Below are 55,368 nucleotides of genomic sequence, written 5' to 3' on the forward strand. Positions count from 1 at the left end.
TCTCTTCGGCGTGCTGACCCGCATCGAGGAACCCGACTCGAAGTCCATCGACCTCGTCCAGAAGGCCAAGGCCTACAACGGCGAGATAGACGAGGCAGACGACATCGACGTCAAGAAGCTGCGCGAGGAGGCCGACCAGCGAGCGGACATCGGCGAGGGGATGGACGGCGTCTCCCCCCGGTTCATCGGCGACGAGATCGCCGAGGCCATCATGGACTCGATGCACCGCGACCGACAGTTCCTCTCGCCGCTGACGACGTTCAACCACCTCGAGGGCAACTTAGAGAACCACGGCTCCATCGACGCCGAGTCGTTCGACGAGTACTACCGCTACCTCGAACTGGTCCGCGAGGAGTACAAGGAGCGGGCCATCGAGGACGTCCGTCACGCGCTGGCCTACGACATGGACGAGATCCAGCGCCAGGGCGAGAAGTACATGGACCACGTGATGGCCTACATCGACGACGCGACCGTCGAGGACGAGCTCACCGGCCGCGAGCAGGAACCCGACGAGCAGTTCCTCCGGTCGGTCGAGGAGAAGCTCAACCTCCCCGAGGACCGCAAGGACGACTTCCGCCAGGAGGTCTCGAACTGGGTCTCCCGGCGGGCCCGCGAGGGCGACACGTTCAACCCGCAGGACAACGACCGCCTGCGCCGCGCCCTCGAACGCAAGCTCTGGGAGGACAAGAAGCACAACATCAACTTCTCGGCGCTGGTGTCGAGTTCGGAGATGGACGACGACGAGCGAAACAGGTGGATCGACGCGCTGATCGAACAGGGCTACGGCGAAGAGGGCGCAAAGGAGGTGTTGGAGTTCGCCGGTGCCGAGGTCGCAAAGAGTGAGATGGAAGAGTAATGTCGGGTGAGGAGTTCATCGACCGCGCGGACGAATCGCTGGACCGGACCTACGAGGCGCCGATGAGCCTCGGCGAGTACGTCGACGCCGTCCTCGAGACGCCCGAGATTGCGTCCCACGCCTCGAAGTACCTGCTCGCGGCCATCGAGGACGCCGGCACCCGGACCGTCATCGAGGAGGGCGAAGAGAAACAGCGCTACCGGTTCTTCGACGACCCCGACAACGACGGCGAGCACGCGATTCTGGGCAACACGGAGGTCCTCAACGGGTTCGTCGACGACCTGCGCTCCATCGCCGCGGGCCGCGGGAAAGACGAGAAGATAATCTGGCTCGAGGGCCCGACGGCGACGGGCAAGTCCGAGCTCAAGCGGTGTCTCATCAACGGCCTGCGGGAGTTCTCGAAGACGCCCGCCGGGCGGCGCTACACCGTCGAGTGGAACGTCGCCGGCACGGGCGAGGACGACCCGGGGCTGACCTACGGCGACCAGACCGTCGAGGACGAGGACGACTGGTACGAGAGCCCCGTCCAGGTCCACCCGCTGACGGTGTTCCCCGACGACGTCCGCGGGGAGATCGTCGACCGCCTCAACGAGCGCCTCGACGACCACATCGAGATCCGCGTCGACGGCCAGCTGGACCCCTTCTCCCGGGAGGCGTACGACTACCTCGAGGAGCAGTACCGCCGCCAGGGAGTCACCGACCTGTTCTCGGCGGTGACCGACCCGAAACACCTCCGGGTGAAGAACTTCGTCGCCGACGTCGGCCAGGGCATCGGCATCCTCCACTCGGAGGACGAGGGGACCCCCAAGGAGCGCCTGGTCGGGTCGTGGATGCACGGCATGCTCCGCGAGCTGGACTCTCGGGGCCGGAAGAACCCCCAGGCGTTCAGTTACGACGGCGTCCTCTCCCAAGGCAACGGCCTGCTGACGATCGTCGAGGACGCCGCCCAGCACGCCGACCTGCTCCAGAAGCTGCTGAACGTCCCCGACGAGAGCCGGGTGAAACTGGACAAGGGCATCGGGATGGACATCGACACGCAGCTGGTCATCATCTCCAATCCGGACCTGGAGGCCCAGCTCAACCAGCACGCCGACCGCGAGGGCCAGGACCCGCTGAAGGCGCTGAAGCGGCGCCTGGACAAACACGAGTTCACCTACCTGACGAACGTCTCGCTCGAGGCCCAGTTGCTCCGGCGCGAACTGACAAACGAGACCGCCGTCTGGGACCCTGCCTCCTGGGAGGACCTCGAGGCGCGGATCCAGGAGCCGGTCCGGATATCGGTCCGGAGCGACATGGATCGGGTCGCCGAGAAGGAGCTCGCGCCCCACGCCGTCGAGGCCGCGGCCCTGTACGCCGTCGTCTCACGCCTGGACACGGCCCAGATACCCGGCGGCCTCGATCTGGTCGACAAGGCGCTGCTGTTCGACCGGGGCTACCTGATGGAGGGCGACGAGCGGGTGGACATCGAGGACTACGACCTCGAACCGACCGACGACGACGGCGAGCACGGCATCCCGGTGACCTACGTCCGTGACGTCATCGCGGACCTGCTCCACGAGACACAGGACCGTCACCACCCCGACCTCCCGGTCGAACACGTCGTCATGCCCCGCGACGTGCTCGACGCGATCGCCGACGGTCTGGACGACGCGCCGGTCTTCTCGGCCGGCGAGGCCGGCGAGTACGAGGAGCGCGTCGTCCAGGTGAAAAACGAGATATTCAGCGAGCAGGAGCGGGACGTGCTGGAGGCGCTGATGCGGGACAAGCGCGTCGACGAAGCCACCGTCGAGGAGTACATCGAGCACGTCTACGCCTGGGAGTCTGACGACCAGATCACCAACGAGCGAGGCGAGCTCGTCGACCCGGACCCGCTGAAGATGAAGGTCTTCGAGATAGAGCACCTTGGTCGGTTCGACGAATCGAACTACGAGGGCAACGACCCCGACGAGGCCGTCCGCTCGTTCCGGACGGACAAGATAATCACCGCGCTGAACCGCCACGCGTGGCAGCGCCGCGACGAGGAGTTCCGCGTCGGCGACGTCAACCCCAAGGAGATCCCGGTCATCAAGACGGTGCTCGGGAGCCACGACTGGGACGACGTCCGGCGCACCTACGAGGACTTCGACCCCCGGCAGTGGGACAACCCGCCGTCGGGCACCCAGACGGCCCGTCTCAAGGAGACGGCAACGGAGAACATGGTAGAGATGCACGGCTACAGCCACGCGTCGGCCGAGCTGACCAGCCGACACGTCATGAAACAGGTGAGTTACCGATGGGACTGAAAGACGACCTCGAGCGGTACCGTGAAATCGGCGAAGAGCGCCGACAGGACCTCGCGGAGTTCATCCAGTACGGCGACCTGGGCCAGTCCCGGGGCGACGAGGTTCGCATCCCCATCAAGATAATCGACCTCCCGTCCTTCGAGTACGACCAGCGCGACAAGGGCGGCGTCGGCCAGGGCGAAGGGGCCCAGCCGGGCGACCCGGTCGGCCAGCCACAGCCCCAGCCGGGCGACGGCGACGAGGACGGCGAACCGGGCGAGGAGGGCGGCGAGCACGAGTACTACGAGATGGACCCCGAGGAGTTCGCCCAGGAGCTGGACGAGCAGCTCGGCCTGGACCTCGAACCGAAGGGCAAGAAGGTCATCGAGGAGATGGAGGGCGACTACACCGACATCACCCGGACCGGCCCCTCCAGCACGCTCGACTTCGAGCGGCTGTTCAAACAGGGGTTGAAGCGCAAGCTCGCGATGGACTTCGACGAGGAGTACGTCCGCGAGGCGCTGAAAGTCGACGGGTGGGGCCCGGCGACGGTCTTCGAGTGGGCCCGCGAGAACCACATGCCCGTCTCGAAGGCCTGGATCGACGACGCCTACGACGAACTCGACAGCGACGAGAAGGCCACCTGGGACTCCATCGAGGAGATGGAGGCGAACGTCGAGATGGTCGATACGCCGACCCGTATCCGTCGGGACGGCATCGAGCAGATACCGTTCCGCAGGGAGGACGAGCGCTACCGCTACCCCGAGATAATCGAGGAGCGCGAGAAGAACGTCGTCGTCGTGAACATCCGCGACGTCTCCGGGTCGATGCGCCAGAAGAAGCGCGAGCTGGTCGAGCGGACGTTCACGCCGCTGGACTGGTACCTGACCGGGAAGTACGACAACGCCGAGTTCGTCTACATCGCCCACGACGCCGACGCCTGGGAGGTCGACCGCGAGGAGTTCTTCGGCATCCGCTCGGGCGGCGGGACGCGCATCTCCAGTGCCTACGAACTCGCCGCCCAGACGCTCGAGGAGGAGTACCCCTGGAGCGAGTGGAACCGCTACGTCTTCGCGGCCGGCGACAGCGAGAACTCCTCGAACGACACCGAGGAGCGGGTGATTCCGCTGATGGAACAGATCCCCGCGAACCTCCACGCCTACGTGGAGACCCAGCCCAGCGGCAACGCCATCAACGCCACCCACGCCGAGGAGGTCGAGCGCAACTTCCGCGACACGGAGAACGTCGCCGTGGCATACGTCACCTCGCCCGAGGACGTCATCGACGCCATCTACGAGATTCTCAGCACGGAGGACCAATGAGCACCGACGACAGATTCGCCAAACAACGCATCGCCGACGAGCTCGAGGAACCGGTCACCGAGGCGGGCAACCTCGCCCGGACGCTCGGCCTCTCGCCCTACGCAGTGAACTACTGGATCGTCGACTACGACGAGATGAACGAGCTCATCGCCTACGGCGGGTTCCAGAACCGCTACCCACACTGGCGCTGGGGGATGCAGTACGACCGCCAGCAGAAACAGGGCCAGTTCCTCGGCGGGAAGGCCTTCGAGATCGTCAACAACGACGACCCGGCCCACGCCTTCCTCCAGGAGTCCAACACCCTGGCCGACCAGAAGGCGGTCATCACCCACGTCGAGGCCCACGCCGACTTCTTTGCGAACAACGAGTGGTTCGGGCTGTTCGCCGAGAACCCCGACGCCGCTGGCATGCTCGCGCGCCACGGCGAGACCATCCGGGAGTACATGCAGGACCCGGACATCGCCCGCGAGGACGTCGAGCAGTTCATCGACCACGTCCTCTGTCTGGAGGACAACATCGACCAGCACCGGCCGTACAGTCCGGTCCAGACGGTCGAAGAGCGCCTCGAGGATATCGAGGGCGTCGACCCCGCCGAACAACTGGAGAACCTCGACCTCTCCGAGGAGGTCAAGCGCCAGGTCTTCGACGAGGAGTGGCTCGAGGCCCAGGCACCCGACGGCGACAACGTCACCTTCCCCGCCGAACCGGAGAAGGACGTGCTCGGGTTCCTCCGGAAGCACGGCAAGCGGTACGACGAGGCGGCCCAACGCGCCGTCGAGATGACCGACTGGCAGAAAGACCTGCTCGAGCTGTTGCGCCGCGAGGCCTACTACTTCGCCCCCCAGAAGATGACGAAGGTCATGAACGAGGGCTGGGCGGCCTACTGGGAGTCGCTGATGATGACCGGCGAGCGGTTCGCGGGTGACGACGAGTTCGTCCTCTACGCGGACCACATGGCCCAGGTGCTCGGGTCGCCGGGGCTGAATCCCTACAAGCTCGGCCTCGAGCTCTGGGAGTACGTCGAGAACACCGAGAACCGGCGGGAGGTCGTCGAGCGCCTCCTCAGGGTCGACGGGATCTCCTGGCGCAACTTCACCGACGTCGTCGACTTCCGCGAGGTCCAGGACCTGCTCGAACCGCCGGCGTGGCTGACCGACGTCGTCGGCCACCTCGACGACCTGGACCCCGAGGACCCGCGCGTCGACGCCGAGGCCTTGGCGGCGGCCCGTGCAGGCGATATCGACGTCGAGGCCTACCCCTGGAAGGTCCTGACCTACGAGGGCATGGCCCAGCGCCACTACTCGCTGCTGAAGCCGCAGTTCCGGGGGTTCCTCTCGCGCATCGGCAAGTCCGAACTCGAACGCGTCTCGCGGTACATGTTCGACGACGCCCGATACGACTCCATCGAGGCCGCCCTCGCGGACGTCGACTACACGCGCGGGTGGGAACGGATGCGCGAGATCCGCGAGAGCCACAACGACGTGACCTTCTTGGACGAGTTCCTCACCCAGGAGTTCGTCGACGACAACGACTACTTCACCTACGAGTACACCCACGCCTCGGGCGACTACCGGGTCACCTCGACGGACCACGAGGACGTCAAGAAGAAGCTGATGCTCCAGTTCACCAACTTCGGCAAGCCCACCATCGTCGTCGAGGACGGGAACTACCGGAACCGCAACGAGCTGTTGCTCGCCCACCAGTACAACGGCGTCATGCTCAACATGAGCAAGGCCACGGACGTCCTCAAGCGCGTCTTCGAACTCTGGGGGCGGCCGGTGAACCTGCTGACCATCGTCAAGGAGTTCGACGACCACGACGTCGAAGTGGCCAGGCGGCGGGACCGCGAACCCGAACCGAGGGAGGTCGGCAAGCGCATCGAGTACGACGGGTCCGAGGTGGTCATCACGGACGTCGACTGGTCCGAGGTCGAGCACCTCGCCGCGACGGACATCGACTACAGCACCAAGCCCGACGAGTGGCTCGCCTGACCGGCGGGCCGCCGTGACGTTTTCGGGGGTGCCAACCGTACGGTGAGTATGGGAACGTCACGCATCCTCGTCTCGACGGAGGAACGACTCTCGGTGGTCGACGTCACCGACCGCGTACAGGACACCGTCCCGTCTGACTTCCAGGGATCCTGCACCGTCTTCGCCCGGCACACGACCACCGGCGTCACGGTCAACGAAGCGGAGTCGAGACTGCTGAGCGACTTCGAGTCGGCGCTGTCCGCCCTCGTCCCCGACGAGGGCTGGGATCACGATGCCCTCGACGGCAACGCCGACGCACACGTCCGGGCGATGCTGGTCGGGCCGAGCGAGACGGTGCCGGTCGTCGACGGCGACCTGGACCTGGGGACATGGCAGTCGGTGTTGCTGGTCGACTGCGACGGGCCGAGAGAACGGGCGCTCGACGTCGTCTGGTGACGGCACGACGCGCCCGGCTCACCGCTCCTTGTAGTCCTCGCCGTAGATCTCCCGGAGTTTCGCCTCGAACTCGGTCCGGATGTTGCGGCGCTTTTTCTTCATCGAGGGGGTCAGCAGGTCGTTCTCGGCCGTCCACTCCTCGGGGACGAGTTCGAACTGCTTGATGCGCTCGACCGTCTCTAGGTCCTCGTTGACGTCGTCGACGGCCGCCTCGACCCACGCCCGGACGCGGTCGTCGGAACACCGGGCGTACTCGTCCGCCGGCAGGTCCACGCCCTCGCGGTCGGCCCATCGCTCGAGTTGCTCGAAGTTCGGGACGACGAGCGCGCCGACGAACTTCTGGTCGTCGCCGACGACCATTATCTGTTCGATCCGGTCGCTGGTCGCGAACTGCTCCTCGATGGGCTGTGGGGCGACGTTCTTGCCCGTCGAGAGGACCAGCATCTCCTTGATCCGGTCGTGGTAGACGAGAAAGTCGTCGTCGGTCTGCTCGACGATATCGCCGGTGCGAAACCAGTTCGTTCCGTCGATCTCGGTGAAGGCACGCTCCGTCGGTCCCGGCTGGTTCCAGTAGCCGCGGGTGACGTTCGGCCCGGCGACGAGGAGCTCGCCGAGGCGGCCCTCGACGTCGTCGAACTGGCTCGCGTCGGTGACTGACTCGTCGATTCTGACGTCGACGTCGACCACCGATACGCCGAGGGTCCCCGGGCGGACGTCCTCCGGCGGGTTGATGGTGACGACCGGCGACGTCTCGGTGAGCCCGTAGCCCTCGACGATGGTGAGGCCCATGCCGAGGAAGGTGGCACAGAGGCGTTTCGAGAGCGTCCCGCCCCCGCTGACCATGAACTCGAGTTCGCCCCCCAGGTTTTCCGCGACGGTGCTGTAGACGAGGCGGTCGGCGACGGCGTGTTTCAGTTCCAGGACGGGCCCGGGGTCGTCGGTCCGCGTATAGGCCCGGGCGACGTCCATCGCCCACCCGAAGATGCGCTCTTTGACCGGCGACTCGGCGGCCTGGGTCCGCATCGAGTCGAAGATGCGCTCGTAGACCCGGGGGACGCTCGCCCCCATGTTCGGGCGGATCTGCTGGATGTCGTCTGCCAGCGTGTCCGGGCTTTCGACGTAGCCGACCGTCCCACCCGAGGCGTACACGAAGAAGTGCCCGGCCAGCCGTTCGAAGACGTGTGCCAGCGGGAGGAAGGATATCGAGCGGATGCCGGGTCGGACGCTCGGCAGGTCCGGGTGCTTGTCCGGGCGTGGGCCGAGTCGCTTGCGGGCCTGGTTGACGTTCGACCGGAAGTTCCGGTGGGTGAGTTCGACGCCCTTCGGGCGGCCCGTCGTCCCCGAGGTGTAGATGAGACTCGCGAGGTCCGTCGGCGACCGCTCGTCCAGCCACGACTGGTAGGCCGCCTCCTCGAAGACGTCCGCCCCGCGGTCGTGGACGGATTGCAGCGTGTAGACGTCCTCGCGGTCGACGTCGGTGTCGTCTATCACCACGTAGAAGGACAGCGAGAGGTCGTCTTCGACCTCGAGGACGCGACACAGGTGCTCCTCGTTCTCGACGACGACGGCGTCGGCGCCCGGGTCCTCGAGGAGGTACTGGACCTGTCGCGGCGAGGACTCGCTGTAGACCGTCGTGACGACCCCGCCGGCAGAGAGGACCCCGAAGTCACAGAGCGCCCACTCCATGCGCGTACTCGCGAAGAGTCCCACCCGGTCGTCCGCGCCGATGCCGAGGTCACGGAACCCGGCGGCCAGGTGCCTGACGATGTCGTGCATTCGCTCGTAGGAAATAGACGCGTACTCGTCATTCGGGGCCGTCGCGATGACCGACTCCGTCAGCGTCCGGTCGTAGACGCCGCCCTTGTACATCTGGGCCGGCCGGTCGGCGTTCCGTCGTGCAGTCGCCGCGAACATCTCGCCGATGGTGTCGTCTCCGATGACCTCGTCGGTGTAGCGCTCCTCGGCGTCGCGCCACGCGGGACGCGAGTCGTCACCTGCCATACCCCCAGTTTCGATCTACCGGGTCAAATATATAAGGGAAGTTAACAGGTTCCACGTTTCGAACAGTTTCTCGAGCGTGACCGGTCGTCTGTCCCCGTCATCCACTTTCGTGCCGCCGTGCCACTGGACAGGCCCGGACGTGGCTATCGAGCATCGGATCTACTCGATGTCGATGCTCGTTCCCTCGTCGGCATCGTCCTCGAGGAGGAACTCGACTTCGAGCACGCCGTTGCGGTAGCTCGCGCTCACGTGCTCGGGGTCGGGCCGGGCGGGCAGCGAGATGTGCTCGTGGACGGTCCGGCTTCGGGAGCCGTAGTCGTCGTCGACCTCGTGTTCGCCACGGACGACGAGGACGTCGTCGTGGAGTCGCAGAGAGAGCTCCTCGCGCTCGAAGCCGGGGATGTCAGCCAGCACGACGAAGCCGTCGTCGGTGTTCTCGACGCTGATGCCGGCGTCCCAGGTATCGACCTGTCCGAGGGCGGGTCGGTCCCAGTCACTCGTCATCTCGTCCCAGCCGCCGAACATCTCGCGGCGCATCTGGTCGAAGAGCTGTTCCATGCTGTCGAAGGGATATCGTCGGATTGCCATTTCACACTACTGGAGGTCGTTTGAAGATATAAACTAGTATTCATCTGTGCTAGCAGCTGGCCAGTCCACCAGTGTACACCGGCGTACAAGCGTGGACAGCGCGCGCCACGTTCGCTCCTGGGGCGCCACCCAACCGGGCCCTTTTTCGCGGGCCCCCGGCAAGGGATGCATATGACAGACGGGTGGTTCGCTGGCGTCGACGCCGACGACGTGGCGGCTGCTGCAGCACGGGTCCGGGACGGACGCGCCGACGGGCCCGACGACTGGCCGACGCGGGCGGTCGAGGCCGGGTTCGTCGCGGACGAGCCATCGTACTACGACCGGCTGAAGGCAGCGACGACGGCCGCCGCGGAGACCGCCGTCCGGGAACGCGAGGGCGCCGACGACAAGCAACTCGTCCACGCCGTCCGGGCGATGGCCGACTGCGAGCGGACCGCGAACGAGCTCGCCGAGCGGGTCGCCGAGTGGGCGGGGAGCCGGTACGGTGAGTCCGGCACCGGCATCGAGTGCGCCCGCGCGGTAGCGGCCCGCGACGACGAGGCCGACGCCGACAGGGCCCTGCGCTCGCTCGCCGATCGAACCGTCGCGCTGGCCGACGAGGCCGACTCGCTGCGGGCCTACATCGAGCGGACGGCCCCGGCCGTCGCGCCGAACCTCTCGATGCTCGCCGGGCCGGTACTGGCCGCCCGCCTCGTCGCGCTGGCCGGCGGCCTGGAGGCGCTCGCGAAGAAGCCAAGCGGGACTGTCCAGCTGCTGGGGGCCGAAGACGCGCTGTTCGCCCACCTCCAGGGCGGTGCCCCGTCGCCCAAACACGGGGTCATCTACACCCACGAGTACGTCCGCGGGACCCGGCCCGAGGACCGCGGGTCCGCGTCACGGGCGCTGGCGGGCAAGCTCAGCATCGCGGCGCGCATCGACCACTACAGCGGTGACCGCCGGCCGGAACTGGCCGACGAACTCGAGGACCGCATCGCGACCATCCAGGCACGCGGGGGTGAGGACGCGTGACGCTTCCCGACGGCGTCGAGCGTCGGGGCTTCGACGGCGAGACGGGCGTCGCCACCCGGGGCGACCCGGTCTACGGGGAACCGACCGACGGCCCCTGGCGACAGTGGGACCCCCACCGGTCCAAGCTCGGCGCGATGCTCGAACTCGGGATGGAGACCGGCCTCGCGGGCGGCGAGGCGGTCCTGTACCTCGGCGCGGCGGCGGGGACGACGGTCAGCCACGTCGCGGATTTCTGTGGCCCGACGTACGCCGTGGAGTTCGCCCCGCGGCCGATGCGGGACCTGCTTGCCGCGGCCGAGAGCCGACCGCTGCTCGTCCCGCTGCTCAAAGACGCCCGGAGACCCGAGACCTACGCCCACGTCGTCGAACCCGTCGACGTCGTGGTCCAGGACGTCGCGACCCGCGGGCAGGGGCGCGTGGCGACACTCAACCGGCAGTTCCTCGACGGCGACGGCCGGTTGCTCTTGGCCATCAAGGCACGGAGCGAGGACGTGACAGCCGACCCCCGGGCGGTGTTCGACGACGTGCTCGCGGACATAGAGGCGGAGTACGAGGTGCTGGAGACGAAGGAACTCGACCCGTATCACGACGACCACCTCGGCGTGGTGGCCACCCCCCGAGACCGGTAACTGCCGGGTGACGGAAGGCTTTAGCGCCTCGATTGCGATGCACGACTCGATGGACGAGACGGGGTCTGCCGAGAACTTCACCCGGATGGGGACGCTCGGCATCGAGGAGGAGTTCTACGTGGTCGACGAGCACGGACGCCCGACGTCGGGGACGGACGAACTCGTCTACGGGAGCGACCCACCGGACCTGCTGGACGGGCGACTCGACCACGAACTGTTCAAGTGCGTCATCGAGACCCAGACGCCGCTCATCGAGGCCCCCGCGGACGCCCGTGCGCAGTTGCTGGCCGTCCGCGAGGCGCTGGTCGACCACGCCGAGGCCCACGGGTACGGTGTCGCCGCCGCCGGCCTGCACCCCGCCGGGAAGTGGCGCGAGCTCGAACACGCCGAGAAACCGCGCTACCGCGCCCAGCTCGACCGCATCCAGTACCCACAGCACCGGAACACGACGGCGGGCCTGCACGTCCACGTCGGCGTCGACGACCCCGACAAGGCCGTCTGGGTCGCCAACGAACTCCGCTGGCACGTGCCGCTCATGCTGGCCGTCTCGGCGAACTCGCCGTTCTGGAACGGGTTCGACACGGGCCTGCAGTCGGCCCGCGCCAAGATATTCGAGGGGCTGCCAAACACCGGGATGCCGACGGCCTTCGAGGACTACGACGCCTTCGACCGCTACGAGAAGCGCATGATGGCGACCGGGAGCATCGACGACCGGGGCGAGCTCTGGTTCGACGTGCGGCCCCACTCTGGGCACGGGACCATCGAGGTCAGAGCACCCGACGCACAGGCCGACCCGGAGCGCGTACTCGCGTTCGTCGAGTACGTCCACGCGCTCGTGACCGACCTCGCCGCCCGCTACGAGGACGGGGAGTCCGGGACCGAGATTCGACGCGAGTTCCTCGACGACAACAAGTGGCGCGCCCTCCGCCACGGCCAGTCGGCGGTCCTGCTCCGACCCGACTGCTCGGAGACGGCGTCCGTGGCGACGCTGGTCGAAGAGGAGTGTGACAGGCTCGACGTCGACGGTCTCCGGACGGTGGTCGACCGGGAGAGCGGCGCGGCCAGACAGCGCCGGCTCCGCAGCGAGGGTATCCAGGCCGTCTGTGACGACGTCAGATTCGATAGGTGACGCGCACGGGTCGCGAACCGCGTCGGCGAGAATCGCGTGTCGGGCTTTGGGAGCCACCACGTGTCCCCACTCCGAGCAGCACCCGGAGCGTACCCGGCGTGCGGCCTGTGTCCCACCAGTGGACAGACCGGCCGGCCACCGGACGAACGGGGCCGAGCGCAGGTCGAATCGTCCGACGCTTCTAAATACCGTCTACAGTGAGGTAATACCCGAGGGACGGTTTCAGCGGCGATAGCAGGACGCCGATTTCGGGAGTTTTTATAAACTATATTCCCTGGAGAATACCCGTTCGTCGGTCGCCGAGAGCTGGTAGCGCGGCCCGGTCCCTGCGTCCTGCCGATACGAGGCAAGGATTTTTACCTCGACAGAACTTCCGTCCTTACAGAGACAACGCATGTCCGACGACGACACAGACGACGAACTTCGGGATAGCGGCGACGTACGCGAACGACTCGAACAGGAGGCCGACCGCGCGGTCGAACAGTTCGACGAGGGCATCGTCGACCTGCTCTCGTGGGTGCTGGACACCGAGACGCGGGCGCGCATCTACGTCCACCTGCGGCAGCATCCACAGAGCACGAGCGAGGAGGTCGCCGACGGCACGGGCCTGTACCCCAGCACGGTCAGGGAGGCACTGGCCGAACTCCACGAGGAGAAGAAGGTGACACGGACCAAGCGAGAGAGCGACGGCGCGGGCAACAATCCCTACGAGTACAGTGCAATCGCACCCAGCGAGCTCGTCGACGCCATCGTCGGCGACGTCCAGACGGAACTGAACACCGTCTTCAACCTGGACGACTACCTCGGCGGCGACCACGACGAGTACGACTCGGGGAACGAACCGGTCACCATCTCGGTCGAGGACGCCGACGACGAAGACCGGGACGACGCCGAGGAGTGAGGACGGACGGCATCGCGTCGCGTTCGTCTCGCGCCGCGCTCGTGCGACGCTGTGACGAGGGTTGAGAAAGTCGACACCACTAAATCCGACCCCGCCATTCCCCGGTGTATGGAAGTCGCGCTGGGCGGGACCTTCGACCCCATCCACGACGGGCACCGCGCCCTCTTCGAACGGGCGTTCGAACTGGGGAACGTGACAGTCGGCCTCACCAGCGACGACCTCGCCCCGAAGACGCGTCACGACCAGCGACACATCCGGTCGTTCGACGAGCGCCGCACCGAGCTCGCCGATGAACTCACCGACCTGGCCGGGCGCTACGGCCGGGAGTGGCAGATCCGCGAACTCGACGAACCGACCGGCATCGCCACCGAACCACAGTTCGACGCCCTCGTCGTCTCGCCCGAGACCGAGACGGGTGGGAAGCGAATCAACGAGATCCGCACCGAACGCGGCCACGACCCGCTGGATATCGAGGTCGTCGACCACGTGCTGGCCGACGACGGTGACATCATCTCCTCGACGCGCATCGTCAAAGGCGAGATCGACCAGCACGGCAACGTCACGCCCGACCGAGAGGGGCGCGGGACGCCGTCGTAACTACCAGTCGGGCGCCTCGAGGCCCGCACGCTCGAGCAACCCCTTCCAGCGCTGCTGAATCGTCAATCGGGAGACGCCCGTCGCCTCGGCGACGGCGGACTGCGACCGCTCCTCGCTTGCCAGCAGCGCCCCCACGTAGACGCTCGCGGCCATCGTCGCCCGCTTGGACCGGTCCTCGTCGGGAATCGTCGAGAGAAAGAGGTCCACCGCGTGCGACCGGGCCGCCGTCCCGAGGCCGAGACTGTCCGCCGCCGTCTCGATGTCCGAGAGCCACTCGTCGTGTTCCACCCGGTCGCTCGCACGGTACATGTTCTGGAGTTCGTCGCCGGGTCACGTAAACCTTCGTCGCCCGCAAGCGAAGGGTTCTTGGCTGCCTCGGGGGAACTGACGGGTGCGCGCGGGTTGCCGAGCCAGGAAAAGGCGTAGCGCTTAGGACGCTATCCCGTAGGGGTCCGCCGGTTCAAATCCGGTCCCGCGCACTTCTCCGCGAACCATATTGTGAGCGGAGAGTGCGCGGTCAGTTGGATTTGAGCCCCGGCAGACGCAGCGCGCGAGCGACCGTCTGCAGACGGTTCAAATCCGGTCCCGCGCATACCGTCTCGAACAGACGTGAGAGACCTGTCTGCGCCAGCGGATTTGAAGCACGGAACGAGCGAACGCAGTGAGCGAAGTTCAGGCGGTTCAAATCCGGTCCCGCGCATGAGCGAGCGCAGTGAGCAAAGAGCAGGACCGATGTGAACCCTGGGAGACGAGCGAAGCGAGTCTTCATCCGGTTCAAATCCGGTCCCGCGCAGTTCTCTACGAACGAACGGCACACAGAGTCGCTGCTCTCCCGGAGTTGCAGTGACCGTGTGGGGCCAGTCAGACACCGGGCGCTCGCGGGTCCGACCATAGGGTTATCCCTCTCGAGAGGGTAACGTTACAGATGCCTGACGACAAACGCGGCAGAGACAAACAAGCACGGGACGCAGACAAGCGACAGCGCGAGCGGGCAATGAACGACGCGCTGGAACGCGCGGACGAGACGGAGCCAGCGGTCGACGAGTCGGAACTCGGCGAGGTCGTACTGGAACTCGAGACGCTGTCGTTCCCCGCGAGCGGTTCGGACATCGTCGACGCGGTCGGCGACCAGGCCATCGAAGCGCCCGACGGAACATACACCGTCGAGGAACTGATCGCGGATACGGACGAAGAGCTGTTCGAGTCGCCCGAGGCCGTGCGCGTGCTGGTCCAGCGCCCGACAGTCGCCGGGACGGTAAAGCGGATCGTCGAGGTGACCGATTCGATGCAGGGGGTCAGCCTCGAGGGTTCACAGCGGCAGGGATACGAGAAGACGCTCCGGGCGCTCAAGGCCGTCACCCCCGACGACGACGACGAGGGACTCGAAGTCGTCGGCGACTGGATTGTCGAGCAGCTCCGGTCCGACGGCGCGCTCCCGGGGTCCAGGGCGGTTCGCCGGCGGGCTGCGGAGTTCTCTCGAGCCAACGGGTATCCGGTCCGCAACGACGAGTGGCTCGGGATCTAGGTCGGTCAGCGCTGGGTCCGGTCGACGAACTCCTCGAGCTGGTCCTGGACCAGCGCGGCGACGTGCTCGCTGTAGCGCCAGAGGGCGTCGTTGAGGCGCTCTTCGGTCTCGTCGTCGAGGTCGTCGTGCCCGCTGAGGACCGAGTCGCTGGTTATCTGTGGGTGATACACGCAGACGACGCTCAGCGGCGAAGTGGAGTTCGACGGGGCGCCCGTGTGAATCCCGTACTGGTCGGTTCCCCAGACGCCGTCGCCGCCCGCCCGCTCGAGTTCGGAGTCGAGCGCATCGAGGAGCTGCCGTTCCGCCTCGGTGAGTACCGGGTCCGGGCCGTCGAACAGTTCCGCGTACGCCTGTCTCCGGGCCCTCCTCGTCCACTCGTCGAGGTGGGACTGCGCTCGGCGCACGACCTGTCGCTCGTTGTGAATTTCTTCCATACGCCTACCTCATGCCCTACCCATTTCAACGTATCTACAAATATTCCGGCCGACCCCCTCGTGGTTCCTCGCCTCACTCGCCGGCCGTTACTTGTGCGTGAAAAGGACTACGTTGCCATCGTGGATGCCCGTACAGAGGTCCATCTCGAAGTCCATCTCCAGGGAGGTCAGGTCCTGCTTGCAGACCACCATGTCGTCGAACGGCTTCTCGCAGGCCGGACAGGCGACAGCAGTGGTGTTCTGGTAGGACTTGATGGCCTCGTTGTCCTCGCGTGGCGTCAGCGAGGAGACGAGCTCTTCGAAGTCGTCCATAGTAGAGCGGCGGGAGCCGAGCGTATAAAACATACGCTGGCCGGCACCGACGCGTTCAAGTCCGATTGCAGTAACTCACGACCACATGCGCCGAGTTCCCGACGGAATCAGGTTCGTCCTCGTCGCCGGCACGACGGAGACGGCCCGGCGAGACGGAATCAGCGCCGCAGGTGCCGACCCTGACCTGATGGCGATCACGCCCGCGGCGGACGCGGAACTGGTCACCTACGGGCGGCCGGTCAGGACAGAGACGGTGCCGGTCAGCCCCAGCGGGTGCCCGACGCCGGCGCTCGTCACGCGGGCGGTGCGTGACGTGCTGGGGTTCGACCTGGCCGTCGTCGACGGGGGCCTGGCCGAACGGACCGGCGCGCCGACGGTCACCGTGGGGGCGCGCCCCGGGAAGGACGTCGCCGAACAGGACCCGGTGCCGTCGGCCTACGGAGCATTCGAGGCGGCACGGCAGTTCGGTCGGCGGCTCCCGGCCGACGAGCTGTGGCTCGCGGAGTCGGTGCCCGGCGGCACGACGACCGCGCTGGGGGTGTTGCGGGCACTCGGTGAGACCTCGATGGTGTCCTCGTCGTTGCCCGAGAACCCGGTCGAACAGAAGGAGGCCGTCGTCGCGGAGGGGCTCGCCGCGAGTTCCATGGAGGCCGGCGACGCCGCGGGCGAACCGAAGCGGGCGCTGCGGCGGATGGGCGACCCGGTGCTGGCGACGCTCGCGGGCCTGACGGCGGGGGCCGTCGAGACGGACACCGCGGTGACGCTGGCCGGAGGGAGCCAGCAGCTCGCCGTCGCGGCGCTGGTCCGACACGGCGGGTACGAGGGGCGACTCGGCCTGGCGACGACGAGTTACGTCGCCGACGACGAGACGGCCACGCTCCGGGCCGACGCGGAGGCCCTGTCGCTGGACCTGACGGTCACCGACCCCGGGTTCGAGGTGGCCGACCACGTCGCGATGGAGCGGTTCGTCGCCGGCGAGGCCAAGGAGGGCGTCGGGATGGGCGGCGCGCTGGCGCTGGCCGACCGGGCCGGGGTCTCCCTGGTAGACGTCCGCGAACGGTTCGCAGCGGTGTACGACGACCTCGTGGGAGCACCACCCGCCGGCGGGAACGGGTAACGGGGACGGGAGCGGACTGTGTCGTCCCGGTCCGCGGGCCGCGTGGCCTACGAGCGGCGCGCGCGACCGACCCATTCTGTATCGGTTATACGTGGACCGGGCCGACCGGGCGTCTGCCGGACGGCAGACTACCCGCAACCTTTTTTCCCCTTAAGCGAGGCGATAGGTACAATGACCGAGTTGCGCGACCTGCTGGACGGCGTGGTCGCAGACGTCGACGCAGTGTTCCTGTTCTCGCCGAACGCCTCGTACGCGGAGCAGTTCGGGGAGCTCGACGACGTCGACGTGGTGGTCGTGGCGCCGGACAACACCGTCGACGCGGAGACGTTCGTCGAGCTCCCGCTGGAGTTCACCGACATCGAGGGCCGGGTCCGGTTTGGCATCGAGGGAGCACTCGAACAGGGCGTGGTCGACGAGGGGGCGGAGGTGGTCTGCGTGGCCGACATGCTCGGGGGCACGGCTAACACCGTCGTACGCGTCGAGACCAGCGACTTCTCCCCGTCGGGCGTCTACGACCTGTTCGTGAACTCGCGGGCGGAGCCGGGCGTCGTCCGCGACGTCTTCGAGGTCGCGGTCGAGCTTGGCAAGAAAGGACAGAAGGGCAAGCCCGTCGGCGCCCTCTTTGTCGTCGGCGACGCCGGCAAGGTGATGAACAAGTCCCGGCCGCTGTCGTACAACCCCTTCGAGAAGTCCCACGTCCACGTCGGGGACCCCATCGTGAACGTGATGCTCAAGGAGTTCTCGCGACTCGACGGTGCCTTCGTCATCTCGGACGCCGGGAAGATCGTCTCGGCGTACCGGTACCTCGAACCCTCCGCTGAGGGCGTCGACATCCCGAAGGGCCTCGGTGCCCGCCACATGGCTGGCGGGGCCATCACCCGCGACACCAACGCTATCGCGATCGTGCTCTCGGAGAGCGATGGTCTGGTCCGGGCGTTCAAAGGCGGAGAGCTCATCATCGAAGTGGACCCAGAGGAGTACTGACGATGCAGTTCGGAATCGACTGGCCGGAACTCGTCCGGACCGTGTTCTCGCCGGAGGGCGCGTTCGTCCTGTCGCTTGCCGTGCTCGTCGTCGGGGCCATCTTCGGGTACCTCGTCTGGCGCTCGCTGCGGCAGTTCATGCGTGAACTGGGGGTCCCCGACGCCGTCGAAGGGACGCCATTCGAGCGGACGGCCCGCGGTCTCGGTACGTCGACTGTAGGCATCGTCTCGAACCTCGCGGCGCTTTTCGTCTACATCACGGCCATCACCGTCGCGCTGAACATCGCCCAGCTCGTCGACCCGGAAGCGTACTGGACCCGCTTTACCGCGTTCCTGCCGGACCTCTTCATCGCCGCCTTCGCACTCATCATCGGCCTCATCGCCGGCGACAAGGCCAAACTCATCGTCTCGGAGCGCCTGCGGAGCGTGAAACTGCCGGAGGCGACGGTGGTGCCGGAGCTGGTCAAGTACAGCATCTTCTACCTGGCAGTCCTCATCGCGCTGGGCCAGCTGGGCGTGGACACGCTGGCGCTGCTCATCCTGCTTGCGGCCTACGCGTTCGGTCTCGTCTTCCTCGTCGGCCTGGCGCTTCGGGACGTCCTCGCGGCCAGCGCCGCGGGCGTCTACGTCCTGCTGACCCAACCCTACAGCATCGGCGACGAGATAGCCATCGGCGACCGACAGGGCATCGTCCAGGAGGTCGACATGTTCGTCACCCACGTCGAGAGCGACGGCCGCGAACACGTCATCCCCAACCAGAAGGTGTTCCGGGAAGGCGTCGTCCGGATACGCGACTAGGCGTCGCTTGCTGTCTCTCCGAGTGGTTCTGCCGGGACGCCGGCCACCGTCGTGTTCGGCGGGACGTCGTCGACCACGAGCGAGTTGGCCGCGACCTGGGCGCCCGCGCCGATTTCGACGCCCGGGAGGACGACGGCGCCCGCGCCAACCATCGCCCGCTCGCCGATTCTGACCTCGCCGGTCCGGTACTCCGACTGGAGGAACTCGTGGCACAGCACCGTGGCGTCGTAGCCGATGATGGCGTGGTCCTCGACGGTGATGTGGTCGGGCCAGAAGACGTCCGGCGTCGACTCCAGGCCCCACGCGACGCCGTCGCCGACGGTCATCCCCAGCCGGCGCAGGAGGACGTTCTTCAGCCGCATGCTGGGGAGGATTCGACAGAGGAGGATGACGGCGTAGTTGGCCATCACGCGCAGCGGGTGGCGCGCGTCGGTCCAGTGGTACAGCGAGTTCAGCGGCCCGGTCGTCCGGTGGCGAGTGAGTCTGTCGTGGCGTCGCTCTCCGTCGGCCGAGGCCGTCCCGTCGTCGGTGCCGTCGCGCGCTGTCACGGCAGTCTGTAGGACGGTCCCCCTCTTGAACTCCCCGCCCTACCGCCGCCAGAACGTGGGGGTAAACAGCACCAGCACCGGGATGATCTCGATTCGGCCGACCCACATCAGCAGGACCATCAGCAACTTGCTCGAGCGGGCAAACCCCTCGTAGGTCCCGTACGGGCCCGCCCTGCCGAAGGCGGGCCCGATGTTGAAGAAGGTCGACGCCGACGCGCTCAGGGCCTCGAACTCGGTGAGCGGCGCGCCCGCACGCTCGCCGTCGGCGATGAGCATCACGGTCCCGATGATGAAGAACACGAGCGCGACCAGCGTGTACGCGTAGACGCTCTGGACGGTCTGTTCGTCCACCACGTCGCCGCCGAGACGGATGGGGCGGACGGTCCGCGGGTGGGCCGAGACGTTGAGGTCGCGCCAGAAGGACTTGGTGACCAGCAGCCAGCGCAGCGACTTTATCGAACAGGTCGTGCTCCCGGCCATGCCGCCGACGAACATCCCGACGAACAGCACGTTCTTCGCGGCGGCCGACCAGAGGTTGAAGTCGGTCGAGGCATAGCCCGTCGTCGTCACGATAGAGACCACCTGGAAGACGGCGTGGCGGACCGACGCCTCCGGACCGCCGATGATGGTCGCGTTGGACACGAGCAGGCCGAGGACGAGTGCGCTCCCGCCGCCGAGTATCCCCAGGTAGAAGTGGAGTTCGTCGCTCTCTCGCAGGCGCGAGACGTCGCCCCGGAGGACGGCGTAGATGAGGATGAAGTTCGTCGCGCCGACGACCATGATGACGGCGATCGCCCACTGGACCGCCGGGGAGAACGCGCCGATGCTCTCGGCCCGCGGGGAGAAGCCGGCCGTCGCGATCGACGTGAACGCGTGAGCGACGACGTCGAAGGCGGTCATCTCCGGCGCGAGGCCGACCACGCCGAGCAGGCCGAGCAGGAGCGCCGCCGCGGCCGTCAGCCCGAGGTAGAGCGTGACGATTATCCGGGCCGTCTCGCCGATGGCCGGGGTGAGTTTCGTGACGTTCTTCGTGCGCGTCTCGGTCTCCATCAGCTGCGCGCCGGCGACGGAGAGCCGCGAGAGGACCGCCGTCGCGAGCAGGAGGACCCCGAGGCCGCCGAGCCACTGGATGACCTGGCGCCACATCAACAGCGCCTGCGAGTGGGCTCCGAAGTCCCTGACGACGGTCGCGCCCGTCGTCGTGATGCCGCTCATGCTCTCGAAGAGGGCGTTGACAGGGCTCGCGAACACGCCGGTCCCCTCGAGGACGAACGGAATCGCGCCGACGAGGGCGATGGAGAGCCACGACAGCGAGACGGCCAGGAACGCCTCGCGGTCGTAGATCCCCTCGCGCCTGAACTGGACGAGTGCCGTCCCGACGGCCAGCGCCACCGCGATGGCCGCCAGGTAGGGGACGGGGTCTTCGCCGTAGAGTACGGCCGTCGCGAGCGGAACCGTGAGCGGAACGGCAAGCCACTGGAGTATCGACCCGACGATGTTCAGCGACGCGCCGACGTTGACCGACGTCAGCGCCACCGTCGAGTCCCTCCCCCGGACGTGCCAACTGGTCCGGACCCCGGCGTCGCGTTCACGCCACCCCGTACCGGCCGGTGGGACTTGAACCCCCAGTCCGACCGGGCCGATACGGGAGTCAGTCGCCGCCGCGGATCTCGTCCATGTGGTCGATGCGCTGCTGGACGAGGTCGGGCTTCCCGATGTCGTGACGCACGCGCAGGCCCTCCGTGCCGGCGCGTTCGAGCGCGCCCTCGGCGATCTCCTCGGCCTCGGTGACGGTGTCGGCGACCCCGACGACGGCGTACGACCGGGAGGTCGTCGTGTAGATGCCGTCCTCGCGGTCGTCGACGCTGGCGTAGAAGAGCAACGCCTCTCCGGCGTTGTCTCGCGGCTCGTCGCCGCTCGACTGTTCCGTGGCTCGGTCGCGCACGACGCTCGCCACGACCTCCTCGTCGATGGTCACCTTCGCGCCGGCCTCCGGGTCGGTCGGGTAGCCATCTGGCACGGCGTACTTGCAGACGGTCGCTTGTGGCTGGAAGGACAGCTGCGGGAGCGACTCGCTCTCGCGGGCGGCCGTGAGTACGTCGAGGAAGTCCGTGTTCAGGACCGGGAGCGTGTTCATCGCCTCGGGGTCCCCAAAGCGGGCGTTGAACTCCACGACGCGCGGCCCGGTCTCGGTGAGCATGAACTGGCCGTAGAGGACGCCCTTGTAGCCCTCGAGCGCGTCGACGGTGGCCTCCATGACCTCGACGGCGTCGGTGTAGTCGTCCTCGGTCATGAAGGGCAGTTCGAGGCCGGCGTCGGAGTAACTCCCCATCCCGCCGGTGTTGGGCCCCTCGTCGCCCTCGTAGGCGCGTTTGTGGTCCTGGACGGCCGGGGTGACCCGCAGGTCGCCGTTGGCGACGAACGCCTGGACGGTAAACTCCTCGCCGACGAGCCGCTCTTCGAGGACGACGCGGTCGTAGTCCGCGGTCCGGAGGTACTCCTTGGCCTCCTCGGCGGTGACCTGGTCGCCGATGACGCGGACGCCCTTGCCACCGGTGAGGCCGGCCGGCTTCACCGCCAGGTCGCCGTCGTACGCGTCGATGTACTCGCAGGCCGCGTCCATGTCCTCGAACGTCTCGAAGTCGGGACAGCCGGGGATGTCGTGCTCCCGCATGAAGCGACGCTGGAACGCCTTGTCCGTCTCGATTCTCGCCTCGGCCTCCTGGGGACCGAAGGCGTAGACCCCGGCGTCGTCGAGCGCGTCGGCCACGCCGGCCGCGAGCGGTGCCTCGGGGCCGACGACGGCCAGCGTCGCGTCGACTTCGTTGGCGTACGTCGTCACGGCCTGGGGGTTCGTCGTATCGAGCGCCTCGAATCCGTCGGCGAGGGCGACGATACCCGGGTTCCGGTTGCCCGCACAGGCGTACAGCGCGGCGTCGGAGTCGGCCAGCGCGCGTGCGACGGCGTGTTCGCGCCCGCCGCCACCCACGAGCAGCACAGTCTCTGTCATGTTCGTAGGCCGGATGGGCGTGGACGTAAGTATTGCTCTCTCACGGCGAGGTCGCTCGGCTGGTCGGACCGTTTTTCCGCGCGCGCCACCGAGTGACGGGCATGACCGACAGCCCGGACCCGACGCGACGAAACCGGCTCGACGAGGCCCAGAGTCCGTACCTCCGCCAGCACGCGGACAACCCCGTCAACTGGCAGCCCTGGGACGAGCAGGCGCTCGAGGCGGCGAAAGAACGCGACCTCCCCATCTTCCTCTCTATCGGCTACGCCGCCTGCCACTGGTGTCACGTCATGGAGGAGGAGAGCTTCCCGGACGAGGCCACGGCTCAGCTGCTCAACGAGCACTACGTCCCCATCAAGGTCGACCGGGAGGAGCGGCCGGACGTCGACGCCGTGTACATGAGCATCTGCCAGCAGGTGACCGGCGGCGGCGGGTGGCCGCTCTCGGCGTGGCTGACGCCCGACGGGGAGCCCTTCTACGTCGGGACCTACTTCCCGCCCGAGGAGAAGCGCGGGCAGCCGGGGTTTCGCGACCTGTTGCGGGACCTGGCGAACTCCTGGGCCGACCCCGAGCAGCGGGCGGAGATGGAGAACCGCGCCCGGCAGTGGACCGACGCCATCGAGAGCGACCTGGAGGCGACCGGCGGCCGGCCCGGTGACCCGGACGAGGACCTGATTCAGACGGCGGCCACCGTCGCCCACCGGGGTGCCGACCGACAGCACGGCGGGTGGGGCTCCGGCGGGCCGAAGTTCCCACAGACCGGGCGCATCCACGCCCTCCTCCGAGCATACAGCGACGGCGAGTCGCGAAGCGACTCGGATACGGAGAGCGGGGAGCGCAGCGACCCGCGAGCGGACGGCCAGGGCGACTATCTCGACGTCGTCGAGGAGACGCTGGACGTGATGGCCGACCGGGGGCTGTACGACCACGTCGGCGGCGGCTTCCATCGCTACGCCACCGACCAGCAGTGGGCGGTACCCCACTTCGAGAAGATGCTCTACGACAACGCCGAGATTCCACGCGCCTTCCTCGCGGGGTACCAGACCATCGGGTCCGAGCGGTACGCGTCGGTCGTGCGCGAGACGTTCGCGTTCGTCCAGCGCGAGCTCCAGCACCCCGAGGGCGGCTTCTACAGCACCCTCGACGCCGTGAGCGCCCCACCGGACGACCCGGAGGGAGACACCGAGGAGGGCGCGTTCTACGTCTGGACGCCCGAGCAGGCCCACGAGGCCATCGACGACGAGACGGCCGCGGAGGTCTTCTGTGCGTACTACGGCGTCGACGACAGGGGCCAGTTCGACGGGGGACGCGTCCTGGCGGTCCGCAAGCCCGTCGGCGCCGTCGCCGAGGAGTTCGACCTGTCCGAGGAGGAAGTGCTCTCACACCTCCAGACCGCGCTGAACCAGGCCTTCGACGCCCGCGAGTCGCGCCCGCGGCCCGCCCGCGACGAGAAGGTGCTCGCGGGGTGGAACGGACTGATGATCTCGGCGCTCGCCGAGGGCGCTATCGTCCTCGACGACGCGTACGCCGACGTGGCGGCCGACGCGCTCTCGTTCGTCCGCGAACACCTCTGGGACGAGGAGGCGAACCGCCTCCAGCGCCGGTACAAGGACGGCGACGTCGCCATCGACGGCTACCTTGCGGACTACGCCTTCCTCGGGCGGGGCGCCCTGCATCTCTTCGAGGCCACCGGCGAGGTCGGGCACCTCGCGTTCGCCCGCGACCTGGCGAGGGTCATCTGTGAGGCGTTCTGGGACGCCGACGCGGAGACGCTCTACTTCACGCCGACCGGCGGGGAGTCGCTGGTCGCCCGGCCACAGGAGCTGACCGACCAGTCGACGCCCTCCAGTACCGGCGTCGCCGTCGAACTCCTGCTCGCCCTCTCGCACGTTTCGACCGACGGCCGGTTCGAGTCAGTGGCCGAGGCCGTCGTCCGGACCCACGCCGACCGCGTTTCCTCGAACCCCCTCCAGCACGCCTCGCTGACGCTCGCGACGGATACCTACCAGCAGGGGGCGCTCGAACTCACGCTCGTCGGCGACGTCGAGGGCCCGCCGACCGAGTGGGAGGCAACGCTCGCCGAGCGATACGTCCCGCGGCGCCTGGTCGCCTGGCGGCCGGCCGACGAGGGTGACTTCGAGGAATGGCTCGACGCGCTGGGCCTCGAGGACGCGCCGCCGATATGGGCCGGCCGCGGCCCTGCCGACGGCGAACCGACGGTCTACGCCTGCCGGAACTTCGCGTGCTCGCCGCCGAGACACGACCTGGCGGCGGCACTGGAGTGGGGCCAGAACTGACTGGAAGCGGGCCTGCGCTCAGGGCTCGACGACGAGCTTGCCCATGAAGCTGTCCGCCATGACCGCGCGCTGGGCCTCGGCCGCCTCGTCCATGTCGTACGAGCGGGCGATCTCTATCGACAGCGCGCCGGTGTCCATGAGGTGGGCGACCCCGCGAAGCGGGACCCGGAGGTCCGGCGTGTTGAACATGCTCATGAACTGGTAGTTGACGTCCTTCGAGCGGGCCGCCCCGTCGTTCGTGAACGCGGGGTCGGGCCGGTTCTCCCCGATGCCGACCACGCGGGCGCCCGTGTTCGCCACGTCGGCGTCGAGCTGGAGGTAGTCGTCGAGGCGGTGGTCCAGGACCGCGTCGACGCCGCCGTCGGACGCCTCGGTGATGGCGTCCGCCAGGTCGTCACGGTCGTAGTCGAGGACCGACTCGGCCCCCAGGTCAGCGAGCGTCTCGTGGTACTCGGGGGCCGCCGTCGTGACGACGCGCGCGCTGACCGCCGCACCGATCTGGACGGCCGCGTGGCCGACGCCGCCCGAGCCCCCGTGGACCAGGCAGCGCTCGGCGGGGTCAAGGCCCGCGTGGTCGACCAGCGCGCGCCAGGCCGTGACGGCGACGACGCCCGCCGCGCCGGCCTCCGCCATGTCGACGCCGTCGGGCAGGTGGACGACCCGGTCCGTCGGGACCGTCGCGTACTCGGCGTAGGCCCCCTGGAAGGAGCCGTTCCCGATGCCGGTCCCGTAGACGCGGTCGCCCGCCTCGAACCCGGAGACTGCGTCGCCGGTGGCGCTGACGACGCCGGCGACGTCGACGCCCGGGGTAAATGGGAGCGAGACCGGCGTGTACGACCCGTCCCGGAAGTACGTGTCGACGGGATTCACGCCCGCGGCGCCGACTTCGACGAGGAGTTCGTCGGCCGCCGGCTCCGGTCGCTCGGTCTCTTCGACACTCAGTACGTCTGTATCGCCGTGTTCGTCGAGGCGTACGGCTCGCATGCCCGGGGAGAGACGTGGACCCGACATAAAACTGGGCGGCCCAGTATCCGCGGGCCGCGGCTCACTCCATCCAGTCCGGGTTGGTCCGGGGTGGACTGAAGATGTCGACGGCCAGCAGTTCCTCGTCCCCCCGGTTCTCGACCTCGTGGACCTCGTGGCTCGCGAGCTGGTAAGACCCACCGGGGCCGACGGTCACCGCCTCGCCGTCCTCGAGGACGAACGTCTGTTCGCCCTGGTAGACGAACCCGACCTGCTCGTGGTGGTGACTGTGTTCCGGGATGAGCGCGTCGGGTTCCATCCGGAGGTGCTGGATGCTCATCTCCTCGCCGCCCGCGAGCTGTGCGAGGTAGACGCCCGGTTCGACCTCGACCTCTTCGAACGAATCGTCGGCAACGACGTTCATACCCCTCCTGTGAGACCCACCGTGAAAATAGTATCCGAGGCGCCGGGCTCACTCGAGGGCGTCGGCGATTCGCTCGGCGAGGTAGACGGCGATGGGGACGGGTTCGTCCTCGACGAACCGCGCGACCTCCTCGCCCTCGTACTCGACGATCACCGTCGGGATGTACTCGATGCCGTACGCCTCGACGCCGGGGCCGGTCTTCGAGCCGTCCCCGGCCTTCTCTGTCGGGTAGTGGTGGACGTTCCCCTCGGGGACGTCCGCGGCATCGAGGGCCGCCGCGAAGTCGGGCAGCTGCGACCGGCAGTCCTTGCACCAGTCGCCGCCCCACACACGGAAGACGAGGACATCGCCGTACTCGCTCAGGGTGTCCACGGTGTCGGTGTAGGCGTCGGCGACCCACACGGGGTTCGGTTCCATCGTCTCGAGCCGTTCCGTCTCGTTCATGGTGACGCATAACGCACCGAGGGGCTTGAAATGTCCGGCTTGACGGGCCGTCGGAAAACACTGCCGAGACCCGTGACTCCCCACACGCTTTGGCGGTGCCACTAGGGGTTTAAGTCGGGGTGGCGTACGTCCCGCCAATGGACGCGTCTATCGTCGAAACCATCGGGTCCCCGCTGGTCTCCGTGCGGGCGCCCGAGGGCGCGACAGTCGCCGCGAAGGTCGAATCGTTCAACCCCGGCGGGTCCGCGAAGGACCGCCCGGCGAGGTTCATGATAGAGCGGGCCGAACGCGAGGGGACGCTCGCCGAGGGCGACACGCTCGTCGAACCGACCAGCGGCAACACCGGCATCGGGATGGCCATGGTCGGGGCCGCGAAGGGCTACGACGTCGTCCTCGTGATGCCGTCCTCGAAGTCGCCCGAACGCCGCGGGATAATGACGGCCTACGGCGCCGACATCGAGCTCGTCGACGGGGACATCTCGGCGGCGAAAGAGCGCGCCGACGAACTCACAGAGCAGGACGGGTACGTGCAGTTGCGGCAGTTCGAGAACCCCGCCAACCCGGCGGCCCACTACCAGACGACCGGCGTCGAGATCGTCGACCAGGTCGGCGACCGGACCGTCGACGCGCTCGTCGCGGGCGTGGGCACCGGGGGGACCATCACGGGGACCGGCCGCAGACTCACGGAGGCGTACCCGGACCTCGAGGTGGTCGCGGTCGAACCCGAGAACAACGCCGTGCTCTCGGGCATGGAACCGGGGACCGGCGAGGACAGCTTCCAGGGGATGGGGCCGGGCTTCGTCAGCGAGAACCTCGACGTGGATCTCATAGACGACGTGGTGACCGTCACGCTCGAGGAAGCCGAGACCGAGTGCCGTCGACTCGCCCGCGAGGAGGGCATCCTCGTCGGCCAGTCCTCCGGCGCGTCGAACGTCGCTGCCTACGACGTCGCAGCACGGCTCGTCGAGGCGGGCGTCGAGGACCCGCTCGTCGTCACGGTGTTCTGGGACAGCGGCGAGCGGTACATGTCGACGGGGATGTTCGACTAGTCGAGGCGGGTCGCGGACTCCCTGTGGGCCTCGTACTGATCGGCAGCCCGGGCGTGCATCGCCGCTGAGTCGCTGTTGACGACGCCGCGGATTCCGGCGTCCTCGTACGCCACCAGCCCGATGACCGCCGGACCCGCGCCGCGGTCACGCGCCGAACTCGTCTTCCGTGACTCTGACCACGAGCGTGTCGTCTACCGCTCGCAGGTCGTACTCGGGGATACCGTCGCCCGTCCGCGTCACGAGCATCGGTTCGACGAGGCGGGGTGGCCCCTCCTGGACCGGGGGGTCCTCGGCCTGTGGCCCGTCTGCCGTCGCATCGTCGTCGCGACTGCCCTCCCCGGCGTCATCGTCGCCGGCGTCCCTGACGACGCCGTACACCGTGAGGAACCGGCCCGTCTCGTCGGGGCTGACCGCGTCGTCCCTGACGGCCGTCGCCAGGTCCCGGGAGAGCCACTCCGTCTCGTGAATCGACGGCTCGCGGACGAACGCGGCGTCGACGAACCGGACGAGGTACCAGTTCAGGTCGTTCAGCAGGGCCACCGCCGCGCCCAGACTCACCGTCTCTATGGCCAGACAGTTCTCGAACGGTTCCTGCAGGTCGTAGGTCGCGAGCGCGTTCCGGGCGGTCTCACGGGAGAGCAGTTCGTAGCGGAGGTTGACGTCGTCGCTCCCGACGAGACAGACCTGCGTCATGGCTGTGCCCTCGCCCGCCCCGGAGATTTACCTTTCGATGGGGACGACCGACCGGTCGTGGGCCGCCGCCCTGGCGCGTTCGAGGAGGTCGTCGGGTTCGGCAGCGCGGACCGCCGCGAGCGAGGCGTCGGTCTCCGGGAGCGACGGCGCGAGGCGGTCACACCCGGCGTCGATGGTCGCGTCGTCGAACGTCCCGAGTTCGCGGGCCTGCTGGGTGATCTCGGGCTTGTCGGCGGTCAGCAGCGGCCGGTGGACGGGAAGCGTCGTCGCCGCGTCGGTGACGGCGAGGTTCGCGCTGGTCTGACTGGACTTCTGCCCGATGGCCTCGCCCGTGACGACGCCGACGGCACCGACGTCCTCGGCGACGGCCTCGGCAGCCGAGAGCATGAACCGCCGCAGCGCGAGCATCCGCAACTCGCCCATCTCGACGTCGAGGTCGGCGGCGACGTCGCCCGCGTCGACGACGTGCGTCGAGAGGTCCACCGTCGGCGCGTAGTCGGCCAGCGTCTCGACGGTCGCCAGCGCGCGGGCCTCGTGGTCGACCCCGCCGTAGTCGCCGAGGTCGACGTAGACCGGGACGACCGGGGCACCACGGCGCATGAGGCGCCACGCGGCAACCGGCGAGTCGATGCCGCCACTGACCAGCGCGACGACGGGGCGCTGGCTCCCCAGCGGGAGCCCGCCCGGCCCGTCGCGACGTTCGAGGAAGACGAACGCCTCCGTCTCCCGGCACTCGACGAAGAGTTCGAGGTCCGGGTCCTCGAGGTCCACGACCGGGTCCTCGCCCAGCGCCGCTATCGCGTCCCAGACCGCCGCGCCGCCCTCGGACTCGATGTCGGTACTCGAGAACGGGTGGGCGTCGTCGGGCCCCGCCCGTCTGGCCCGCACCGCGAACGCCCCGCCGTCGTAGTGGTCGCGCGCCGCCCCCGCCAGCGCCGCGGAGATAGCCTCGAGTGTCGGGTCGACGGTCGCGGCCGGCGAGGCAGACGAGACGCCGAACGTGTCGGCCGCGGCCGCGGTGGCGCCCTCGGGCTCGGTCGTGTGGACGAACAGCCGGTTGCGCCGCTGTCTGACGTCGCCGTCGACGCCCCGGTCCTCGAGCGTGGCCCGGAGGTTCGCCGCGAGTCTGGTCTCCATCTTCTGGCGGACCTGTTCGCTCTTGACGCCGATGTCGCCGTGCCGGACGAGGACCACGTCGGCGTCGGACGGGTGCATACCCGAGGTACCTGGATGGGAGGTAAATGCGTGTCGGCTTCCGTGCCGACCGTCCGTCACCGGTTCGGTCACCCCGTGGGCCTCGAGGTGGCCCGCTATCTCCGCCACCTCCCCCGTGCACTCCGCCAAGTCTTCGTGGCATATCTGACCCCGCCGAGGGGCCGGGAACCGGTGCGCATCGCGGCAGGAGTCCGCGTCCCGACCGGCGACGTGACTGGTGGCGTACAGCCGACTTAGAACGTCGAGACGTCGCCCTCGATGACCTGTTCGGTGACGTCGGTGACGGCCGCCAGTTCCTCGTCTACGGCCGCCCGGACCTCGGCCTCGATGTCGCCGATTTCGACCCCGTCCTCGGTGACGAGCATCGCGTCGGCGACGTGTGGCTGGTCGATTGGCGAGCCGATCTGGGAGAGCAGGCGCAGCTGGAGCTGGCGGATGCCGTCGACCTCCTCGACGACCGAGTGAGCGATCTCCGTCGAGAGGAGGTTGTATATCTTCCCGATGTGGTTGATGGGATTCTTCCCTGAGGTGGCCTCCATGCTCATCGGTCGGTTCGGCGTGATGAGGCCGTTGGCGCGGTTGCCCCGCCCGACAGAGCCGTCGTCGCCCTGTTCGGCGCTGGTGCCGGTCACGGTGAGGTAGATGGACTGCTCCTCGTAGTCGTCGGCGGTGTTGACGTGGACGGTCACCTCGCGGTCGGTGTACTCCGTCGCCAGCGTCCGGACGTACTCGCGGACGTCCTCGACCGCGTCCTTGTAGGCCTCCAGGTCGGGGACGTGCTCGTCTATCATCGCGACGGCGACGGTGACGTCGACGTGGTCGCCCTCCCGCTTGCCCATCACCTTCACGTCCTGACCGACGACCGGGTTGTCGGCCGCGTACTCGCCGGTCAGCCGCCGTTCGGTGTTGTAGACGATCTGTTCTGTCTCCGAGAGCGGCGCGTGGCCCACGCCGTAACTCGTGTCGTTGGCCATCGGGACGGCACCCTCCTCGCCGAAGACCGTCTGGAGGTCGCCCGAGCCCTCGCCCAGCTGGACGTCGACGATGATGTCGCTCTCGGCGTCCAGGTGGGGGAACGTCTCGTCGAGGTAGCCGCGAGCGGCCTCGAGTGCGATGCGTTCGGCCGGGAAACGCTGTCCATCGTAGGTCTTGGTCGCGCGACCGACGATGAGGAGGTAGATGGGTTCGAGCACCTCGCCGCCGCCGTAGGCGGGTGCGGCCGTTCCGGCGACCAGCTGGGTCTCGTCGGTGTTGAAGTGGAGGACCTTCCCGAAGCGCTCGATGTAGCCCTGTGCGAGCGCCCGTGCGACGGTCTCGGCGACGCCGTCGCAGATAGAGTCGGGGTGACCGATTCCCTTCCGCTCGACGATCTCGACGTCCTGGTCTTCGACTGCCAGCCCGTGTTCGGGCTGGACGTGGATGTTCCGATCGGTCATTGCGCGTGCCTTTGCTACGGTGGGTTCTATAACTTACGGGAACAGTTCGCCCAGCGATGATTACTCGTCTGCATCATCGAGCAGCATCCCGAGGTAGGAGGTGCGGACCTGGTCGTTCGGGTTCAGGCCGAGTGCGCGCAAGACCTCGTAGGCGCCCTCGCGGGCGCGCTCGACGCCGTCTTCGTCGGTCTCGGCCTCGACTTCGACGAACTCCCCGGCGTCCTCGACGTCGTCGAGCGTCACGGTGTAGCCGTCGTACCGGTAGAACTGCCGGTCCTTGTGGACGGTCGCTGCCGGGGCAAAGCCCATCCGCTCGAAGATGTTCGCGGTCGCGGTCGCATCTGCGACGACGGTCTCGAACTCCTCGCGGGTCTTGGACTCGTCGTCGACGAGCGGCCCCTTGTAGGTGAGTTTCGCCGTCGTCTCGCCGTCACGGGTCTCCGCACGTGTTCGCAACGCCTCGTCGGTCTCGGCGAAGTCCCGGTGGGGCGCGTCGTAATACGTGTCCACCTGCACGACCGCACCCGCCTGCTCGGCCCCGAGGTCGGCGAGGGCGCGCCCGACTCGCTCCAGGTCCGCGGGCACCTTCACTTCGACTTCGTACATGCCACGGGGTGGGGTCGGGTCGCTGAAAAGCGGTCCGCTCCGACCGCGTGATTTACTGTCCCGGCCCCGAGAGGGGTGGTATGGACGGCCGGTACACCCCTGTCGAATCGCCGGACGAGACGACAGTGTTCCCCTATCACGACCTGACGCCGCCGTCGACGGCCGACGTGGCCGCCGCACGGAAGGTCGTCCGCCGACACCTCCCCGAGACGCCGCTGGTCCGCTCCGAGGCCCTCTCTGCCGAGCTCGACGCCGATGTGTACCTCAAGCGCGACGACACGCTCCCCACGGGCGCGTTCAAGGTCCGGGGCGGCGTCAACCTGGTCGCGACACTCGACGACGAGTTCCGCGAGCGGGGCCTGCTCGCGGCGAGTACGGGCAACCACGGGCAGTCTATCGCCTGGGCCGGCCGCGAGTTCGACGTGCCGGTGACCATCGGGGTCCCGGCCGACGCGAACCCCGAGAAGGTCGCCGCCATGGAGCAGTTCGGCGCCGAGGTCATCCAGCACGGCCCCGACTACGACGCCGCGCGCGAACACATCGAACACCTGGCCGCCGAGCGACAGGCCCGGTACGTCCACTCGGGGAACGAACCGAAGCTGGTCGCCGGCGTCGGCACCGCCGGCCTGGAGGTCGTCGACGACCTCCCGTCGGTCGACCGGGTGTTCTGCCCCGTCGGCGGCGGCTCTGCGGCCGCCGGGTACTGCCTCACCGTCGGCGCGCTGACGGACGCGGCGGTGGTCGGCGTCCAGGCCGCGGCGGCGCCGGCCGTCCACGACGCCTGGCGCGACGGCACCCTCGACCCCCACGAACGCGTCGAGACGATGGCCGAGGGCGTCGCGACCCGGGTCCCCTTTGCGCTCACGCTCGGGGTGCTCCGCGAGCGGCTGGACGACTTCCGCCTGGTCTCCGAGTCGGCCATCCGCGAGGGCGTGCGCGACCTCTTCGTCGACGAGCACATCGTCATCGAGGGCGCCTGTGCGACGAGCGTCGCGGCCGCCAGACAGGCCGGCGACGAGCTCGCCGGGGAGACGGTCGTCATCCCCGTCTCCGGGCGGAACATCGCCGCCGAGAAACTCGCCGCGCTCGTGGACCCGGACTGACGGCGGCCCCGAAACGTTGTCCTTAAGAGTGCCACGACAGACCAGTTCCGTATGAGCAACGAGTCCGAGGCCGACGCGGAAGCGGTCGAGGAAGAAGCAGACACGGCGGACGAACAGACAGCGACCGGGCTTCAGGAGGGCGACGTCGTCAAGCTCGCCTACACCGCCCGCACCGTCGCCGGCGGCCAGCTGGTCGACACGACCGACGAGTCGGTCGCGGAGGAGGACGACATCGACACGGAGCAGCAGGACTGGGGGCCCCGAACCATCGTCCTGGGAGAGGGTCACATCTTCCCGGACGTCGAGGAGGACATCCTGGGCAAGGAGGTCGGCGACGAGGGCTCGGTCACCGTCGCGGCCGCCGACGCCTTCGGTGAGTACGACGAAGAGGAGGTGCGCACCGTCTCGAAGGACAAGATTCCGGAAGACGAGCGCTACCCCGGCGGCCACGTCGACATCGACGGCGAGCACGGCCACGTCGAGACCATCATCGGCGGGCGCGCACGCGTCGACTTCAACCACCCGCTGGCCGGCGAGGACGTCGAGTACGACTACGAGGTCGTCGCCGAGGTCACCGACCGCGAGGAGAAAGCCCAGGGCATCCTCGACCTCATGCTCGATATGAAACTCGACGTCTGGTTCGATACCGACACCGTCGAGGAAGAGCAGCTCGTCGAGAGTGAGGACGAGGGCGACGAGGAGAGCGAGGCTTCGGGAGAAGCCTCGGACGAGGGCGGCGAAGCCGCCGAAGCGAGCGAACCCGAGTACGAGACCGTCGAGGTCGAGAAGGAGACGCTCTACATCGAGGCCACGCCGCAGCTGACGATGAACCAGCAGTGGATGATGGGCAAACAGCAGATCGCCCAGCAGCTCACCCAGCTGCTCGACGTCGACCGCATCATCGTCCAGGAAGAACTGGGCGGGATGGGCATGGGCATGCCCGGCATGATGGGCGGCATGGGCGGCGGTGGCGGCATGGGCGACATCGAGGACGCCCTCGAGGACGCCGACGTCGACGCCGAGGAGATCATGGACGAGATCGACGACGTCGAGGAGTAACGGACCCGACGCGGTACTTTTCGAGCGACTGTCCGCCGAGCGACGGCCGTCCGGTGGCGTCGGCCACCTGCCCACCAACCGTTATCACCTCCCCGGGCGAGACGCACCTATGCGACCGTCGCTGCTCTACGGGGCGCTGTTCTCGGTCCCGCCCGCGGTGGCCCTGGGCATCGGCGCCACCCTCCTGACTGGGCGGGTTGTGTTCGGCGCCGGCGCCGGCCTCGCCGTCGGCGCGTTGATACTGACGATCGTGCTTCTGGGGACGGAAGTCGGGGAACCCGACCGGGCCGAGTAGGCGGGCCCGGCGGCGAGGAGTGGACGGACACGACGGCGCCGGCTCAGGCGATGTCGCGCGACGTGTCGATGCTGACCTCCTCGTCGAGGTCCAGCTTGATGACGTCCTTCGGGGCGCGCCCGCCGCGGAACTTCGGGATGGCGAGGCGGTTCTCCACCTCGTCGCCGCGGACGCGGGTGTCCAGCTGGAAGATGACGTCGGCGAAGTGCTCCGTCGTGTCCCGGAGCGGCGGGATGCTCCGGCCGTCCAGGCAATGGAGGATGGCCAGACTGCCCGTGTTGACGATGTGGTTCTGGAGGTCGTTCATGAACGCGCGAAACCGGGACGGGGGCTCCTGGGCCTCCAGGACGTCCAGGGGGTCCACGATGAGGTTGGACGTCTCCGGGAGCGCCGAGACGAGCTTCCCGGCGTTGTCCAGGGGCGCCTCCCCGGAGATGTGTCGCACCGTCGGGTCGCCGGTGTTGGCCGGCGTCTGCTCGATGCTCGCGACCACCGACTCGGCCGTGCGGTCGAGCGATAGCCACAGCGTCCCGCGCGTGGCCGTCAGTTCGTACAGGAAGAGTTCGGCCTGGCTGGCCGGATCGGCCGTCAGGGCGACGATACTGCCGGCTGGGATACCGCCGTCGAGCTTCCGGTCCAGAACCTCGATGCCCGTTCGCAGCCGGTTCACCATTCACTAGAGGTCGTAGACCCACACGATTAAGCATTCCGGCTATACAGGGTTTTCGCCATCGAACGGTACTGTGCGGCCGGTTCCTCCGCTTCGAGTGGAGGTAGTGATACGTCGGGGACGTGGACCGCGGGCTGGGACCCCAGGAGCGGCGCCGGGTCGACGGCACCGTCGCTCCGCGAGACCGCGGTGAGCGCCGGCGGCGCGTCGAGCTGGCGGGCCATCGCCGCCGTCTTGACCGCGTCCAGCAGGCTCTGTCGCGTCGGCGTCGAGACCAGCACGCACCGGTCCGCGGCGCGCAGCGGCGTCGCGCCGTCCGGACCGGCCCCCGCGGGGCAGTCGAGCAGGACCGGGCGGACACTCGCATCGAGGGCGTCTAGCACCGACGCCAGGGCGGCCGCGGACGCCCCGGCACCGGGCAACACGTCGACGCCGGCGACCCGGGGCGACGCCCGCGCGGTGGCCAGCGGTGCATCCCGGTCCGCGGCGGCGGCGACACCGGGCGCCCGCGAGACGCCGGCCCGCCGGTGGAGGTCGGGCATGTCCAGGTCGGTGTCGACGACCACGGGGCGTCGCCCGGCCCTCGCCATGGCGCGTGCGATTCCCAGCGCCGTCGTCGTCTTCCCACAGCCCCCCTTCCCGCCTGCGATCGCGAGCATGGCGGGTGTGGTCCCGGCATGGGACTTGAACCCTCGGTCCGTGCGTGTCGGGGGATTCAAGACCATCGGGAGCGCCGTTCCGTGTGAGATGCGGCACGACCATATCATCAGCGCGACACAACTCACACGGGCCGACATCGAGGCGGTGCTCGACCACGCGGCCGACATCGCCGAGGACCCGGGTGCGTACGGCGACCGGCACTCGGACACGCTGCTGGGGCTGCTCTTCTTCGAGCCCAGCACCCGCACGAAGATGAGTTTCACGACGGCGATGAAACGTCTGGGGGGCGACATCGTCGACATGGGGTCGGTCGAGTCCTCGAGCGTCAAGAAAGGCGAGTCGCTGGCCGACACCGTGCGCGTCGTCGAGGGCTACGCCGACGCGCTCGTCCTGCGCCACCCGATGGAGGGGTCGGCGAAGATGGCCAGCGAGTTCGTCGACGTCCCGCTCGTGAACGCGGGTGACGGAGCGGGCCAGCACCCGACCCAGACCCTGCTCGACCTCTATACCATCCGCGAGAACGCCGGCTTCGACGACCTGACCATCGGCATCATGGGCGACCTGAAGTACGGGCGGACCGTCCACTCGCTGGCGCACGCCCTGACCACCGTCGACGCGCGCCAGCACTTCATCAGCCCCGAGTCGCTCCAGCTGCCGCGGTCGGTCCGCGTCGACCTCCACGACGAGGGGGCCGAGGTCCGTGAACACACCGGCCTAGACGAGGTGCTGCCGAAACTGGACGTACTGTATGTCACGCGCATCCAGCGCGAGCGCTTCCCCGACGAGAGCGAGTACCGAGCCGTCGCCGGCGAATACCAGATCGACGCCGAGACCCTCGAGGCGGCGTCCGACGACCTCACCGTGATGCACCCCCTCCCGCGCGTCGACGAGATATCCCACGACGTCGACGGGACGAATTACGCACAGTACTTCCAGCAGGCGCACAACGGCGTCCCGGTCCGGATGGCGCTGCTCGACCTGATGCTCGGAGGCGAAAGATGACAGACGACGACCGCAAACTACGCGTCTCGAAGATCCGCAACGGCACCGTCATCGACCACATCACCGGCGGCCAGTCGCTGAACGTCCTGGCCATCCTCGGCATCGACGGCACCAGCGGCGACTCCGTCTCCGTCGCGATGAACATGCCCTCCGAGCGCCTCGGGCGCAAGGACATCGTGAAAGTCGAGGGCCGCGAGCTCTCACAGGAGGAGGTGGACGTCCTCTCGCTCATCGCGCCCGCCGCATCCATCAACATCGTCCGAAACTACGAGGTCGTCGAGAAACACCGCGTCGAGCGCCCGGACGTCGTGGTCGGCGTCCTCGAGTGTCCCAACCACAACTGCATCACCACGGAAAACGAACCCGTCGAGTCCCGCTTTGCCGTCACCGACGACGGCGTGCGCTGTGAGTACTGCAACACCATCATCCGCGACGACCTGCCCGCTCACATCCTCGCGGAGTAGTCCGCAAGACCTGTGTCCGGCGTTTCGGTATCACTCGCCGTCGGCGATACATCGTAAACCTGCGTACTGTGCAGTTTTTTAATCTGCAACCGTACTACAATCAGCTTGCTTGTCAACTACTCTTTAATCACCTCACCAAAATATAACTCTGCCACTCTTGTTGATAGGATATGACTGACCTACAGTTTCACAACGTAGTTACGGACATCCGTTTCGAGTACAACCGCGAAATAAACCGATATTTAGACGAACCAAAACCAAGCAAATGTCAGGCCCTCTGTTCGACCTGTGGTACATATCACAAGGCTACAGTTGGCGAGTTGTCGACTCGTTGTGAAGAAGACGAACTCGAGTATGTAGCGTCGATGAGAGCTTGGAACTGCTGCCACGAGGGAGTCGAACCCTATGACGGATTTCCGGAGGAGCCGGAGTATTATCGGATCAGTAGGTCAGACGCTGGAACAGGCGGCTGACGTTCAGTTGGACGCCACAGTGAAATCTGTTAATTTCTGCATTGGTCCAGTTCGCTACACATGGAAGCTGTACCGAACGATGTATCGGCGGCGATGCTCCTGGACAGTCAGCCAGCGCGTGTGCGAGGCGAAAAAATTCGAGTAGTTGATCCCCGATCTCTCAGGGCCGAGTCTGCTCGGGGCCTGGCGTCGGGCCAGTTTCCGATGACGGTTCCGGTTTTTGTGGGGCGTCAGCTGGCGACTTCTCGCCGGAGACGAGGAAGTCCAGCAGATTCCCGACTAGCTGTTCGTTATCGGCACGGTAGAGGAATTCCTGTGTGGCGATACTGCTGTCACCAACGGCGACAACGTTCCCAGACCGTGCCAGGACACCATACGTGCCCTGTCGTCGGGTCTGAGAGAGGGTCGTCCCGTCGGTCGTCGTCAGGAGCGTGTCGGACCCAGTAATGGGAGTCGACGTGTACAGCACCGTCCGGTCGACGCCCTCAGTGAGCGGCGAACTGCCAGTCGGGGTCGCGTAGACACTCCGATAATTCAGCGCGTACTCGTCCATGTTGTACAGGTAGCCGTTGTCGTAGGCAAGCCCGTGTTGGGACAGAACGGGTGCGAGCGGACTCGTCACGCTGCTCCGACCACGTGGCATGCCAAACCGCACCAACCCACCGTAACTCGCCTGGGCGGGTTCGTTCATCACCAGGACACGCCCACCGGCGTCGGTGAACGCGTCCAAGCCAGCAAGCTGGGCCTCGGTGTACCGGCTTTCCGCACCGAGTACGAGGAACGCGTCCGCCTCACGTAACGAGGCGTTGAGCGACCGGCCACCTTGTCGTTCCCCGACGTGGTACTTCACCGTCGCACCGTTCTCGGTGAGTGTCGTCACGATCGGGGCGAGTGCTTCCCGGTCGATCTCCGCACCGTGGCCCGCATCGATGAGGATCACCTCACCGGAGGCGTTCGCAGCCATCGTCAGTTCGCCGGTCTGTGCAGGAGCCGTCGCGGCCGATTCGTTCGCGTCGAACGACGGTGTTTCGATCTGGTTGACGGCCGGTGCAGTCCCAGCAGATCCACCGGATGCGACTGAACCCGCCACAACAGCCAGGACGAGCACGCCGACAAAGAAGCCGACACGCGTGACGACGCCAGTATCGACCATGTTCAGGCACCCCCCTCGGCGGTGGTATTCGACACGACACGTTGCTCTTCGGGGGTTCCGTAGATCATGAGAAAGTGGACTGAATCGACGCCACGGTGTGCGTACGGGGCCTGGTCGCTGCTGGCACTCCCGTTCGCTGGTCGTGCGCTCGAGGCAGCGAAAACGAGCCCGCGTGGCTGTGCCGGGTCGTGGTAGACGACCCGATACTCGCTGAGGCCAGCCTCGGTCGCCGCGCCGTCAATCGCAGCTTCCAAGCCGCCGACCTCGTCCGCATAGCCGGTCTGGACGGCCCTGAGACCGTTGTACGCAGACGCCTCGGCGACGGTCTCCCGGGACACGTTCAGGCGGTCGCCACGCTCGGTCATGACCGCACCGACGAAGGCTCGCTTCATCGATTCCAGACTGGCGTAATACTCGTCTCTGGTCATACCACGATGAGCCTTGTCAGGACCGGTTGTCGCCGCCGGACTCAGACCCCCACGTGGTGCCGTCCCGATAACACCCACGTGTCCGACGATGCTGCCTGGCGTCGCGTAGATCTTGTCACTCGGCACGGCAGTGTAGTACGCGCCAGAGGCAGCGTACTGTCCGACACTGGTGTAGACCGGTTTCTCGTCCGCGAGGCGCTTGACTGCCATGTACATCGATTCACTGGCAGCGGCGCTCCCGCCCGGACTCGAGATCCGAAGCACGACGGCCTTGACAGAGTCGTTACTCCGAACATCACGGAGTTGCTGGATCGTATCCTGCGCGCTTGATTCACTGATCGTCTCGTCGATGTTCACCACAGCGACGTACTGTTCGTCCTCGGCTACGACACCCGTCGCAAACGGGACGAGTGCCGCACCGACCAGAATCGCAACGACCGCGAGGACCGTATACGACTGGAGGACAGTTGCAACTCTACTATCGATTGGATTAACCATGGAGGGCGTCCGTTCTTCGCGTATTCTGTCGAGGGTTTAAAATTACTGGTCTGGGATCGATCTCGCAGCTGTACTGACCGACTCGCCTGCCCGTGATCGGAACGTGGCTCTGTGCGAGAGACGCGCCAAGTACGGAGCAACTCCTCCGACGGCTGCCCAGTTGCTGTCAGTAACGGCCTGACCGACACAGAGGGTGAAGTCAGGACCTCGGCTACATTTCCTTCACGCTGTGGTCACCAAACCACCTGCTTAGGAGACGTGCAGACGAATCAACGCACCTGCTGCAGAGAGAAACCGTCTTAGGCGTTGGTCGGTTCGAAGACTGGTGCTGGATCGGTCCGCTGTTTCGCGTCACAGATCCGGATACGGCCATCGGAGTGGACGAAAACGTTCCAGGAGTCTACCTGAAAGCTGAGGATAGTGTCGTTGTCCGTGCCTCCGCCACGTCTCTCGAACAGGGCATCGAGTGCCTCCGGATCAACGTACTCATATATCGGCGGGAGGTCCACTGGCTCGACATCAGCCGCATCCGCCAGAGCCTTGATGATTGTCTCTACCGGAGGCCGACCACTTTTGCTATCGTACTCGGCATCAACAACCGGTACGCACCCTCGATAGACGGACAGTTGCCCCGTTTTGTCCATGCAATCGCTACATTACACCGACATATATAATCGAGGACAATCATCCGACAGGAGGATAGCAGCATGTATGCAGCACGCCCCCTGAAACCGGAGACTGGTCGAGGGCTTCGACGGGATCTAGATCAGTGTCACTCGAACCAGACGCTCGCGAACGCGTCGAAGTAATCCTCGCCCGTGTCGACGAGGACGTGGTCGCCCCCGAGTCGGGTGATGCGGTTCGCGACGGCGTCCACGTGTGCTTGTAACCGCGACTGGTACGTGTCTGCCATCGACCCGCTGAAGTACGAGCGGCGGGTCTGGTCGCTCTCCGGGTCCGCAAAGAGCACGTCCCCGACGGCCCCGGGGGCGCGCTCGTCGGGGGCGAGGACCCGTACGACCAGCACGTCCACCTCGTTGCGGACCAGCGCGGCGACGCCCGCCTCGATCGCCTCGGGGTCGGCCAGGCAGTCGCTGAGGACCACGACCAGCGAGCGCGAGCGGATCCGGGCGGCGTACTCGGAGAGGACCGTCTCGAAGTCGGCCGAGCCACCGGGTTCGAGGTCGTTCAACACGTCGATGAGGTTCAGCAGCTCCCCGCGGTTCGACCGTCCGGTGTCGAGGCGGTCGACGGTCTCGCGGAACGTCTCGAAGAGGAAGTCGTTGTTCTCCTCGGCGGTGAGGTAGGCGAAACCGAGGCCGAGTTTCGCCGCGAACTCGAACTTGTCGGCCGCACCCTCGCCGTAGTCCATCGAGGCGCTGGCGTCGAGCAGGACGTGGACGGTCAGACTGCGCTCCTCCTCGAACTGCTTGATGAAGTACTCCTCGGTGCGGGCAAACAGCCGCCAGTCGATGAGTCTGGTGTCGTCGCCCGGCGAGTACCGGCGGTAGTCGCTGAACGTCAGGCCCTCGCCGATGCGGGGCGATTCCTGGTCGCCCTGGCGCAGCGCCGTCGACACCCGGTTCAGCGCCGCGTCGAACCGCCCGAGCTCGTCGAGGAAGTCCGGGTCGATTGTCACGGGTCGCCCCCCGCCGGAACCGGTCCCCCGTGCCCGCACGCTCCGACCATCGTCACTCCATCAGCGACTCGATGACGTCGTCGGGCGTCTGTCCCTCTCGTTCGGCCCGGAAGTCCAACAGGATGCGGTGTCGGAGCACCGGCGCGGCCAGCGACTCCAGGTCCTCGCTGGCCACGTGCGACCGGCCAAAGAGGAAGGCTCGCGCCTTCGACGCCAGGACCAGCGCCATGCTCGCCCGGGGACTCGCTCCGAACTCGATGGCGTCTTCCTCGCGGGTCCGCCGGACGAGCCGGATCGCACGGTCCTGCAGGTCGTCGGCGATGGGAACGTCACGGACGTGCCGCTGGGCGGCCTGTATCTCGTCGCTGGTGAGCACTTTCTCCACTGGCACCTGCTCTGTCCCGGTGGTGAACATCTCCACGATGTCGCGCTCTTCCTCGTAGTTCGGGTAGTCGACCAGAACCTTCAGCATGAAGCGGTCGGTCTGTGCCTCGGGCAGCGCGTAGGTCCCCGACTGGTCGATGGGGTTCTGGGTCGCCAGGATGAAAAAGGGGCGGGGGAGCTGGTAGGTCTCGCCGGCGGCGGTGACCTGCTTTTCCTGCATCGCTTCGAGCAGCGCTGCCTGGGTCTTCGGGGTGGCACGGTTTATCTCGTCGGCGAGGACGACGTTGGCAAAGACAGGGCCCTTCTCGAAGACGAAGTCCCGGCCCTGGTCTGTCTCGCGGATGATCTCTGTGCCGGTGATGTCCGAGGGCATCAGGTCGGGCGTGTTCTGGATGCGCGAGAACTCGAGGTCGGTCACCTCGGCGATGGTCCGGACCATCGTGGTCTTCCCCAGGCCCGGGTTGGACTCGAGGAGGGCGTTCCCGTCGGCGAGGATGCAGACGAGCAACTGGACGAGCACCTCGCGTTGGCCGACGATCCGCTTGCGCATCTGCTCTCTCGCGTCCTCTAGCTTCCGCTGAATCGTGTCGATGTCGTGTGTCGTACTCATGTATCTGCCTCCTCGTCCTCGCGGATCCGGAGATTGTACTCCCGAATCAGTTCCGCGTCCTCCAGGTCCTCCGATCCGGCGAACCCGGCCTGCTGGCTCTCGAACTCACCGCTCAGGTCGCCGGACCCCTCCTCCGACGGGAACTGCTGTGTCGGGTCGACCTCCTCCTCGCCCCCGGTCGACTCTATCTGGGCCGTCAGGTTCTCGTCACCGGCCTGGACGTCCTCGCTATCGCCGAGGACCGAATCGCCGTCCTGGAGGCCCTCGAACTCCCGGGGCTGGTCGGGACCGCCGGCGGTCGGCGAGCCCGACCCGTCGCCATCGAGCAGTGCGAGGTCCACCGCGGCCACCTGAACCGTCGCGAGGCTCACGAGGGCGATGACGAAGACGGTGGCCGCGAGGCGGTAGAAATTCACCAGGGCGACGCCGGACGTCTCGCGCAGCTGGGCGAGGACGTCCTCGTAGAGCCTGGCGGCCATCGCCGAGTCCTGCTCGTCGGCGATGGCGTCGCGGGCGGTCCGCAGCGCCTCCGCGATGTCGGGGTTGACCGCCTCGAACTGTTCGATCAACGGGCGCCGGAGGCGAGCCCAGAGCTCGACGACCAGGGTCAGGAACCCGACGACGAGCGCGACCAGCGCCGACCCCGGGACCGTCGGGTCCGACAGCGAGACGTCGGTCACGGCAGTGACCGCGTCTGTCAGCCGGTCCGGTACCGACACCTGTGCGGGAATCACCGCTGGGTCGAACGCCGCGACGAGGAGGTTCGCGACCAGAAAGAGGGCGACGGCGTCGACGACGGCGTAGACGAGCGCCGCCTTCCAGGCCTCGAGCCGTACCGCCCGAAGCGCCGCGCGCATCCGTTCGCCGACCGGCGTAGCTCGCGGTGGCATCGTCAGTACCCGTCACACTCCGGTTTGTCGGCGTTCTCGGTCTGGCTGCAGAGCGACTCCAGGTCGTCCTCCATCTGGGCGTTCTCCTGGCGGAGAGCCTTGTTCTCGTCCTCTACGTTGTTGACCTCCTGTTCCAGCGAGTCGACCTCGTCCTCGAGCGAGTCGATGACGTCCTCCCGGTCGGCGAGCTCGTTCTGGAGGTTCTCGACGTCGTCCTGGAGTTGGCGGCGGTCGGTCTCGAGTTCCTCGACCTCGTCTTCGAGCTCGTCGGCTCGCGACTGGAGCCGCCGGTTGTCCGCGCGCAGGTCGCTCGCAGCGCTCTGCAGTTCGCTGACGCGTTCCTGACTCGCTCGCAGTTCCTGTCTGGTCTCGGCCAGCTGGCTCTCCGTCGCGTTGAGCTGGGACTCCGTGCGTTCGAGGTCGGCCGCGACCTGGTCGACGTCCTGGGTCCGCGTCTCCAGCGTCTGCCGGAGTTCACGGACGCGCGACCGATTCTCGCGCAGGTCCTCGCGCGTCTCCTCGAGTTCCTCGCGGAGCTCGGCGTTGTCGTCTTTCAGGCGGTCGTTCTGTGTCTGCAGTTCGGCCGTCGAGTCCTGGTAGAACACGGTGGCACCGGCGGTGCCCGCCACTGCCAGGACGATGAGGGCGACGAGTCCGAGGTTCAGGGTTCGGCCGATGACGCTCACGGGAGACCACTCTCCAGGGTAGTGCGCCCGCGGTACACTTGAACGCGTCGGGCGATTACCTCCGTCACGAACAGCACCAGCGCCCCCAGCAGGAAGACCCACGACCACGAATCCCGCACCGTCCGGATACGGGTCGACTGCTGGCGGGCCAGTCGAGCGATTTCGGCGCCCTCGTCCGGCGCGAACAGCTGGCCGTCCGTCTCCTCGACGAGACTCGTCAGCGACTCCGACTGGCCGAACGTGCCGTACTCGACGGGATAGTTCGCAGCGTACTCCGCGTCGACGACGGTCCCGTACCCGGCTTCCTCGGGCGTGAACTCGCCGCGGTAGCGGTCCTCGGCGACCTGTCGGAACCTGATGCCCGCCGCCTCGGGGCGGGTCTCGCCGCGGTAGACCAGCGACGTCTCCGTGCCCACGCGTGCGTCGCCGATCGACGTGACGCCCGTCTGGGTCCGCGCCGGATCGCCGATGGCGTAGTTGACCGACTTGGTCAGCACGAGCGAGTCCGGCCGCTCGAGGAGCCCGTCGAGCGTGCCGTCGTTGCCGTAGGCCGTGATGGAGACGACCCGGCCGAGGCCGAAGCGCCACGAGGCGATGGCGGGAGTGCCGTCGGCCGTCGCCACCTGGTAGTCAGCACCCGGTTTGACCGTGACGCGGTTCGCCTGGCCGGGGTTGGCGGTCAGCTCCACGCCCGAGGTGATGAACGTATCCCGGGTGACGATGGTCAGCTTCTCGCCCTGGAACCGGCGCGATCCGCCGCCAAAGAGGAGGCGCAGGCGGTTCGTCTCGGTGGCGGCGAAGTACGACCCGCCCGACTCGGCGGCGATCTCCCGCAGCGTCAGCTCGTTTACCTTCCGTCCGGCGCCGACGCTGACGACGCGGGTCCCCTCCCGCCCCAGCTGGTTCGAGACGGCGGCCGCCCGGTCGAGGCGGTCCTGGCCGTCGCTCAGGAGGATGATGGTCCCCTCCCGCTGGCCGAGCAGCTCGTCGGCCCCCTGGAGGCCGACGGAGATGTCGGTCGCCCCGCCGCTCGAAAGGCGGCGGATCTGTTCGGCGACCGTCGCCCGGTTCTCGGCGAGCGGGGCGAGTTCGGTGACGCGGAACGCCCGGTAGTTGAACGCGACCACGCCGACGCGGTTCTCGTCGCCCAGCTGGTCGAGGACGTCGAGGGCGACGGCCTTCTGGATGGCCATGCCCTGCTCGGCACTGCCCGAGACGTCGATGAGCAACACGATGTTGGTCGTGCCACCAGTGGCGTTCCCAACGGAGACAGGCAGCATCGACGCGACGGACGACCCGCCGTAGCCGCCGTTCTCGTAGGCGTTGTCGCCGCCGACGACGACGAGGCCGCCGCCCTCGATGACGTGCTCCTGGAGCGCACTGACGTTCCCGAAGCGCGCCGCGGGGCTGTCCTGGACGACGACGGTCGAGTATCCGGAGAGGTCCGCTGGCACCGAGTCGACCGTCGTCACGTCGTACAGCGATCGCAGGAAGTTCTCGAAGGGGTACGACCGGGCCGAGACGTAGAGGACGTCCGGTTTCTCGACGACGCGGACGCTCTTGTAGAAGACGTCGTTGCGGTCGAAGACGTCCTCACTCTCGAGCCTCGCCGTCACCCGGTGAGCGCCCAGGTCCTCGAACGTGTGCGTGACCGCCGCAGTCCCGTTCTGGCCGACGGTCTTCGTGGCGACTACCTCGCCGTCGATGGCCACTTCGACGGTCGACTCGTCGGGCAGTCGGACGCCGTCGACGGAGACGACGAACCGCGACGGGACGCCCGAGCTCACGGTCTGTGGGCCGGCGACGGAGACGGCGGCCTCGCGCCGCCGCGGAATCAGCTCGACGGCGCTCACCGTCGCGTTGAGCTGCCGGGCGTTCTCTCCGGAAACCGCCAGGCTCCGGCCGGCGGTGACCTGCCCGTCGGAGAGGACCACCACCGTCCCGTTCTCCTGGACGTTCGCGGCCAGGCCGTCGCCGAGGCGCGAGGCGTCCCCGCTCCCGACCGTCGTAGTGGTCACCGGGACGCCGGTGGCCTCGATGTCCGCGACCAGCGACTCCCGCGTGTCGGCGTAGACCTCCATGCTCGCCGAGTCGTCGGTCAGCAGCGTCACGCTCGGTTCGCCGGGCGTCTCGCGGGTCTGGACCGTGTAGGGCCCCATCGCTCCGACGACGAGGAGCGTCGCGACGAGCACGCGACTCACAAACAGGAGGCGGCGACTCCGGGTGGAGGCCGAGCGGGGGCCCCGCTCGCTCCGGAAGACGACGTACGCGAGGACCGCGACGGCGACGGGGAGCGCGGCGAGCGGCCAGAGGTGCTCGACACCGAGCGTCAGGCCGTCCGAGAGCGTGTAGGTGGCACGCATCAGAGGTCACCCCGGTATCGCAGGAAGCCCACTTCGAGCAGGACCACGAACAGGCCAGCCAGCGCGGCGAACTCCGTGAGCGGTTGGGGGACGCTGCGTCGTTCCTCTCGGGTGAGGTTTCCGGTCGGCCCCGGCCGGTCCGAGAGCGGTTCGACCGCGGTGTCGGACTCGCGTTCGTCGAGCAGCGAACCGCTCACCGTCCGGGCGTCCGTGGAGTAAAAGCCCGTCCGCTGGAGCGAGGTGGTCGGCCCGGCGACGGGGCCGTCCGGTCCCTCGATGCGGTCGGCGTCGAAGCGGACTGTCTGGCCGGTCTCGTAGTTCAGGGCGGGCAACGGCTCGCGGTTCGCCAGGCGGAAGATCGCCCGCTTCCAGAACACCGGGTACTGGTAGTTGAACTTGAAACTCGATCTGTCCTCGATGTAGCCGTAGTACAGCAGTCGGCCGCCGTCGCGTTCGGCGGTGGCGATGAGGGGGGTCCCGTCGCCGAGCTCGACCACCGTCTGGCCCTCGCGGAGCGACCCGCTGACGTACTCGCTCGGCGGCTGGAATTCGATACCGCGGGTCAGCTCGTTCGGGGGCGTCGGTTTGACCGTGGCGGCGGTCCTGACCGGCCCCGGGTCGAGCAACAGGAGGTCACCGTACCGCGCCGGGAGTTCCTGCTGGGCCTGGACGACGACCCCGCCGCCGCGCTCGATGACCTCGCGCCCGGCCTCGACGTTGCCGGGCAGCAGCGCGTTCGGGTCGACGTTGCTGTAGACCACGACGTCGTACTCCTCGGTCACGGTGGTCGGTGGCCGGTCGACGGTGACCGCCACCTGGTCGTTGACCTCGAGCGCCGTGACGAGGTACCGGTTCGGGTCGTTGGTCAGGATAAGCACCTCGACGGTGGGGTCGGCGGGCGCGGCGATGGCGACGCTGTCGTCGGTCGCGAAACTGTCACCGGGCGTGAGGCGCGCCTGACTGCGGCCGGCGGGGACCGGGAAGGTCACCGTCTCGATGTCGTCCGGCGCGAGTTCGACGCGGGTCTCCCGGGTGCCGAGCGTGACCGTCCGCGTGACCGTTTCCCTCCCGAAGTTCGCCACGGACAGCGTCACCTCCGACCCGGAGAACTGTCGGCCGACGAACCCGACGTTCGCGTCGCCGCCGCCGTCGAACTGGCGCAGGTCCACCGAGAGGTCGCGACCGCGGGCGGTGGCGACGGCGTCGGTCCAGTCGTCGCCGGCGAAGTCGCTGAGCACGACGATGCGCGCGTTCTCGCCGGCCAGCGCGGTCGCCTGGGAGATGGCGCCGTCGAGGTCCCCTGGCGCGTCGGTCACCTGCAGTCGCTCGAGCGTCTCGCGAGCCTCGCTCGGTGGCCCCCGCTGGAGGACGACCTCACCCCCGCCGCCGGTGGTGACGACGGACGTGGTGCTCGTGACCTCCGCGTCCGCGGTCTCGAGCGCCCGGGCGAACCGGGTGGCCCCACCGTCGGCGGTCGCCATACTCGCGCTCGTGTCGACGACCAGGACCGTCTCCTCGACGGTGGCCCGCTCGTTGACCATCACGTACGGCGTCGCGAGGCCGACTGCGAGCAGGAGCAGCGCCAGCAACTGGAGGAGCAAAAGCAGGCTCCGCGAGAGCCGTTCGAGCAGCGGGTTGGTCGCCTGCTGGCGTTCCTCGCTGGCGAGAAACCGGAAGGTCGGCAGTTCCATCCGCTGGGGTTCCGGTCGGATGAAGTACAGCACCACGATGGGGACGGCGAGGGCGAGCGCCGCCAGACCGAACGGGGAGAGGAAGACGTCCGAGAGGACCATTGGCGGAACAACTCTCGGCACCCGTATTTATGTTGTGTCTGAATTGGCACGAAGACGGGGCGGTCGAGGGGCGACCTCACTCGCTTCGCACCGGGTCGAACCGGCGGGCGGCGATCGCGACGTCCGCCGGGGTGTCGACGCTCGTCAGCGACCGGCGGCCGACCGCCGCGGACGCCACGTCGAGTTCCCGGGTGGGCAGGCGCCTGAGCACCGCTCGCAGACTCCGCTCGCCGTCGTCGAGCGCGGCACCGGCCGCCTCGATGGTCTCGGCGACCGGATAGACGGCGTGGAGCGGTTCAGGGCCGTCGGCCGTGGTCGGTACCACGGCACAGGGGCCCTCCGGGACACGTTCCAGCAGGGCGGCGAGAGACGGTGGTTCGACGAGGGGCATGTCGCAGGCGACGGCCACGGCGTACTCCGTCTCGACGAGGCGGAACGCGTCCCGGAGTCCCGTCAGCGGCCCCTCGTCGGGGCGTTCGTCGACTGCGAACCGGACGCCACGCGCCCGGTCGGAGAGCGCGGCCGCAAACGCCTCGCGCTGGTCGGCCCGGCAGTTCACGACGACGTCGCCGGTCACCGAGCCCACCCTGCCGACGACGTGGTCGAGCATCGGCCGCCCGCCGAGCGGGGCGAGCGCCTTCTCCCGGTCGCCGAACCGCCGGCCGCGACCGCCGGCGACGACGACCCCGGTCGCCGGCGTCGCCAGGCCGGCGTCGATCACGGCTTGACTGTCTCTAAGACCCAGTCGTCGGGCGTCGCCCGCCGGACCTCGAACGGGTCGAACGCCGACCGCGGCGCCGCCGCGAGCCGCCCGAGGAAGGGCCCGACCGGGCTCGGGTCGCGGTCGCTGACGAGGACGAACCGGTCACCGCTGTCCAGCGTCTCGAACCGCTCGCGGACGCGGTCCTTTCGCTCGCCGGGTGGCTGCCCGCGGATGTCGACGGCATCCGCGGGGACGTCGACGGTCCCGGCAGCGTCGAGAGCGTCCGTCACGGCGGTGCCCAGGCCGGCGACTACCTCCGGGACGGCGCCGGGCTCTGCCGTCCCCTGCAGGTCGTGCGTGAACGGCACCTCCAGCAGGACCGGCGCGTCGAGGTCCGAGAGTGCGTCCTCGGTGAACAGGTCGTTGGCCTCGCCACAGCAGTCACAGACGTACTCGGCCATGTTGACGACGGTCCCCAGCACCGGGACGTCGTTGTCCCGGAACAGTTCGACGGTCCGGGCGGTGTCGCTGACACTCGCGTGGAACGGGGTCGTGACGACGACGACGCCATCGACCGGCACCTCCTGAAGCGTCGTCAGCACCACGTCGCCTGTCCCCGGCGGGAGGTCGACGACGAGCACGTCGTCGTTTCGCCACGCCGTGTTCGCAAAGAGGTCGTCCAGCGCGTCGTGGGCCATCGCCCCCCGCCAGGCCAGCGGCGCGCCGGACTCCATCAGCCCGACGCTCATGACGTCCATCCCGCCGGTCCCGACCGGGAGGGGGTCCCCTTCGTCGCTGGAGTGGACGGGCCCGCTGACGTCGAGCAGCGACGGGACGTTCGGCCCGTGGATGTCGGCGTCGAACAGCGCCACGTCGTGGTCGGCGGCGAGGGCACACGCCAGATAGGCAGCCGTGGTGGACTTGCCGACGCCGCCCTTCGCGCTGGCGACGGCGACGACGTGGTCGAACGCGTCGACGCTGGCGCGACTGTCGGTGGACGGGGTCGCGCGCTCGACGTGGGCGCTGTCGACGCCGTCGACGTCGTCGACGGCCCGGAGCATCGCCTCCACGACCTGGGTACTGGTCTCCGCGTCGAGCGCCGCCAGGTCGGCGTGAATCGTGGCCTCGCCGTCCTCGACGGCGACGTCCTCGACGAACCCGGCGTCGAACACCGAGAGGTCGGCCTCGGGGTCCCGGACGGCTCTGAGCGCTGCTTCGATGCGGTCGGTCACGGTGGGGTCGGACTGGGCTGTCATCGTTAGAGGTCTGGCATGCGGTTGAGGCGGTCCTCGCCGGGGAGCAGTCGCGCGTCGTTCTCCAGGGGGCCGCCGAACTGTCGGCGGAAGCGGCCGGGGTCGGCTTCCAGAGCGCGCTCGGCCGTCTGGCGGACCACCGTCGCGGGGTCCCCGGTGAGCTCGCGGAGGCGTTCGCGCGCCCGGTCCTCGTCGACGCCGCCGAGCATGTGGGCCGCCCACTCCCGGACGCGCTCGCTGTCGTCGCGGCTCTGTTCGAGCAGCAGGTCGGCCATCGCCTCCCCGCGGAGTTTGAACAGCGAGACGGCGGCGTTCCGACGGACGGCGTGGTGGGCGTCATCCGTCGCCTCCTCGATGTCCGACTCGTGGGCCTCCCTGTCGACGTTGTCCAGCGTGACAACGGCTTCCGCGCGGACCCACGGGTCGGGGTCGTCGAGCAGTTCGACGGCCACGGCTGCCGCGACTTCGCCGCCGTGGTGCGTCAGCGATTCGACGGCGAACTGGCGGACGTCGCTGTCGTCGTCCCCGGTGGCGGCCTTCGCCAGCGCCGTCACCACGGCCTCGCTCGAGGGGTGGTCCTGCAGCGCGAGGGCGGCGCGGCGGCGGTCGACCGTCGCCCCCGTCTCCAGGTCGGCGAGCAGGTCGGCCGTGGCGACGCCGTCCACGGGTTCGGTGTCGGTCGCCGCCAGCTCCTCGGGCGTCGCCTCGCCGATGGTCACGTCCTCGCGACTGACCTCGATGTCTTCGAGCGCCTCGACGTCGCTGTGGAACCCCGGACTGCGCTCGGGGTCGAGCTAGGGGTCGGGGTCGGCCTCGACCTGTCTCTCGTACCGGTCGTCGTCACTCGGGCACCCGTCGGTCATCGTCCGGCCTCCCGCGTGACGAGGACGGCGACGCCGAGCGCGAACGGAACCGCCCGCGGGAGCGACGCCGGAACGCCGGCCAGCGCGACGAGTACGATGCCGGCCAGCAGCGTCCAGCGACGGGTCCTGGCTGCGGCGCTCGCGGCCGTCACGGCCCCGGCGACGGCGAGCGCAACGAAGGGGAGGCCCGCGCCGACCACGCCGCCGCCGACCAGCGTGACCGCACCGGTGACGAACGGCACCGACAGGCCCACGACGAGGACCACGACGAACGCCAGCGCCCCGCCGAGGAGTGACTCGGCGTCGGTCGCCGCGAACAGGGGCGTGAGCGCGACGCCACCCAGCGCGAACGTCGACGCGAGCGGTCTGAGCGCCGTCCAGTCGCCGACGCCGCTCGCGAGCGCGAGTCCGAGCGCGGCGACGAGGACGGTGGTGGCGAGGCCACGTGCCCGGCAAAGGCTTCGTCGGCTTGCGAGTGCGACGGTTCCGGTACCTGCGGCCACCGCCACCGCGGCGGGCATGGCCGCCCCCCGTGAGACGAGTGCGAGACCGCCGAACACCCCGACGAACAGGAGTCCGACGCCGGCCGCCGGGTCGGAACGGGTCACCCCGATACTGACCGCACCCAGCGCGGCCAGCACCATCGCCATGGCCGCGAGCGGGCCGGGCGCGACCCCGACCGCCTGGCCACCCACTGCGACGCCGCCCGGGAGGGTCAGCGGCGCGTTCACCGCCAGGCGAGCGACGAAACTCGCCGTGAGCGCGACGGCGGCGAATCCGCTGCCGGCGACCGTCGCCGCGCGACGCGACCGATCGTCGACCGGGGGCGCCCACCGCCGCGCGACCGACGGGACGCTCATCGCTGCCCCTCCAGGCGCTCGGCCAGATCGTTCCGGTCGGCGCGGACGACGGCCTCAAGGAGCTGGCCCAGCGGGCCGTAGATGCCGGTTCCGGGTTCCTCAGAGAGCCGGTCGTTGACGCCGGTCGCGGCGTGGCCGAGGTGGCGGTCGTGGAAGTCGAGCCGTGCTGCTGCGGCGTCCGGTCCGACGGCGGCCTCGCGCCGGGCCAGGTAGCCCGCGAACTCCAGTTCGTAACTGAGCGCGTCGTGGTTGTCCCGGTTCCCCTGGTCGATCTCGAGGCCGTAGTACTGGTAGGCCCGCGAGAGGTCGAGATTCACGTCGTTCCAGGACGTCCCGGGGCGGTACTTCGACTCGTATAGCGGCACCGGCGGGCCCGACGCGTCGAGCGAGCCGTCGGTCCGGTCGGTGTACTCGCTGTACCCCAGCTGGAAGACGTCGTTGTAGCGGGCCGCGAGCTGCTCGTAGTCGTCGTCGGTGGTCAGCGGCGGCACCTCGAACGCGAACGGCGTCCGGTCGAGACACGCCCGGACGTCGGCGTCCAGCGACCCGTTCCGGGCGACCTCGTGGAAGGACTCGTCCGGGTGTTCGAACGCTCTCGCGAGCACTCTGAAGAGGGTCCCGCGAGCCGTCGCGTCCGCATCGATGGCGGCCTCCGAATCGTCTGCCGTCGACCCCATCACTGCATCCCCCCTCGGGCGCGGGCGACGCCGAAGGCCGTCACGGCGACGACGGCGACGACGGCGACGCCGGCGACCGACCACAGGAGCGCCTCGAAGGGGGGTCCCGCGGACCGGGACTCGGACGGGAAGTAGTGCCACTCGCTGACGGACTTCTGCCCCGCCCGCTCGGCGTTCGAGCCGTTCCAGACCGCGAAGGCCACGTCGAGGTCCCCCTCGGTCTCGAGCGTGGTCCGGTTCTCGCCGGCAGCCTCCAGGTCACGGACGTAGACGACCGTCCAGGTAGCGTTCGCGCCGCTCCCGTGGTAGGTCGCGTTCGCGCTTACGGCCGGGTCGGGGAACGCCGTCGTCGACCCCGGCCCGCCGGCGAGCAGTTCCTGGGTCCCCGTATCGCTGCTCCAGTACCAGACGTTGACCATGTTCCGCTGCCCGCCCATCGCTATCGGTGGCCGGGCGCTGGTGTTGACCGGGAACTGCACGGCGACGGCGTCGTTGAACCGCCGCATCGAGTCGGCGCCGACGTCCCGCGTCGCGTCGTGCCACTGGAGGCGGACGAAGAGCCGCTCGTCGCTCCGGGCCGCCTGCACGTGGACCGTCTCGACGGTCGTGTCGTCTGCGTTCGGGACGCTACTGGGGGCGCTGCCGAGCGCCACGTCCGAACTCGGGACGCCGTCCCAGCCGTCGGCGGTGGGGCTGGCGAGACCCGATCCCTGGACCTCGCTGAAGGGTATCTCGTGGGCGGGTCGGGCGCTCGCGAACGGCGTCGCGACCGAGGTGAGCACCACGAGGGCCGCGATGCACACGACCGAGACCGTGACGCGGCTGGGCCGCCCCTCACCCATCGTCGAACACCTCGAGCCGGTACTGTTTCGCCGGGTTCTTGTCCTGGAGAATCTCCATCAGTTCGCTCTCGCCGCCCCGTTCGATTCGCTGTCGATGGCGTTCGATGGTATCGAGCGCCTGGTCGATGCCCTCGCCGAACAGCTGCTCGAGGTACTGTCGGGGGATGCGGTCGACGTCCACCGTCTCCCCGTCCTCGGTGTGCTGTGGCGGCGCAAAGGGCGGGATGTAGTAGACGTTGGGCTGGGTCTGGAACTCCGGGTGGAGCGGGAGCGCCACCTCGTACTCCTCGACGAGTTTGTAGATGGGGCCCTGCTCGTCGTCGAGGAAGCCGACCAGTCGGAGCTGGGGCGGGCACTCCTCGGCACACGCCGGGGCGTAGGTCTGCCCGTCGGGCCCCTCGCCCTCGATGCGCGGGTAACAGAAGATGCACTTCTCGGATTTCTTCGAGACGGTGTTGTAGTACACCTTCTTGTACGGACAGCCCTCGACACAGTACCGGTAGCCCCGGCAGCGCTCCTGGTCGACCAGTACGATGCCGTCCTCCTCGCGCTTGTACAGCGCTGAGCGGGGGCAGGCCTCGACGCAGGAGGGGTGCGTACAGTGGTTGCAGATGCGCGGGAGATAGAAGTAGTAGGAGTTGGGGTACTCGCCGGCGCCCTCGTCCTCGTCCCAGTTGGGTCCCCACTCCGCGCCCTCGCGGGGCCGCAGCGGTTCGTCGCTGCCCTCGTACATGATTTCGCTGTGATTGAACTCCCAGGCGCGGCCGTAGTCCTCCTGGTCGGGAATCTCGCCGGGCTGACGTTCCGAGTGCTCGCCGGACTGCCACCCGCCGCCGGAGTCTTCCCACCCTCGCGGGTACCCCGCACCGGGTTTGGTCTCGACGTTGTTCCAGTACATGTACTCGCTGCCGCCGTCCTCCGTCCAGAGAGTCTTACAGGCGATAGTGCAGGTCTGACAGCCGATACACTTGTTGAGGTCCATCACCATCGCGACCTGGTGATCGATGCCCTCGGCGACGTCGATCTGCGTGTCCGAGTCGTCCTGCTGGTCGGTACTCACTGGTCGTCACCCCCCGCGGGCCGTACGTCCACGCGGACGTCGCTGTTGACGCCGGTCGGTCCCCAGTAGTTGGGGAAGAAGTGCAGGTGTTCGCCGGTTTCCTCGGGGTACTGGACGAGCTGGGTCGGTTTCATGTACATCGGGACGAGGGTGTTGAAGTTGTCGCGACCGGGGTACTGGAACTTCTCCCAGGAGAAGAAGTGCCGCAGCGTCCCGGGTTCGCTGGAGGGGTAGTACTTCGCCTGTACCTCGACTGCGCCGAGGTCGTTGAACACCTCGACGGTGTCGCCGTCTTCGATGCCGCGTTCGGCGGCGTCGTCGGGATTGATGAAGACGGTTGGTTCGCCCCGCTGGAGGCGGAGCATCTTCGTGTTCTCGCGCCACGTCGAGTGGATGGACCACCTGCTGTGGGGCGTGTTGTACGACAGGGGGTAGTCCCCGCCGGTGTCCTGGGGGCCTCGCTTGTGGGTCGGCAACGCCTCGTCGAGTTCGAGGAACCAGTCGTGGTCGACGTAGTACTGCTGGCGGCCGGTGAACGTCGGCCAGGGTTCCTTGTCGTGAACGTAACTCTGCCAGGGAACGTACGCCTCGCCCTCTTCGATGTCGGAGGTCCAGTGGCTCCCGGCGGCCAGGAGGCGCTGGGGCTGCTCCTCCGTGTCGGCGAAGGTTATCTGGTCGTCGGTGTCGCTCGGGTTCGACTCCTCGGAGTGTTCGAGGATGAACTCGGAGGCCGCGCGGCCGTCTTCGAGGGCGTCCTCCTCGCCGGTCTCCCAGTCGCGGACGTAGTCGTCGTAGATGGTGGTGAGGTCGATTGTGCGGTCGAACTTGCGGTCCTCGACCGGGTCGACGTCGCGTTCGATGGCCCGCTCTTGAATCTTCTCGGCCAGCGAGCGGAATATCTCCCAGTCGGTCCGGGCCTCGCCCAGCGGTTCGACGGCGGGCGTGAACGGGTGCACGTACGTGTGCATGTCCGTCATGTTCAGGTCGTACTTCTCGTAGTGACTCGCCGCCGGCAGGACGATGTCCGAGTACATCGCCGTCGAGTCCATCCGGAAGTTGATGTCCACCACGAGGTCGAGTTTCGGCCAGAGCTGCTCATCGACGGCGAGGTTGCCCTTGGCCTGGTTGAAGTAGTTGCCCCGCCAGACGAACATGGTCGTCGGGTCCGGCCGGAAGCCGTCCTCACGTTCCTCCGGGTACACCGGCATCCACCCCTCGTCGATGGAGTGGCGGATCTTCTCGGCCGTGTCGGGATCGGTGTTGTCGAGGATGCCGGCGTGGAAGTAGGTCCACAGCGTCGTCGGCACGCCCCGGACGCTGCCGGTGGGGAACGAGAGGACCTTCCAGCCGTGGAACGTCCAGATCTTC

55 protein-coding genes, 1 tRNA gene and 1 pseudogene (2 of these 57 cut by a window edge) are annotated in these 55,368 nt (G+C 68.1%); 23 read left to right on the forward strand and 34 right to left on the reverse strand.

Features of this window, described 5'->3' with window-relative positions; all coding sequences use genetic code 11:
* The 5 genes in view from P1K88_RS12240 to P1K88_RS12260 are tightly spaced (at most 48 nt apart) and all read left to right on the forward strand, a layout consistent with a single transcriptional unit that may run on beyond the window.
* Window positions 1-856, forward strand: partial view of a PrkA family serine protein kinase gene (locus P1K88_RS12240; protein WP_276410458.1) — the 3' portion only. It extends 1,217 nt beyond the left edge of the window; 856 of the gene's 2,073 nt are visible here — the last part of the coding sequence; its start codon lies off the left edge, out of view; the stop codon is at window positions 854-856.
* Window positions 856-3,138, forward strand: a complete 2,283-nt coding sequence (locus tag P1K88_RS12245) for a PrkA family serine protein kinase (RefSeq protein ID WP_276410460.1) — start codon at window positions 856-858, stop codon at window positions 3,136-3,138. Before P1K88_RS12240 ends, P1K88_RS12245 begins: the two co-directional genes overlap by 1 nt.
* Window positions 3,129-4,439 carry a YeaH/YhbH family protein gene (locus P1K88_RS12250; RefSeq protein WP_276410461.1) on the forward strand — a complete coding sequence of 437 codons (1,311 nt, stop codon included), beginning with the start codon at window positions 3,129-3,131 and terminating at the stop codon, window positions 4,437-4,439. The genes P1K88_RS12245 and P1K88_RS12250 overlap by 10 nt, the downstream gene beginning before the upstream one ends.
* Complete coding sequence (locus P1K88_RS12255; RefSeq protein WP_276410462.1) at window positions 4,436-6,430, forward strand: SpoVR family protein; 1,995 nt, start codon at window positions 4,436-4,438, stop codon at window positions 6,428-6,430. The genes P1K88_RS12250 and P1K88_RS12255 overlap by 4 nt, the downstream gene beginning before the upstream one ends.
* Window positions 6,431-6,478: 48 nt before the next feature.
* Complete coding sequence (locus tag P1K88_RS12260; protein ID WP_276410463.1) at window positions 6,479-6,865, forward strand: secondary thiamine-phosphate synthase enzyme YjbQ; 387 nt, start codon at window positions 6,479-6,481, stop codon at window positions 6,863-6,865.
* An 18-nt stretch (window positions 6,866-6,883) separates the two neighbouring features.
* Here P1K88_RS12260 and P1K88_RS12265 read toward each other — a convergent pair whose 3' ends face one another.
* Together P1K88_RS12265 and P1K88_RS12270 are read right to left on the reverse strand one after the other, a co-directional pair.
* A complete protein-coding gene (locus P1K88_RS12265) occupies window positions 6,884-8,866 on the reverse strand; it encodes an AMP-dependent synthetase/ligase (protein ID WP_276410464.1) in 1,983 nt (660 codons plus the stop codon).
* A gap of 159 nt (window positions 8,867-9,025) precedes the next feature.
* Window positions 9,026-9,454, reverse strand: a complete 429-nt coding sequence (locus P1K88_RS12270) for an Hsp20/alpha crystallin family protein (RefSeq protein WP_276410465.1) — start codon at window positions 9,452-9,454, stop codon at window positions 9,026-9,028.
* Between the two features lie 171 nt (window positions 9,455-9,625).
* On the opposite strand from P1K88_RS12270, the gene P1K88_RS12275 reads away from it, so the two are divergent.
* The 5 genes from P1K88_RS12275 (at window position 9,626) to P1K88_RS12295 (ending at window position 13,718) form a co-directional block, all read left to right on the forward strand.
* Window positions 9,626-10,462 carry an NOP5/NOP56 family protein gene (locus P1K88_RS12275; protein ID WP_276410467.1) on the forward strand — a complete coding sequence of 279 codons (837 nt, stop codon included), beginning with the start codon at window positions 9,626-9,628 and terminating at the stop codon, window positions 10,460-10,462.
* Complete coding sequence (locus P1K88_RS12280; RefSeq protein ID WP_276410468.1) at window positions 10,459-11,091, forward strand: fibrillarin-like rRNA/tRNA 2'-O-methyltransferase; 633 nt, start codon at window positions 10,459-10,461, stop codon at window positions 11,089-11,091. The genes P1K88_RS12275 and P1K88_RS12280 overlap by 4 nt, the downstream gene beginning before the upstream one ends.
* 49 nt (window positions 11,092-11,140) lie before the next feature.
* Window positions 11,141-12,220: a glutamate--cysteine ligase gene (locus P1K88_RS12285; protein ID WP_276410469.1), complete on the forward strand. Its 1,080-nt coding sequence runs from the start codon at window positions 11,141-11,143 to the stop codon at window positions 12,218-12,220.
* A 394-nt stretch (window positions 12,221-12,614) separates the two neighbouring features.
* A complete protein-coding gene (locus P1K88_RS12290; protein WP_276410470.1) occupies window positions 12,615-13,121 on the forward strand; it encodes a winged helix-turn-helix domain-containing protein in 507 nt (168 codons plus the stop codon).
* Between the two features lie 108 nt (window positions 13,122-13,229).
* Entirely contained in the window at window positions 13,230-13,718 is a 489-nt protein-coding gene (locus tag P1K88_RS12295; RefSeq protein ID WP_276410471.1) for a phosphopantetheine adenylyltransferase, read from the forward strand.
* Here P1K88_RS12295 and P1K88_RS12300 read toward each other — a convergent pair whose 3' ends face one another.
* A complete protein-coding gene (locus P1K88_RS12300) occupies window positions 13,719-14,027 on the reverse strand; it encodes a transcription initiation factor IIB family protein (RefSeq protein WP_276410472.1) in 309 nt (102 codons plus the stop codon).
* Between the two features lie 86 nt (window positions 14,028-14,113).
* Here P1K88_RS12300 and P1K88_RS12305 point away from each other — a divergent pair.
* Window positions 14,114-14,197 (forward strand) — tRNA-Leu (locus P1K88_RS12305).
* 446 nt (window positions 14,198-14,643) lie between these two features.
* Window positions 14,644-15,243, forward strand: coding sequence for a DUF5789 family protein (locus P1K88_RS12310; protein ID WP_276410473.1), 600 nt, complete (start codon window positions 14,644-14,646; stop codon window positions 15,241-15,243).
* A 5-nt stretch (window positions 15,244-15,248) separates the two neighbouring features.
* On the opposite strand, the gene P1K88_RS12315 is transcribed toward P1K88_RS12310, so the two are convergent.
* Together P1K88_RS12315 and P1K88_RS12320 are read right to left on the reverse strand one after the other, a co-directional pair.
* Entirely contained in the window at window positions 15,249-15,677 is a 429-nt protein-coding gene (locus tag P1K88_RS12315) for a DUF7539 family protein (protein ID WP_276410475.1), read from the reverse strand.
* 87 nt (window positions 15,678-15,764) lie between these two features.
* Window positions 15,765-15,989, reverse strand: coding sequence for a DUF7385 family protein (locus tag P1K88_RS12320; RefSeq protein ID WP_276410476.1), 225 nt, complete (start codon window positions 15,987-15,989; stop codon window positions 15,765-15,767).
* 85 nt (window positions 15,990-16,074) lie between these two features.
* Here P1K88_RS12320 and P1K88_RS12325 point away from each other — a divergent pair, with 85 nt between their 5' ends.
* The 3 genes from P1K88_RS12325 (at window position 16,075) to P1K88_RS12335 (ending at window position 18,887) form a co-directional block, all read left to right on the forward strand.
* Window positions 16,075-17,106, forward strand: coding sequence for a nicotinate-nucleotide--dimethylbenzimidazole phosphoribosyltransferase (locus tag P1K88_RS12325; RefSeq protein WP_276410477.1), 1,032 nt, complete (start codon window positions 16,075-16,077; stop codon window positions 17,104-17,106).
* Between the two features lie 171 nt (window positions 17,107-17,277).
* A complete protein-coding gene (dacZ, locus tag P1K88_RS12330) occupies window positions 17,278-18,090 on the forward strand; it encodes a diadenylate cyclase DacZ (RefSeq protein WP_276410478.1) in 813 nt (270 codons plus the stop codon).
* Between the two features lie 2 nt (window positions 18,091-18,092).
* Window positions 18,093-18,887: a mechanosensitive ion channel domain-containing protein gene (locus tag P1K88_RS12335; RefSeq protein ID WP_276410480.1), complete on the forward strand. Its 795-nt coding sequence runs from the start codon at window positions 18,093-18,095 to the stop codon at window positions 18,885-18,887.
* On the opposite strand, the gene P1K88_RS12340 is transcribed toward P1K88_RS12335, so the two are convergent.
* The 3 genes from P1K88_RS12340 to purD form a co-directional block, all read right to left on the reverse strand.
* The gene (locus P1K88_RS12340; protein WP_276410481.1) at window positions 18,884-19,435 is read right to left on the reverse strand and encodes an acyltransferase; all 552 of its coding nucleotides are present in this window, start codon (window positions 19,433-19,435) and stop codon (window positions 18,884-18,886) included. The genes P1K88_RS12335 and P1K88_RS12340 overlap by 4 nt on opposite strands.
* 39 nt (window positions 19,436-19,474) lie before the next feature.
* Window positions 19,475-20,971 carry a TrkH family potassium uptake protein gene (locus tag P1K88_RS12345; protein ID WP_276410482.1) on the reverse strand — a complete coding sequence of 499 codons (1,497 nt, stop codon included), beginning with the start codon at window positions 20,969-20,971 and terminating at the stop codon, window positions 19,475-19,477.
* Between the two features lie 115 nt (window positions 20,972-21,086).
* On the reverse strand, window positions 21,087-22,445 hold the full coding sequence (purD, locus tag P1K88_RS12350; protein WP_276410483.1) for a phosphoribosylamine--glycine ligase: 1,359 nt from the start codon (window positions 22,443-22,445) through the stop codon (window positions 21,087-21,089).
* A gap of 101 nt (window positions 22,446-22,546) precedes the next feature.
* Here purD and P1K88_RS12355 point away from each other — a divergent pair, with 101 nt between their 5' ends.
* Complete coding sequence (locus P1K88_RS12355; protein ID WP_276410484.1) at window positions 22,547-24,742, forward strand: thioredoxin domain-containing protein; 2,196 nt, start codon at window positions 22,547-22,549, stop codon at window positions 24,740-24,742.
* Between the two features lie 18 nt (window positions 24,743-24,760).
* On the opposite strand, the gene P1K88_RS12360 is transcribed toward P1K88_RS12355, so the two are convergent.
* The 3 genes from P1K88_RS12360 to P1K88_RS12370 form a co-directional block, all read right to left on the reverse strand.
* Complete coding sequence (locus P1K88_RS12360; RefSeq protein WP_276410485.1) at window positions 24,761-25,726, reverse strand: NADPH:quinone reductase; 966 nt, start codon at window positions 25,724-25,726, stop codon at window positions 24,761-24,763.
* Between the two features lie 61 nt (window positions 25,727-25,787).
* Window positions 25,788-26,129, reverse strand: a complete 342-nt coding sequence (locus P1K88_RS12365) for a cupin domain-containing protein (RefSeq protein ID WP_276410486.1) — start codon at window positions 26,127-26,129, stop codon at window positions 25,788-25,790.
* A 48-nt stretch (window positions 26,130-26,177) separates the two neighbouring features.
* On the reverse strand, window positions 26,178-26,573 hold the full coding sequence (locus P1K88_RS12370) for a thioredoxin (protein ID WP_276410487.1): 396 nt from the start codon (window positions 26,571-26,573) through the stop codon (window positions 26,178-26,180).
* Window positions 26,574-26,710: 137 nt separating this feature from the next.
* Here P1K88_RS12370 and P1K88_RS12375 point away from each other — a divergent pair, with 137 nt between their 5' ends.
* A complete protein-coding gene (locus tag P1K88_RS12375) occupies window positions 26,711-27,622 on the forward strand; it encodes a PLP-dependent cysteine synthase family protein (protein ID WP_276410488.1) in 912 nt (303 codons plus the stop codon).
* Window positions 27,623-27,766: 144 nt separating this feature from the next.
* On the opposite strand, the gene P1K88_RS12380 is transcribed toward P1K88_RS12375, so the two are convergent.
* The 4 genes from P1K88_RS12380 to cyaB form a co-directional block, all read right to left on the reverse strand.
* Entirely contained in the window at window positions 27,767-28,315 is a 549-nt protein-coding gene (locus P1K88_RS12380) for a DUF5804 family protein (protein WP_276410489.1), read from the reverse strand.
* 27 nt (window positions 28,316-28,342) lie between these two features.
* Window positions 28,343-29,530, reverse strand: coding sequence for a tRNA sulfurtransferase (locus P1K88_RS12385; RefSeq protein ID WP_276410490.1), 1,188 nt, complete (start codon window positions 29,528-29,530; stop codon window positions 28,343-28,345).
* A gap of 233 nt (window positions 29,531-29,763) precedes the next feature.
* A complete protein-coding gene (locus P1K88_RS12390; RefSeq protein ID WP_276410491.1) occupies window positions 29,764-30,966 on the reverse strand; it encodes a methionine adenosyltransferase in 1,203 nt (400 codons plus the stop codon).
* A 60-nt stretch (window positions 30,967-31,026) separates the two neighbouring features.
* The gene (cyaB, locus tag P1K88_RS12395) at window positions 31,027-31,572 is read right to left on the reverse strand and encodes a class IV adenylate cyclase (protein ID WP_276410492.1); all 546 of its coding nucleotides are present in this window, start codon (window positions 31,570-31,572) and stop codon (window positions 31,027-31,029) included.
* 80 nt (window positions 31,573-31,652) lie between these two features.
* Between cyaB and P1K88_RS12400 the strand changes: the two genes are divergently transcribed.
* The 3 genes from P1K88_RS12400 (at window position 31,653) to P1K88_RS12410 (ending at window position 34,029) form a co-directional block, all read left to right on the forward strand.
* On the forward strand, window positions 31,653-32,675 hold the full coding sequence (locus tag P1K88_RS12400; protein WP_276410493.1) for a threonine ammonia-lyase: 1,023 nt from the start codon (window positions 31,653-31,655) through the stop codon (window positions 32,673-32,675).
* A gap of 51 nt (window positions 32,676-32,726) precedes the next feature.
* Window positions 32,727-33,734, forward strand: a complete 1,008-nt coding sequence (locus P1K88_RS12405) for an FKBP-type peptidyl-prolyl cis-trans isomerase (RefSeq protein WP_276410494.1) — start codon at window positions 32,727-32,729, stop codon at window positions 33,732-33,734.
* Window positions 33,735-33,843: 109 nt separating this feature from the next.
* The gene (locus P1K88_RS12410; RefSeq protein ID WP_276410495.1) at window positions 33,844-34,029 is read left to right on the forward strand and encodes a hypothetical protein; all 186 of its coding nucleotides are present in this window, start codon (window positions 33,844-33,846) and stop codon (window positions 34,027-34,029) included.
* Between the two features lie 43 nt (window positions 34,030-34,072).
* On the opposite strand, the gene P1K88_RS12415 is transcribed toward P1K88_RS12410, so the two are convergent.
* Both P1K88_RS12415 and P1K88_RS12420 read right to left on the reverse strand, forming a co-directional pair.
* The gene (locus P1K88_RS12415; RefSeq protein WP_276410496.1) at window positions 34,073-34,702 is read right to left on the reverse strand and encodes an RAD55 family ATPase; all 630 of its coding nucleotides are present in this window, start codon (window positions 34,700-34,702) and stop codon (window positions 34,073-34,075) included.
* A gap of 26 nt (window positions 34,703-34,728) precedes the next feature.
* Window positions 34,729-35,358, reverse strand: a complete 630-nt coding sequence (locus tag P1K88_RS12420; RefSeq protein WP_276410497.1) for a MinD/ParA family ATP-binding protein — start codon at window positions 35,356-35,358, stop codon at window positions 34,729-34,731.
* Between the two features lie 88 nt (window positions 35,359-35,446).
* Between P1K88_RS12420 and pyrB the strand changes: the two genes are divergently transcribed.
* The 3 genes from pyrB to P1K88_RS12435 all read left to right on the forward strand — a co-directional run bounded on the left by pyrB (window position 35,447) and on the right by P1K88_RS12435 (window position 37,298).
* On the forward strand, window positions 35,447-36,361 hold the full coding sequence (pyrB, locus tag P1K88_RS12425) for an aspartate carbamoyltransferase (RefSeq protein ID WP_276410499.1): 915 nt from the start codon (window positions 35,447-35,449) through the stop codon (window positions 36,359-36,361).
* A complete protein-coding gene (gene pyrI / locus P1K88_RS12430; RefSeq protein WP_276410501.1) occupies window positions 36,358-36,825 on the forward strand; it encodes an aspartate carbamoyltransferase regulatory subunit in 468 nt (155 codons plus the stop codon). Before pyrB ends, pyrI begins: the two co-directional genes overlap by 4 nt.
* Before the next feature lie 170 nt (window positions 36,826-36,995).
* A complete protein-coding gene (locus P1K88_RS12435) occupies window positions 36,996-37,298 on the forward strand; it encodes a hypothetical protein (RefSeq protein ID WP_276410503.1) in 303 nt (100 codons plus the stop codon).
* Window positions 37,299-37,458: 160 nt separating this feature from the next.
* Here the strand turns inward: P1K88_RS12435 and P1K88_RS12440 are convergent, their stop codons facing one another.
* The 17 genes and pseudogenes from P1K88_RS12440 to narG form a co-directional block, all read right to left on the reverse strand.
* Window positions 37,459-38,451, reverse strand: a complete 993-nt coding sequence (locus P1K88_RS12440; protein ID WP_276410505.1) for a DUF4350 domain-containing protein — start codon at window positions 38,449-38,451, stop codon at window positions 37,459-37,461.
* A 2-nt stretch (window positions 38,452-38,453) separates the two neighbouring features.
* Window positions 38,454-39,377 carry a S49 family peptidase gene (locus P1K88_RS12445; protein WP_276410507.1) on the reverse strand — a complete coding sequence of 308 codons (924 nt, stop codon included), beginning with the start codon at window positions 39,375-39,377 and terminating at the stop codon, window positions 38,454-38,456.
* Window positions 39,378-39,676: 299 nt separating this feature from the next.
* Window positions 39,677-40,021 (reverse strand): HalOD1 output domain-containing protein, encoded by a 345-nt coding sequence (locus tag P1K88_RS12450; RefSeq protein WP_276410509.1) that lies wholly within the window; start codon window positions 40,019-40,021, stop codon window positions 39,677-39,679.
* A 128-nt stretch (window positions 40,022-40,149) separates the two neighbouring features.
* Window positions 40,150-41,016 carry a DUF58 domain-containing protein gene (locus P1K88_RS12455; RefSeq protein WP_276410511.1) on the reverse strand — a complete coding sequence of 289 codons (867 nt, stop codon included), beginning with the start codon at window positions 41,014-41,016 and terminating at the stop codon, window positions 40,150-40,152.
* Window positions 41,017-41,068: 52 nt separating this feature from the next.
* Window positions 41,069-42,010, reverse strand: coding sequence for an AAA family ATPase (locus P1K88_RS12460; RefSeq protein ID WP_276410513.1), 942 nt, complete (start codon window positions 42,008-42,010; stop codon window positions 41,069-41,071).
* Window positions 42,007-42,900: a DUF7502 family protein gene (locus tag P1K88_RS12465; protein ID WP_276410515.1), complete on the reverse strand. Its 894-nt coding sequence runs from the start codon at window positions 42,898-42,900 to the stop codon at window positions 42,007-42,009. The genes P1K88_RS12460 and P1K88_RS12465 overlap by 4 nt, the downstream gene beginning before the upstream one ends.
* Window positions 42,901-42,902: 2 nt before the next feature.
* Complete coding sequence (locus tag P1K88_RS12470) at window positions 42,903-43,586, reverse strand: chromosome partitioning protein (RefSeq protein ID WP_276410517.1); 684 nt, start codon at window positions 43,584-43,586, stop codon at window positions 42,903-42,905.
* Window positions 43,583-45,949 carry a vWA domain-containing protein gene (locus P1K88_RS12475; RefSeq protein WP_276410518.1) on the reverse strand — a complete coding sequence of 789 codons (2,367 nt, stop codon included), beginning with the start codon at window positions 45,947-45,949 and terminating at the stop codon, window positions 43,583-43,585. Before P1K88_RS12475 ends, P1K88_RS12470 begins: the two co-directional genes overlap by 4 nt.
* Window positions 45,949-47,742 (reverse strand): vWA domain-containing protein, encoded by a 1,794-nt coding sequence (locus P1K88_RS12480; protein ID WP_276410520.1) that lies wholly within the window; start codon window positions 47,740-47,742, stop codon window positions 45,949-45,951. Before P1K88_RS12480 ends, P1K88_RS12475 begins: the two co-directional genes overlap by 1 nt.
* A 76-nt stretch (window positions 47,743-47,818) precedes the next feature.
* Window positions 47,819-48,463, reverse strand: a complete 645-nt coding sequence (gene mobA / locus P1K88_RS12485; RefSeq protein WP_276410522.1) for a molybdenum cofactor guanylyltransferase — start codon at window positions 48,461-48,463, stop codon at window positions 47,819-47,821.
* Window positions 48,460-49,701, reverse strand: coding sequence for a P-loop NTPase (locus P1K88_RS12490; RefSeq protein WP_276410525.1), 1,242 nt, complete (start codon window positions 49,699-49,701; stop codon window positions 48,460-48,462). The genes mobA and P1K88_RS12490 overlap by 4 nt, the downstream gene beginning before the upstream one ends.
* A gap of 2 nt (window positions 49,702-49,703) precedes the next feature.
* Window positions 49,704-50,561, reverse strand: a pseudogene (locus P1K88_RS12495) (HEAT repeat domain-containing protein).
* Window positions 50,558-51,421 carry a DUF8068 family protein gene (locus P1K88_RS12500; protein ID WP_276410531.1) on the reverse strand — a complete coding sequence of 288 codons (864 nt, stop codon included), beginning with the start codon at window positions 51,419-51,421 and terminating at the stop codon, window positions 50,558-50,560. The pseudogene P1K88_RS12495 and the gene P1K88_RS12500 overlap by 4 nt, the downstream one beginning before the upstream one ends.
* On the reverse strand, window positions 51,418-52,098 hold the full coding sequence (locus tag P1K88_RS12505) for a molecular chaperone TorD family protein (RefSeq protein ID WP_276410533.1): 681 nt from the start codon (window positions 52,096-52,098) through the stop codon (window positions 51,418-51,420). Before P1K88_RS12505 ends, P1K88_RS12500 begins: the two co-directional genes overlap by 4 nt.
* Window positions 52,098-52,940, reverse strand: a complete 843-nt coding sequence (locus P1K88_RS12510; RefSeq protein WP_276410535.1) for an ethylbenzene dehydrogenase-related protein — start codon at window positions 52,938-52,940, stop codon at window positions 52,098-52,100. Before P1K88_RS12510 ends, P1K88_RS12505 begins: the two co-directional genes overlap by 1 nt.
* Window positions 52,933-54,000: a nitrate reductase subunit beta gene (gene narH, locus P1K88_RS12515; protein WP_276410537.1), complete on the reverse strand. Its 1,068-nt coding sequence runs from the start codon at window positions 53,998-54,000 to the stop codon at window positions 52,933-52,935. Before narH ends, P1K88_RS12510 begins: the two co-directional genes overlap by 8 nt.
* A protein-coding gene (gene narG / locus P1K88_RS12520; protein ID WP_276410539.1) for a nitrate reductase subunit alpha crosses the window boundary here: on the reverse strand, window positions 53,997-55,368 show its end. It continues 1,490 nt past the right edge of the window; only the last 1,372 of its 2,862 coding nucleotides appear in the window; its start codon lies off the right edge, out of view; the stop codon is at window positions 53,997-53,999. The genes narH and narG overlap by 4 nt, the downstream gene beginning before the upstream one ends.

The sequence above is a fragment of the Haloarcula halobia genome, assembly GCF_029338255.1.
Classification (GTDB): Archaea; Halobacteriota; Halobacteria; order Halobacteriales; family Haloarculaceae; genus Haloarcula; species Haloarcula halobia.

Coding starts and splice junctions, on each gene's coding strand:
- P1K88_RS12245 (WP_276410460.1), top strand. CDS start 856: ATGTCGGGTGAGGAGTTCATCGACCGCGCGGACGAATCGCTGGACCGG.
- P1K88_RS12250 (WP_276410461.1), top strand. CDS start 3,129: ATGGGACTGAAAGACGACCTCGAGCGGTACCGTGAAATCGGCGAAGAG.
- P1K88_RS12255 (WP_276410462.1), top strand. CDS start 4,436: ATGAGCACCGACGACAGATTCGCCAAACAACGCATCGCCGACGAGCTC.
- P1K88_RS12260 (WP_276410463.1), top strand. CDS start 6,479: ATGGGAACGTCACGCATCCTCGTCTCGACGGAGGAACGACTCTCGGTG.
- P1K88_RS12265 (WP_276410464.1), bottom strand. CDS start 8,866: ATGGCAGGTGACGACTCGCGTCCCGCGTGGCGCGACGCCGAGGAGCGC.
- P1K88_RS12270 (WP_276410465.1), bottom strand. CDS start 9,454: ATGGCAATCCGACGATATCCCTTCGACAGCATGGAACAGCTCTTCGAC.
- P1K88_RS12275 (WP_276410467.1), top strand. CDS start 9,626: ATGACAGACGGGTGGTTCGCTGGCGTCGACGCCGACGACGTGGCGGCT.
- P1K88_RS12285 (WP_276410469.1), top strand. CDS start 11,141: ATGGACGAGACGGGGTCTGCCGAGAACTTCACCCGGATGGGGACGCTC.
- P1K88_RS12290 (WP_276410470.1), top strand. CDS start 12,615: ATGTCCGACGACGACACAGACGACGAACTTCGGGATAGCGGCGACGTA.
- P1K88_RS12295 (WP_276410471.1), top strand. CDS start 13,230: ATGGAAGTCGCGCTGGGCGGGACCTTCGACCCCATCCACGACGGGCAC.
- P1K88_RS12300 (WP_276410472.1), bottom strand. CDS start 14,027: ATGTACCGTGCGAGCGACCGGGTGGAACACGACGAGTGGCTCTCGGAC.
- P1K88_RS12310 (WP_276410473.1), top strand. CDS start 14,644: ATGCCTGACGACAAACGCGGCAGAGACAAACAAGCACGGGACGCAGAC.
- P1K88_RS12315 (WP_276410475.1), bottom strand. CDS start 15,677: ATGGAAGAAATTCACAACGAGCGACAGGTCGTGCGCCGAGCGCAGTCC.
- P1K88_RS12320 (WP_276410476.1), bottom strand. CDS start 15,989: ATGGACGACTTCGAAGAGCTCGTCTCCTCGCTGACGCCACGCGAGGAC.
- P1K88_RS12325 (WP_276410477.1), top strand. CDS start 16,075: ATGCGCCGAGTTCCCGACGGAATCAGGTTCGTCCTCGTCGCCGGCACG.
- dacZ (WP_276410478.1), top strand. CDS start 17,278: ATGACCGAGTTGCGCGACCTGCTGGACGGCGTGGTCGCAGACGTCGAC.
- P1K88_RS12335 (WP_276410480.1), top strand. CDS start 18,093: ATGCAGTTCGGAATCGACTGGCCGGAACTCGTCCGGACCGTGTTCTCG.
- purD (WP_276410483.1), bottom strand. CDS start 22,445: ATGACAGAGACTGTGCTGCTCGTGGGTGGCGGCGGGCGCGAACACGCC.
- P1K88_RS12355 (WP_276410484.1), top strand. CDS start 22,547: ATGACCGACAGCCCGGACCCGACGCGACGAAACCGGCTCGACGAGGCC.
- P1K88_RS12360 (WP_276410485.1), bottom strand. CDS start 25,726: ATGCGAGCCGTACGCCTCGACGAACACGGCGATACAGACGTACTGAGT.
- P1K88_RS12365 (WP_276410486.1), bottom strand. CDS start 26,129: ATGAACGTCGTTGCCGACGATTCGTTCGAAGAGGTCGAGGTCGAACCG.
- P1K88_RS12370 (WP_276410487.1), bottom strand. CDS start 26,573: ATGAACGAGACGGAACGGCTCGAGACGATGGAACCGAACCCCGTGTGG.
- P1K88_RS12375 (WP_276410488.1), top strand. CDS start 26,711: ATGGACGCGTCTATCGTCGAAACCATCGGGTCCCCGCTGGTCTCCGTG.
- P1K88_RS12380 (WP_276410489.1), bottom strand. CDS start 28,315: ATGACGCAGGTCTGTCTCGTCGGGAGCGACGACGTCAACCTCCGCTAC.
- P1K88_RS12385 (WP_276410490.1), bottom strand. CDS start 29,530: ATGCACCCGTCCGACGCCGACGTGGTCCTCGTCCGGCACGGCGACATC.
- P1K88_RS12390 (WP_276410491.1), bottom strand. CDS start 30,966: ATGACCGATCGGAACATCCACGTCCAGCCCGAACACGGGCTGGCAGTC.
- cyaB (WP_276410492.1), bottom strand. CDS start 31,572: ATGTACGAAGTCGAAGTGAAGGTGCCCGCGGACCTGGAGCGAGTCGGG.
- P1K88_RS12400 (WP_276410493.1), top strand. CDS start 31,653: ATGGACGGCCGGTACACCCCTGTCGAATCGCCGGACGAGACGACAGTG.
- P1K88_RS12405 (WP_276410494.1), top strand. CDS start 32,727: ATGAGCAACGAGTCCGAGGCCGACGCGGAAGCGGTCGAGGAAGAAGCA.
- P1K88_RS12410 (WP_276410495.1), top strand. CDS start 33,844: ATGCGACCGTCGCTGCTCTACGGGGCGCTGTTCTCGGTCCCGCCCGCG.
- P1K88_RS12415 (WP_276410496.1), bottom strand. CDS start 34,702: ATGGTGAACCGGCTGCGAACGGGCATCGAGGTTCTGGACCGGAAGCTC.
- P1K88_RS12420 (WP_276410497.1), bottom strand. CDS start 35,358: ATGCTCGCGATCGCAGGCGGGAAGGGGGGCTGTGGGAAGACGACGACG.
- pyrB (WP_276410499.1), top strand. CDS start 35,447: ATGCGGCACGACCATATCATCAGCGCGACACAACTCACACGGGCCGAC.
- pyrI (WP_276410501.1), top strand. CDS start 36,358: ATGACAGACGACGACCGCAAACTACGCGTCTCGAAGATCCGCAACGGC.
- P1K88_RS12435 (WP_276410503.1), top strand. CDS start 36,996: ATGACTGACCTACAGTTTCACAACGTAGTTACGGACATCCGTTTCGAG.
- P1K88_RS12440 (WP_276410505.1), bottom strand. CDS start 38,451: ATGGTCGATACTGGCGTCGTCACGCGTGTCGGCTTCTTTGTCGGCGTG.
- P1K88_RS12445 (WP_276410507.1), bottom strand. CDS start 39,377: ATGGTTAATCCAATCGATAGTAGAGTTGCAACTGTCCTCCAGTCGTAT.
- P1K88_RS12450 (WP_276410509.1), bottom strand. CDS start 40,021: ATGGACAAAACGGGGCAACTGTCCGTCTATCGAGGGTGCGTACCGGTT.
- P1K88_RS12460 (WP_276410513.1), bottom strand. CDS start 42,010: ATGAGTACGACACACGACATCGACACGATTCAGCGGAAGCTAGAGGAC.
- P1K88_RS12465 (WP_276410515.1), bottom strand. CDS start 42,900: ATGCCACCGCGAGCTACGCCGGTCGGCGAACGGATGCGCGCGGCGCTT.
- P1K88_RS12475 (WP_276410518.1), bottom strand. CDS start 45,949: ATGCGTGCCACCTACACGCTCTCGGACGGCCTGACGCTCGGTGTCGAG.
- P1K88_RS12480 (WP_276410520.1), bottom strand. CDS start 47,742: ATGGTCCTCTCGGACGTCTTCCTCTCCCCGTTCGGTCTGGCGGCGCTC.
- P1K88_RS12490 (WP_276410525.1), bottom strand. CDS start 49,701: ATGACAGCCCAGTCCGACCCCACCGTGACCGACCGCATCGAAGCAGCG.
- P1K88_RS12500 (WP_276410531.1), bottom strand. CDS start 51,421: ATGAGCGTCCCGTCGGTCGCGCGGCGGTGGGCGCCCCCGGTCGACGAT.
- P1K88_RS12505 (WP_276410533.1), bottom strand. CDS start 52,098: ATGGGGTCGACGGCAGACGATTCGGAGGCCGCCATCGATGCGGACGCG.
- P1K88_RS12510 (WP_276410535.1), bottom strand. CDS start 52,940: ATGGGTGAGGGGCGGCCCAGCCGCGTCACGGTCTCGGTCGTGTGCATC.